The organism is Streptomyces sp. NPDC002853 (genome assembly GCF_053591915.1).
Genome location: NZ_JBSFUS010000022.1, coordinates 1 through 56,229, shown reverse-complemented (window position 1 = coordinate 56,229; position 56,229 = coordinate 1). Strand labels below are relative to the sequence as shown.

52 protein-coding genes and 1 tRNA gene (1 of these 53 only partly in view) are annotated in these 56,229 nt (G+C 70.7%); 27 read left to right on the top strand and 26 right to left on the bottom strand.

Going from position 1 to position 56,229, the window contains the following annotated elements:
* Positions 1-568: the beginning of a UDP-glucose dehydrogenase family protein gene (locus tag ACWD02_RS40685; protein WP_451221317.1), read on the bottom strand. It extends 776 nt beyond the left edge of the window; only the first 568 of its 1,344 coding nucleotides appear in the window; the start codon lies at positions 566-568; its stop codon lies beyond the left edge, outside the window.
* Between the two features lie 189 nt (positions 569-757).
* On the opposite strand from ACWD02_RS40685, the gene ACWD02_RS40680 reads away from it, so the two are divergent.
* Complete coding sequence (locus tag ACWD02_RS40680; RefSeq protein ID WP_363211609.1) at positions 758-1,915, top strand: acyl-CoA dehydrogenase; 1,158 nt, start codon at positions 758-760, stop codon at positions 1,913-1,915.
* 119 nt (positions 1,916-2,034) lie between these two features.
* Here the strand turns inward: ACWD02_RS40680 and ACWD02_RS40675 are convergent, their stop codons facing one another.
* Positions 2,035-2,484: a MarR family winged helix-turn-helix transcriptional regulator gene (locus tag ACWD02_RS40675; RefSeq protein WP_451221314.1), complete on the bottom strand. Its 450-nt coding sequence runs from the start codon at positions 2,482-2,484 to the stop codon at positions 2,035-2,037.
* A 270-nt stretch (positions 2,485-2,754) separates the two neighbouring features.
* Here ACWD02_RS40675 and ACWD02_RS40670 point away from each other — a divergent pair, with 270 nt between their 5' ends.
* Both ACWD02_RS40670 and ACWD02_RS40665 read left to right on the top strand, forming a co-directional pair.
* Entirely contained in the window at positions 2,755-3,312 is a 558-nt protein-coding gene (locus tag ACWD02_RS40670) for a quercetin 2,3-dioxygenase (RefSeq protein WP_451221311.1), read from the top strand.
* Positions 3,309-4,166, top strand: a complete 858-nt coding sequence (locus ACWD02_RS40665) for an alpha/beta hydrolase fold domain-containing protein (protein WP_451221308.1) — start codon at positions 3,309-3,311, stop codon at positions 4,164-4,166. The genes ACWD02_RS40670 and ACWD02_RS40665 overlap by 4 nt, the downstream gene beginning before the upstream one ends.
* A 249-nt stretch (positions 4,167-4,415) precedes the next feature.
* On the opposite strand, the gene ACWD02_RS40660 is transcribed toward ACWD02_RS40665, so the two are convergent.
* The 3 genes from ACWD02_RS40660 to ACWD02_RS40650 are packed head-to-tail and all read right to left on the bottom strand — an operon-like array spanning position 4,416 to position 7,284.
* Entirely contained in the window at positions 4,416-5,600 is a 1,185-nt protein-coding gene (locus ACWD02_RS40660) for a dipeptidase (protein WP_451221305.1), read from the bottom strand.
* Positions 5,601-5,605: 5 nt separating this feature from the next.
* Positions 5,606-6,157 carry a 5-(carboxyamino)imidazole ribonucleotide mutase gene (gene purE / locus ACWD02_RS40655; protein WP_451221302.1) on the bottom strand — a complete coding sequence of 184 codons (552 nt, stop codon included), beginning with the start codon at positions 6,155-6,157 and terminating at the stop codon, positions 5,606-5,608.
* Positions 6,154-7,284: a 5-(carboxyamino)imidazole ribonucleotide synthase gene (locus tag ACWD02_RS40650; RefSeq protein ID WP_451221426.1), complete on the bottom strand. Its 1,131-nt coding sequence runs from the start codon at positions 7,282-7,284 to the stop codon at positions 6,154-6,156. Before ACWD02_RS40650 ends, purE begins: the two co-directional genes overlap by 4 nt.
* 238 nt (positions 7,285-7,522) lie before the next feature.
* Between ACWD02_RS40650 and ACWD02_RS40645 the strand changes: the two genes are divergently transcribed.
* On the top strand, positions 7,523-8,062 hold the full coding sequence (locus tag ACWD02_RS40645; protein ID WP_451221299.1) for a GtrA family protein: 540 nt from the start codon (positions 7,523-7,525) through the stop codon (positions 8,060-8,062).
* On the opposite strand, the gene ACWD02_RS40640 is transcribed toward ACWD02_RS40645, so the two are convergent.
* On the bottom strand, positions 8,059-9,339 hold the full coding sequence (locus tag ACWD02_RS40640) for an ATP-binding protein (RefSeq protein WP_451221296.1): 1,281 nt from the start codon (positions 9,337-9,339) through the stop codon (positions 8,059-8,061). The two genes, ACWD02_RS40645 and ACWD02_RS40640, sit on opposite strands and share 4 nt — an antisense overlap.
* A gap of 123 nt (positions 9,340-9,462) precedes the next feature.
* Positions 9,463-10,140, bottom strand: a complete 678-nt coding sequence (locus ACWD02_RS40635; RefSeq protein ID WP_363211617.1) for a response regulator transcription factor — start codon at positions 10,138-10,140, stop codon at positions 9,463-9,465.
* A gap of 478 nt (positions 10,141-10,618) precedes the next feature.
* On the opposite strand from ACWD02_RS40635, the gene ACWD02_RS40630 reads away from it, so the two are divergent.
* Both ACWD02_RS40630 and ACWD02_RS40625 read left to right on the top strand, forming a co-directional pair.
* On the top strand, positions 10,619-12,145 hold the full coding sequence (locus ACWD02_RS40630; protein WP_451221293.1) for a peptide MFS transporter: 1,527 nt from the start codon (positions 10,619-10,621) through the stop codon (positions 12,143-12,145).
* A 104-nt stretch (positions 12,146-12,249) separates the two neighbouring features.
* A complete protein-coding gene (locus tag ACWD02_RS40625; protein WP_451221290.1) occupies positions 12,250-13,119 on the top strand; it encodes an alpha/beta hydrolase in 870 nt (289 codons plus the stop codon).
* Between the two features lie 83 nt (positions 13,120-13,202).
* Here ACWD02_RS40625 and ACWD02_RS40620 read toward each other — a convergent pair whose 3' ends face one another.
* The 6 genes from ACWD02_RS40620 to ACWD02_RS40595 all read right to left on the bottom strand — a co-directional run bounded on the left by ACWD02_RS40620 (position 13,203) and on the right by ACWD02_RS40595 (position 18,863).
* Positions 13,203-14,552, bottom strand: coding sequence for a hypothetical protein (locus ACWD02_RS40620; protein ID WP_451221423.1), 1,350 nt, complete (start codon positions 14,550-14,552; stop codon positions 13,203-13,205).
* Positions 14,552-15,679, bottom strand: coding sequence for a hypothetical protein (locus ACWD02_RS40615; protein ID WP_451221420.1), 1,128 nt, complete (start codon positions 15,677-15,679; stop codon positions 14,552-14,554). Before ACWD02_RS40615 ends, ACWD02_RS40620 begins: the two co-directional genes overlap by 1 nt.
* 59 nt (positions 15,680-15,738) lie before the next feature.
* Positions 15,739-16,749 (bottom strand): COG1470 family protein, encoded by a 1,011-nt coding sequence (locus tag ACWD02_RS40610; RefSeq protein ID WP_451221287.1) that lies wholly within the window; start codon positions 16,747-16,749, stop codon positions 15,739-15,741.
* Positions 16,750-16,787: 38 nt separating this feature from the next.
* Positions 16,788-17,519 carry an LPXTG cell wall anchor domain-containing protein gene (locus ACWD02_RS40605; RefSeq protein ID WP_451221284.1) on the bottom strand — a complete coding sequence of 244 codons (732 nt, stop codon included), beginning with the start codon at positions 17,517-17,519 and terminating at the stop codon, positions 16,788-16,790.
* 179 nt (positions 17,520-17,698) lie between these two features.
* Positions 17,699-18,217 (bottom strand): ATP-binding protein, encoded by a 519-nt coding sequence (locus tag ACWD02_RS40600; protein ID WP_451221281.1) that lies wholly within the window; start codon positions 18,215-18,217, stop codon positions 17,699-17,701.
* A gap of 277 nt (positions 18,218-18,494) precedes the next feature.
* Positions 18,495-18,863, bottom strand: a complete 369-nt coding sequence (locus tag ACWD02_RS40595) for an STAS domain-containing protein (protein ID WP_451221278.1) — start codon at positions 18,861-18,863, stop codon at positions 18,495-18,497.
* Positions 18,864-19,101: 238 nt separating this feature from the next.
* On the opposite strand from ACWD02_RS40595, the gene ACWD02_RS40590 reads away from it, so the two are divergent.
* Complete coding sequence (locus tag ACWD02_RS40590) at positions 19,102-20,073, top strand: RNA polymerase sigma factor SigF (RefSeq protein WP_451221275.1); 972 nt, start codon at positions 19,102-19,104, stop codon at positions 20,071-20,073.
* Positions 20,074-20,233: 160 nt separating this feature from the next.
* Here the strand turns inward: ACWD02_RS40590 and ACWD02_RS40585 are convergent, their stop codons facing one another.
* The 5 genes from ACWD02_RS40585 to hutU all read right to left on the bottom strand — a co-directional run bounded on the left by ACWD02_RS40585 (position 20,234) and on the right by hutU (position 26,707).
* Entirely contained in the window at positions 20,234-20,929 is a 696-nt protein-coding gene (locus ACWD02_RS40585; protein ID WP_451221417.1) for an aspartate/glutamate racemase family protein, read from the bottom strand.
* Between the two features lie 103 nt (positions 20,930-21,032).
* Positions 21,033-22,208, bottom strand: coding sequence for an imidazolonepropionase (hutI, locus tag ACWD02_RS40580; protein WP_451221272.1), 1,176 nt, complete (start codon positions 22,206-22,208; stop codon positions 21,033-21,035).
* A 220-nt stretch (positions 22,209-22,428) separates the two neighbouring features.
* Positions 22,429-23,796, bottom strand: coding sequence for a formimidoylglutamate deiminase (locus ACWD02_RS40575; protein ID WP_451221269.1), 1,368 nt, complete (start codon positions 23,794-23,796; stop codon positions 22,429-22,431).
* Complete coding sequence (locus ACWD02_RS40570; protein WP_451221414.1) at positions 23,793-24,989, bottom strand: allantoate amidohydrolase; 1,197 nt, start codon at positions 24,987-24,989, stop codon at positions 23,793-23,795. Before ACWD02_RS40570 ends, ACWD02_RS40575 begins: the two co-directional genes overlap by 4 nt.
* A gap of 17 nt (positions 24,990-25,006) precedes the next feature.
* Positions 25,007-26,707 carry a urocanate hydratase gene (gene hutU / locus ACWD02_RS40565; RefSeq protein ID WP_451221266.1) on the bottom strand — a complete coding sequence of 567 codons (1,701 nt, stop codon included), beginning with the start codon at positions 26,705-26,707 and terminating at the stop codon, positions 25,007-25,009.
* Between the two features lie 122 nt (positions 26,708-26,829).
* On the opposite strand from hutU, the gene ACWD02_RS40560 reads away from it, so the two are divergent.
* The 6 genes from ACWD02_RS40560 to ACWD02_RS40535 all read left to right on the top strand — a co-directional run bounded on the left by ACWD02_RS40560 (position 26,830) and on the right by ACWD02_RS40535 (position 32,007).
* Positions 26,830-28,224, top strand: a complete 1,395-nt coding sequence (locus ACWD02_RS40560) for a diaminopimelate decarboxylase (protein WP_451221263.1) — start codon at positions 26,830-26,832, stop codon at positions 28,222-28,224.
* A gap of 79 nt (positions 28,225-28,303) precedes the next feature.
* Positions 28,304-29,671 carry an APC family permease gene (locus tag ACWD02_RS40555; protein WP_451221260.1) on the top strand — a complete coding sequence of 456 codons (1,368 nt, stop codon included), beginning with the start codon at positions 28,304-28,306 and terminating at the stop codon, positions 29,669-29,671.
* Between the two features lie 221 nt (positions 29,672-29,892).
* Positions 29,893-30,306 carry a hypothetical protein gene (locus ACWD02_RS40550; protein WP_451221257.1) on the top strand — a complete coding sequence of 138 codons (414 nt, stop codon included), beginning with the start codon at positions 29,893-29,895 and terminating at the stop codon, positions 30,304-30,306.
* 5 nt (positions 30,307-30,311) lie between these two features.
* Entirely contained in the window at positions 30,312-31,082 is a 771-nt protein-coding gene (locus ACWD02_RS40545; RefSeq protein WP_451221254.1) for a transcriptional regulator, read from the top strand.
* Between the two features lie 82 nt (positions 31,083-31,164).
* Positions 31,165-31,557, top strand: coding sequence for a roadblock/LC7 domain-containing protein (locus ACWD02_RS40540; protein ID WP_363211634.1), 393 nt, complete (start codon positions 31,165-31,167; stop codon positions 31,555-31,557).
* A 75-nt stretch (positions 31,558-31,632) separates the two neighbouring features.
* A complete protein-coding gene (locus ACWD02_RS40535; RefSeq protein WP_363211635.1) occupies positions 31,633-32,007 on the top strand; it encodes a hypothetical protein in 375 nt (124 codons plus the stop codon).
* Between the two features lie 59 nt (positions 32,008-32,066).
* Here ACWD02_RS40535 and ACWD02_RS40530 read toward each other — a convergent pair whose 3' ends face one another.
* Together ACWD02_RS40530 and ACWD02_RS40525 are read right to left on the bottom strand one after the other, a co-directional pair.
* Positions 32,067-32,900: a MurR/RpiR family transcriptional regulator gene (locus tag ACWD02_RS40530; protein ID WP_451221251.1), complete on the bottom strand. Its 834-nt coding sequence runs from the start codon at positions 32,898-32,900 to the stop codon at positions 32,067-32,069.
* Positions 32,897-34,456, bottom strand: coding sequence for an aromatic amino acid ammonia-lyase (locus tag ACWD02_RS40525; RefSeq protein WP_451221248.1), 1,560 nt, complete (start codon positions 34,454-34,456; stop codon positions 32,897-32,899). Before ACWD02_RS40525 ends, ACWD02_RS40530 begins: the two co-directional genes overlap by 4 nt.
* A 151-nt stretch (positions 34,457-34,607) precedes the next feature.
* Between ACWD02_RS40525 and ACWD02_RS40520 the strand changes: the two genes are divergently transcribed.
* From ACWD02_RS40520 to ACWD02_RS40490, 7 genes are all read left to right on the top strand, one after another.
* Complete coding sequence (locus ACWD02_RS40520) at positions 34,608-35,723, top strand: ABC transporter ATP-binding protein (RefSeq protein ID WP_451221245.1); 1,116 nt, start codon at positions 34,608-34,610, stop codon at positions 35,721-35,723.
* Positions 35,720-36,367, top strand: coding sequence for an ABC transporter permease (locus ACWD02_RS40515; RefSeq protein ID WP_451221242.1), 648 nt, complete (start codon positions 35,720-35,722; stop codon positions 36,365-36,367). Before ACWD02_RS40520 ends, ACWD02_RS40515 begins: the two co-directional genes overlap by 4 nt.
* Before the next feature lies 1 nt (position 36,368).
* Complete coding sequence (locus ACWD02_RS40510) at positions 36,369-37,040, top strand: ABC transporter permease (protein ID WP_451221239.1); 672 nt, start codon at positions 36,369-36,371, stop codon at positions 37,038-37,040.
* A gap of 20 nt (positions 37,041-37,060) precedes the next feature.
* A complete protein-coding gene (locus tag ACWD02_RS40505) occupies positions 37,061-37,996 on the top strand; it encodes an ABC transporter substrate-binding protein (protein ID WP_451221411.1) in 936 nt (311 codons plus the stop codon).
* A gap of 63 nt (positions 37,997-38,059) precedes the next feature.
* On the top strand, positions 38,060-39,472 hold the full coding sequence (locus ACWD02_RS40500) for a purine-cytosine permease family protein (RefSeq protein ID WP_451221236.1): 1,413 nt from the start codon (positions 38,060-38,062) through the stop codon (positions 39,470-39,472).
* Between the two features lie 11 nt (positions 39,473-39,483).
* A complete protein-coding gene (locus ACWD02_RS40495) occupies positions 39,484-39,906 on the top strand; it encodes a hypothetical protein (protein WP_363211643.1) in 423 nt (140 codons plus the stop codon).
* Positions 39,907-39,979: 73 nt separating this feature from the next.
* A complete protein-coding gene (locus tag ACWD02_RS40490; RefSeq protein ID WP_451221232.1) occupies positions 39,980-40,765 on the top strand; it encodes a phosphodiesterase in 786 nt (261 codons plus the stop codon).
* Positions 40,766-41,040: 275 nt separating this feature from the next.
* Here the strand turns inward: ACWD02_RS40490 and ACWD02_RS40485 are convergent, their stop codons facing one another.
* Positions 41,041-42,432, bottom strand: a complete 1,392-nt coding sequence (locus ACWD02_RS40485; RefSeq protein ID WP_363211666.1) for a cystathionine beta-synthase — start codon at positions 42,430-42,432, stop codon at positions 41,041-41,043.
* 164 nt (positions 42,433-42,596) lie between these two features.
* Here ACWD02_RS40485 and ACWD02_RS40480 point away from each other — a divergent pair, with 164 nt between their 5' ends.
* The 3 genes from ACWD02_RS40480 (at position 42,597) to ACWD02_RS40470 (ending at position 46,045) form a co-directional block, all read left to right on the top strand.
* Positions 42,597-43,604 carry an SGNH/GDSL hydrolase family protein gene (locus tag ACWD02_RS40480; protein ID WP_451221408.1) on the top strand — a complete coding sequence of 336 codons (1,008 nt, stop codon included), beginning with the start codon at positions 42,597-42,599 and terminating at the stop codon, positions 43,602-43,604.
* A 159-nt stretch (positions 43,605-43,763) separates the two neighbouring features.
* Positions 43,764-44,984, top strand: a complete 1,221-nt coding sequence (locus ACWD02_RS40475) for an acetyl-CoA C-acetyltransferase (protein WP_451221228.1) — start codon at positions 43,764-43,766, stop codon at positions 44,982-44,984.
* A gap of 233 nt (positions 44,985-45,217) precedes the next feature.
* On the top strand, positions 45,218-46,045 hold the full coding sequence (locus tag ACWD02_RS40470) for a hypothetical protein (protein WP_451221225.1): 828 nt from the start codon (positions 45,218-45,220) through the stop codon (positions 46,043-46,045).
* A gap of 43 nt (positions 46,046-46,088) precedes the next feature.
* Here ACWD02_RS40470 and ACWD02_RS40465 read toward each other — a convergent pair whose 3' ends face one another.
* Positions 46,089-46,400, bottom strand: a complete 312-nt coding sequence (locus tag ACWD02_RS40465) for a hypothetical protein (RefSeq protein WP_451221222.1) — start codon at positions 46,398-46,400, stop codon at positions 46,089-46,091.
* Positions 46,401-46,502: 102 nt separating this feature from the next.
* On the opposite strand from ACWD02_RS40465, the gene ACWD02_RS40460 reads away from it, so the two are divergent.
* Positions 46,503-46,733, top strand: coding sequence for a DUF4287 domain-containing protein (locus ACWD02_RS40460; protein WP_361832622.1), 231 nt, complete (start codon positions 46,503-46,505; stop codon positions 46,731-46,733).
* A 102-nt stretch (positions 46,734-46,835) separates the two neighbouring features.
* Here ACWD02_RS40460 and ACWD02_RS40455 read toward each other — a convergent pair whose 3' ends face one another.
* The 3 genes from ACWD02_RS40455 to ACWD02_RS40445 all read right to left on the bottom strand — a co-directional run bounded on the left by ACWD02_RS40455 (position 46,836) and on the right by ACWD02_RS40445 (position 50,467).
* Positions 46,836-47,750 (bottom strand): Bax inhibitor-1/YccA family protein, encoded by a 915-nt coding sequence (locus tag ACWD02_RS40455; protein ID WP_451221218.1) that lies wholly within the window; start codon positions 47,748-47,750, stop codon positions 46,836-46,838.
* A gap of 66 nt (positions 47,751-47,816) precedes the next feature.
* Positions 47,817-49,214 (bottom strand): MFS transporter, encoded by a 1,398-nt coding sequence (locus ACWD02_RS40450; protein WP_451221215.1) that lies wholly within the window; start codon positions 49,212-49,214, stop codon positions 47,817-47,819.
* Between the two features lie 74 nt (positions 49,215-49,288).
* Positions 49,289-50,467 (bottom strand): 4-hydroxybenzoate 3-monooxygenase, encoded by a 1,179-nt coding sequence (locus ACWD02_RS40445; protein WP_451221212.1) that lies wholly within the window; start codon positions 50,465-50,467, stop codon positions 49,289-49,291.
* A gap of 129 nt (positions 50,468-50,596) precedes the next feature.
* Here ACWD02_RS40445 and ACWD02_RS40440 point away from each other — a divergent pair, with 129 nt between their 5' ends.
* Positions 50,597-52,249, top strand: coding sequence for an IclR family transcriptional regulator domain-containing protein (locus ACWD02_RS40440; RefSeq protein ID WP_451221209.1), 1,653 nt, complete (start codon positions 50,597-50,599; stop codon positions 52,247-52,249).
* Positions 52,250-52,255: 6 nt separating this feature from the next.
* Here ACWD02_RS40440 and ACWD02_RS40435 read toward each other — a convergent pair.
* Positions 52,256-52,338: transfer RNA gene (locus ACWD02_RS40435), tRNA-Leu, on the bottom strand.
* A 387-nt stretch (positions 52,339-52,725) separates the two neighbouring features.
* Between ACWD02_RS40435 and ACWD02_RS40430 the strand changes: the two genes are divergently transcribed.
* Together ACWD02_RS40430 and ACWD02_RS40425 are read left to right on the top strand one after the other, a co-directional pair.
* Positions 52,726-53,496 (top strand): ABC transporter ATP-binding protein, encoded by a 771-nt coding sequence (locus tag ACWD02_RS40430; protein ID WP_344523294.1) that lies wholly within the window; start codon positions 52,726-52,728, stop codon positions 53,494-53,496.
* A 120-nt stretch (positions 53,497-53,616) separates the two neighbouring features.
* Positions 53,617-56,124 carry an ABC transporter permease gene (locus ACWD02_RS40425; RefSeq protein WP_451221205.1) on the top strand — a complete coding sequence of 836 codons (2,508 nt, stop codon included), beginning with the start codon at positions 53,617-53,619 and terminating at the stop codon, positions 56,122-56,124.
* The last annotated feature ends 105 nt before the right edge of the window (positions 56,125-56,229 follow it).

Below are 56,229 nucleotides of genomic sequence, written 5' to 3'. Positions count from 1 at the left end.
GAAGGAGCTTCTCGGCGTGCGCGCTGCGGACGCCGACGACGATGCGGTCCGGGTGCAGCGTGTCCTTCACCGCGAAGCCCTCGCGGAGGAACTCCGGGTTCCAGGCCAGCTCGGCCTCCGCGCCCGCAGGAGCGTTCGCCGCCAGCTCGCGCGCCAGCCGGTCCGCCGAGCCGACCGGCACGGTCGACTTGCCGACGACCAGCGCGGGCTTGGTCAGATGCGGGGCGAGCTGCGCGAAGGCGCTGTCGACGTAGCTCATGTCGCAGGCGTACTCGCCGTGCTTCTGCGGGGTGTTCACGCAGACGAAGTGGACGTCGCCGAAGGCGGCGACCTCGGCGAAGTCCATGGTGAAGCGCAGCCGCCCGCTGGAGCCCTCGATCCCGGCGACGTGCTTGCGCAGCAGCTCCTCCAGACCGGGCTCGTACATCGGGACCTCGCCCCGCTGCAGCATCTCGATCTTCTCGGGCACGACGTCGAGGCCGAGCACCTCGAAACCGAGCTCGGCCATGGCCGCGGCGTGCGTCGCACCGAGGTAGCCGGTGCCGATCACGGTGATCTTGAGGGCCATGCGGTGCTCCAGGGGTCTACGGCCGTCAGTGCGGTGCCCGAGCATAGTCGGGCCCTTGACCGGGCACGTTTCCGCCATCACCACCCGCGGAACACCCCCTGTCGGCAAGCTCACGTATCCCTCGCGTGGGCCGCCCTCTAAAATTTGGGTTACTTAACGGTAATTAGCGTCCTTGGAGCGTGAGAGACCTTGGCCGGATCGGCTGATTTCGACCTGTACCGCCCGTCCGAGGAGCACGACATGCTCCGCGACGCGATCCGTTCGCTCTCCGAGGCGAAGATCGCGCCCTTCGCCGCGGCGGTGGACGAGGAGGCCCGCTTCCCGCAGGAGGCGCTCGACGCCCTCGTCTCCTCCGACCTGCACGCCGTGCACGTACCGGAGAGCTACGGCGGCACCGGCGCCGACGCGCTCGCCACGGTCATCGTGATCGAGGAGGTGGCGCGCGTCTGTGCCTCGTCCTCGCTCATCCCGGCCGTGAACAAGCTGGGCTCGCTCCCCGTGATCCTCTCCGGATCCGAGGAGCTGAAGAAGAAGTACATGACGCCGCTCGCCAAGGGCGAGGGCATGTTCTCGTACTGCCTCTCCGAGCCGGACGCGGGTTCGGACGCGGCGGGCATGAAGACGAAGGCCGTCCGTGACGGGGACTTCTGGGTCCTGAACGGCGTGAAGCGCTGGATCACGAACGCGGGCGTCTCCGAGTACTACACGGTGATGGCCGTGACGGACCCGACCAAGCGCTCGAAGGGCATCTCCGCCTTCGTCGTCGAGAAGTCGGACGAGGGCGTCTCCTTCGGCGCCCCGGAGAAGAAGCTCGGCATCAAGGGTTCGCCGACCCGCGAGGTCTACTTCGACAACGTTCGCATCCCCGCCGACCGCATGATCGGCGAGGAGGGCACCGGCTTCGCCACGGCGATGAAGACCCTGGACCACACCCGCATCACCATCGCGGCCCAGGCGCTCGGCATCGCGCAGGGCGCCCTTGACTACGCCAAGGGGTACGTCCAGGAGCGCAAGCAGTTCGGGAAGCCGATCGGCGACTTCCAGGGCGTGCAGTTCATGCTCGCGGACATGGCCATGAAGATCGAGGCCGCGCGTCAGCTGACGTACGCCGCCGCGGCCAAGTCGGAGCGCGGCGACGCGGACCTGACCTTCCAGGGCGCTGCCGCCAAGTGTTTCGCCTCGGATGTCGCGATGGAGGTCACCACGGACGCCGTCCAGCTGCTCGGCGGGTACGGCTACACGCGTGACTACCCCGTCGAGCGGATGATGCGTGACGCGAAGATCACGCAGATCTACGAGGGCACGAACCAGGTCCAGCGGATCGTGATGGCCCGCAACCTGCCGTAACCCGGAGCGGTACCGACAGCAGTACCGACAGCAGTACCGAGCGCCCTCCCCCGCAGAAAGGGGAGGGCGCTCGCGTATTCCGGCCAGGTCAGTCCTCCGGCGGGTCAGCCCTCGGCGGGTCAGTCCTCGGGTGGGGCGAGCACCGGCGGGCCGCCCCACTGGAGCTCCAGCGCCGTCCGCAGGGCGAGGACCGTCTGCTCGCCGATCCGGTCGGCGAGTTCTCGCTCGACGCGCCGCAGGACCAGTTCCGCCCTGCGGTGCGTGCGCTCGCCCTCCGCGGTGCGCCGGATGAGCCGCTGCCGCCCGGACGAGGGGTCGGGGACCTGCTCCAGGAGGCCCGCGGCCACCAGGCCGTGTACCGCCTGATGCGCGGTCTGCCGGGTGACGCCCATGCGGCGGGCCAGCTCGGAGACCGTCGTGCCCTCCTCGTCGAGTACGGCGAAGAGGCCCGCCTGGGTGGGCGAGACATGGATCTCCCCCGCCTCCTCCAGGGACGCGAGGAGCGCGTCCTCGAACCAGCGCCGGGCGTCGCCGAGGAGCTGCGGGAGGTTGCGGCCGGTGGCGTGCATCTGTTCCTCACGGGTGGCGGGCCGGGGAGGCGCCCGGACAGGCGGGCCGGATGGGCGGGGTCGAGCCTATGGCTTCGCGGACGGCAGCATGCCCGGCCCGGCGGCCTGCCCGGCCCGGCGGACTGCCGGAGACGTGCCCGCTCGTGACCCCTGGGGCGGTATGACTCGCGCCCATCTCACGCTCAGCCGGTTGCCCGTGTCGGAACCTTTATGTCAGGCTACCTGACATTCCCCGTTCCGCCCGCCGTACCCAGACACCCCGGGAGAGCCATGACCATCGAGTACGCCACCCGCCACCGGCGCTCCTCACGCATCCCCGCCGAACCGGGCAAGCCCTACGTCATCGAGAAGGGCGAGGGCGACCGTGCCCATCTGTTCGGCGACCTGATCACCATCTACGCGGGCGGCGAGCAGACCGAGAACGGCTTCAACTTCTTCACCGTCGAGGGCCCCAGGGGCAACGTCATCCCGGCCCACCTGCACCCGGACACGTACGAGGTCTTCTACGTCACCCAGGGCGCCGTCCGCCTCTTCGTCGAGGACCTGGAGGGCGAGCAGCTGGAGAAGCTCCTCACCCCCGGTGACTTCGGCTTCGTGCCCAAGAACTGTCCGCACGCCTACCGCATGGAGCGCCACCACAGCCAGGTCGTCGGCGTTGCCGCGGGGCCCGGCGGAACCTTCGAGCGGTTCTTCGAGACGCTCGGGGCGCCCGCCGAGGGGCTCGGCCTGCCGCGCGAGCCCGTCGTGCCCACGCCCGACAAGTTCGCCACCGTCCCCGAGCGGTACGACGTGCGCTTCCTGCCCGAGCACCAGTGGCGCACCCGGTGAGCGACACCCTGCGGGCCCTGATCGCCGCGCCCCACCCGGACGTCGCACCGCTTCCGGCGCCGCATCCACGGCTCCTTCGCGGTGTCCCGTACCGCGAGATCGAGGGATGCCGTCCGCTGGAGCTCGACCTCTGGCTGCCGGAGGCCGGACGCGGGCCCGCCCCGCTCGTACTCTTCGTGCACGGCGGAGCCTGGCGGCGAGGGCGCCGTGACGACATGGGGCCGCGCACCCGGGACTGGAATCCGGGGCCGCTCGCGCGCATCGCCGCCGCGGGCTTCGCGGTGGCCTGCGCCGACTACCGCCTCAGCGGCGAGGCCACCTTCCCCGCCCCACTCGACGACCTGCGGGCCGCGCTGCGCTGGCTGGGGCTGCGTGCGCCGGAGCTCGGCGTCGACACCGCACGGACCGTGGTGTGGGGCGAGTCCGCGGGCGGGCACCTGGCCTCGCTGCTCGCACTCGACCCCGCGGTCGCGGCCTCCGGCGCCGTGATTTGGTACGCCCCGAGCGACCTCACCGTCCCCCGCGGCCCGTTCGACCCGCACAGCGCCTCGACCCCGGAGGCCCTGCTGCTCGGCGCCGCCCCCGCGGCCGTGCCCGAACAAGCCCGCGCGGCCAGCCCCGTGGCCCGGGTACACCCCGACGCCCCGCCCTTCCTCATGGTCCACGGCGAGCGGGACACGATGGTCCCGGCCGCGCACAGCGAGGCGCTCGCCGCCCGGCTGCGGGACGCGGGGGCTCCGGTGGAGCTGCGCACGGTGCCGGGCACGGACCACGGCTGGCACGGCGCGCCCGACGACGTGGTGGAGGAGATCTTCGGCCGTTCACTGCGGTTCGCGAAGGGGCTCGTCAGCTGAAACAACGCGCAGGGCGGGGGCCGCCGACCGGCCGCCCCCGCCCTGCCTCCCGCCCCGCTGCGGGACAGGGGCGCCCACGCCGAACTGCACGCCCGGCGCCGACCACGGCCGGCACCACGCACCCGACGACGCCATGGAGAACCCCTTCACCCACTCGCCGCGGTTCGCGCGAGGACTCGTCAGCTGAAGCAACGCGCAGGGCGGGGGCCGCCGACCGGCCGCCCCCGCCCTGCGTCTCAAGTGCCGACCTCAGCCGTCCAGCTGCTGGAGCGTCGCGTTCGACGGGCCGCGCCTGGACTGCTCGGCACGGGCCACGTCCTCGGCCGCTCCGAGCACGCGGACCGCGTTGTGCCACGTCAGCTTGGCCAGGTCCGGCTTCGACCAGCCGCGGGCCAGGAGCTCCGCGATCAGGTTCGGGTAGCCGGCGACGTCGTCCAGGCCGTCCGGCGTGAACGCCGTGCCGTCGTAGTCCCCGCCGATGCCGATGTGGTCGATGCCCGCGACCTCGCGCATGTGGTCGAGGTGGTCGGCGACCGTCGCGGCCGTGGCGACGGGGCGCGGGACGGACTCCTCGAAGGCCGCGTGGACCTTCATCGCCTCCGGAGTCGTGTCCAGGTGGTGGAAGCCGTTCGCCCGCATGTTCTCGTCGGCCGCCGCCGTCCAGTCGACCGCCGCCTGGAGGACGAACTTCGGGACGAAGGTGGCCATCGCGACGCCGCCGTTGGCGGGCAGCCGCTCCAGGACGTCGTCCGGGATGTTGCGCGGGTGGTCGCACACCGCGCGCGCCGAGGAGTGCGAGAAGATCACCGGCGCCACGGAGGTGTCCAGGGCCGCCCGCATCGTCGTCGCCGCCACGTGGGAGAGGTCCACGAGCATTCCGCTGCGGTTCATCTCCCGGACCACCTCATGGCCGAACGGCGACAGGCCGCCCACCCCCGGCTCGTCCGTCGCCGAGTCCGCCCACGCGATGTTGTCGTTGTGCGTCAGCGTCATGTAGCGGACGCCGAGCGCGTGCAACGCCCGCAGCGTCGCGAGGGAGTTGTTGATGGAGTGGCCGCCCTCGGCTCCCATCAGGGACGCGATGCGGCCCTGTGCCCGCGCCGCCTCCATGTCCGCGGCCGTCAGCGCGCGCCGCAGGTCCGCGGGGTAGCGCGTGAGCAACTGCTCGACGCAGTCGACCTGTTCGAGCGTCGCGCTCACCGCCGCGTCACCCGTCAGGTCCGTGCGGACGTACACCGACCAGAACTGCGCACCGACACCGCCCGCCCGCAGCCGGGCGATGTCCGTGTGGAGGTTGCCCGTCTGGTCGGCGGCGATGTCGAGGCGGTCGATGTCGTACCCCGCCTTCTCGCGCAGGGCCCAGGGCAGGTCGTTGTGACCGTCGACCACCGGGAACTCGGCGAGAAGGGCGCGGGCGTCGTCGAGGGACGTCACGCCGCTCACTTCCCCGAGCCGAAGCCGAAGCCGGACCCCGCGCCCTCGACCTTCGTACGGAGCCGCTTGCCCTTCTCCGTGGCCTGTTCGTTCAGCTCCTGCTGGAACTCCCGCATGCGGCCGAGGAGTTCGGGGTCGTGCGCGGCGAGGATGCGGGCCGCGAGGAGGCCCGCGTTGCGCGCGCCGCCCACCGAGACCGTGGCCACCGGCACGCCCGCGGGCATCTGCACGATGGACAGGAGGGAGTCCATGCCGTCGAGGTACTTGAGCGGTACGGGCACGCCGATCACCGGCAGCGGCGTCACCGAGGCCAGCATGCCCGGCAGGTGCGCGGCGCCGCCGGCCCCCGCGATGATCGCCTTGAGACCGCGGTCCGCGGCCTCCTCGCCGTACGCGACCATCTCGCGGGGCATGCGGTGCGCCGAGACGACGTCGACCTCGTAGGGAATCTCGAACTCGTCGAGAGCCTTGGCCGCGGCCTCCATGACGGGCCAGTCGGAGTCCGAGCCCATGACGATGCCGACCACAGGTCCCACGGGTTCTACAGATGCCGTCATTCGGTGATCGTCCCTCTGAGATAGCCGGCCGCGTGACGCGCGCGCTCCAGCACGTCGTCCAGGTCGTCGCCGTAGGTGTTGACGTGGCCGACCTTGCGTCCGGGCTTCACGTCCTTGCCGTACATGTGGATCTTCAACTGCGGGTCGCGCGCCATGCAGTGCAGGTACGCCTGGTACATGTCCGGGTAGTCGCCGCCCAGGACATTGACCATGACCGTCCACTTCGCCCGCGGGCGCGGGTCGCCGAGGGGCAGGTCGAGCACCGCGCGCACGTGGTTCGCGAACTGGGACGTGATCGCCCCGTCCTGTGTCCAGTGGCCGGAGTTGTGCGGGCGCATCGCCAGTTCGTTCACCAGGATGCGGCCGTCGGGCGTCTCGAAGAGCTCGACCGCGAGGTGGCCGACCACGTCGAGTTCCTTCGCGATGCGAAGGGCCAGTTCCTGCGCCTGGCCCGCGAGGTCCTCCGAGAGGCCGGGAGCCGGCGCGATGACCGTGTCGCAGACGCCGTCGACCTGCTGCGACTCGACGACGGGGTAGGCCACGGCCTGGCCGTGCGGCGAGCGGACGACGTTCGCCGCGAGCTCCCGTACGAAGTCGACCTTCTCCTCGGCCAGGACCGGGACACCGGCCCGGAAGGGGTCTTCGGCGTCCTCGACGGAACGGACGAACCACACCCCCTTTCCGTCATAGCCGCCACGCACCGTCTTGAGGATCACGGGGAAGCCGTCGCCCGACGTGGCGCCTTCGGCCGCGAAGGCCGCCACATCGGCCGGATCGCGCACGATCCGGTGGCGCGGACAGGGCACACCGATCTCCGTGAGCTTCTCGCGCATCACGCCCTTGTCCTGGGCGTGCACCAGCGCGTCGGGCCCCGGACGCACGGGGATGCCGTCCGCCTCCAGGGCCCGTAGATGCTCGGTGGGTACGTGTTCGTGATCAAAAGTGATCACGTCGCAGCCCCTCGCGAACTCGCGCAGCGTGTCGAGGTCGCGATGGTCGCCGATGACGACATCGCCGACGACCTGCGCCGCGGAGTCCTGAGGGGTGTCACTGAGGAGCTTGAATTTCAGGCCGAGGGGGATACCCGCCTCGTGGGTCATGCGGGCGAGCTGACCGCCGCCGACCATGCCGACTACCGGGAACGTCACACCCCCAGGGTATCGGCCTGTATCGGCCACTTCGGAACGGCCGGTTTCCGCGCACCGTACGGCCTCCCCCGTCACAGAGGCGCCACAGTGTGGAGGCGCCCCCGAGCGACGGACGGAGTCGCTGGTTAGCATGGCTGGGTTGACGCGACCGAATCACCACATACGTCGACGAGGACGAGACCGGAACGAATCGACGACGGGGGTTGGGGCGACCACCATGACGGAACGTGGCGCACTACGGGTGCGACTGGAGCAGCTCGCGCGCGAAGTGGCCAAGTTCGGAGCCGTGGGGGCGCTGGGCACGCTGGTGAACTTCAGCGTCTCGAACCTGCTGTGGCACACCACCGACCTGCAGGCCGTGCGGGCGAACGTGATCGCCACCGTCGTCGCCATCGCCTTCAACTACGTGGGCTTTCGCTACTTCACGTACAAGGACCGCGACAAGAGCTCCCGCACCAAGGAACTCACGCTGTTCCTGGTCTTCAGCGCGGTCGGCCTGGTGATCGAGAACGGCGTCCTGTACGCGGCGATCTACGGCTTCGACTGGGACAGCCCGCTGCAGCGCAACATCTTCAAGTTCGTGGGCATCGGCATCGCCACCTGCTTCCGCTTCTGGTCCTACCGCACCTGGGTCTTCAAGGCGCTGCCCGCGCGGGAGACGGTCGCCCGTGCGGAATCGTTCCTGGACGGCGGCTCCACGGCGTCCAAGGCTGTGGCGGCCGACCGGAAGCGGCCGGCCGGGCGGGGCACGCGCTAGCGCACCGTCTCCTCGTCGTGCCACCGGTCGCGCTTCTGCGGCGGCGTACGCGACAGGAACAGGGCGAAGACCGGCGGCTTGGTCTGCAGCATCTCCAGACGGCCGCCGTCCGCCTCGGCCAGGTCCCGGGCGACCGCGAGGCCGATGCCCGTCGAGTTGCGGCCGCTGATGGTGCGCTCGAAGATCCGCGCGCCGAGATCGGCGGGGACGCCGGGGCCGTCGTCGGTGACCTCGATGACCGTCTGGTTTCCCGTGACGCGGGTCCGCAGCGCCACGGTGCCGCCGCCGTGCATGAGCGAGTTCTCGATGAGGGCGGCCAGGACCTGTGCGACCGCCCCGGGGGTGCCCACGGCCCGCAGATGCCGCTTGCCCGAGCTGACGATGGCGCGGCCCGCGCTGCGGTAGGCCGGGCGCCACTCCTCGAGCTGCTGCTTGACGACCTCGTCCAGGTCGAAGGAGACGGCGGAGCCGGTGCGCGGGTCACGTGAGTTCGTGAGCAGCCGCTGCACGACGTCGGTGAGGCGCTCGACCTGCGCGAGCGCGATCGTGGCCTCCTCCTTCACCGTGTCCAGGTCCTCGGTGACGGTGATCTCCTCGAGGCGCATGGAGAGGGCCGTCAGAGGCGTACGCAGCTGGTGCGAGGCATCCGCGGCGAGGCGGCGCTCGGCGGTCAGCATCCTGGCGATCCGCTCGGCGCTGCCGTCCAGGACGTCCGCGACGCGGTCGAGCTCCGGCACCCCGTACCGCTTGTGGCGGGGCCTCGGGTCGCCCGAGCCGAGGCGCTCGGCGGTCTCCGCGAGGTCGGTGAGGGGCGAGGCGAGGCGGTTGGCCTGGCGTACGGCGAGAAGTACGGCGGCGATGATCGCGAGGAGGGCCACGGCGCCGATGATCAGCAGGGTGCGGCCGACCTCCTGGGTGACCGCGGTGCGCGGCTCCTCGACGGTGACCTTCTCGCCCTCCTCGCCGGTGGCCGTGTCGCGGATGACGTCGCCGGTGGGGCGGGAGCCGATCTCGATGGGGGCGCGGCCGGGGATCTCGATGAGGGCGTAGCGGTCGGTGTCGACCGCGGCCACGTCCCGCAGGATCTCGGCGCTGATCCGCTCGTCGCTGATGAGCCTGCTGTCCACGACGCTGGCCAGGCGGAGCGCCTCGCTGGTGACGCGGTCCTGGGCGCTGCTGCTGATCGTTCTCGTCTCGACGATGACCAGGCTGACGCCGAAGACCGCGATGACGACGAGGACCACGGCGAGGGTGCTGTTGATCAATCGGCGGCGCATCTACTCAGTGTCGCCGATCGAAGCCGCCCTCGGGGGCGCGGGGGAACTGCGCGGCCGGCCACGACGGACCCGCGGACGCGGCTGCCCACAGCGGCTTCCCGGCGGGTGCGCCCAGGGGCGAGGTCAGCTCTTCTCGAAGCGGAAGCCGACGCCCCGCACCGTCGCGATGTACCGCGGATTCGCCGCGTCGTCGCCCAGCTTCTTGCGCAGCCAGGAGATGTGCATGTCCAGGGTCTTGGTGGACGACCACCACGTGGTGTCCCAGACCTCGCGCATCAGCTGGTCGCGGGTGACGACCCGCCCGGCGTCGCGGACCAGGACCCGGAGCAGGTCGAACTCCTTGGCCGTGAGCTGGAGCTCCTCCTCGCCCATCCAGGCGCGGTGCGACTCGACGTCGATCCGCACGCCGTGCGTGGCCGGAGCCTGCTGCGGCTCGGCCGCGCCGCGCCGGAGCAGGGCCCGGACCCGGGCGAGCAGTTCGGCGAGGCGGAAGGGCTTGGTGACGTAGTCGTCGGCGCCCGCGTCCAGGCCGACGACGGTGTCCACCTCGTCGGCACGGGCGGTGAGGATGAGGATCGGCGCCGTGTGCCCCCCGGCGCGAAGGCGGCGGGCCACCTCCAGGCCGTCCATCCCGGGCAGCCCCAGGTCGAGTACGACGAGGTCGACGCTGCCCTGCAGCCCGGCGTCGAGGGCGGTCGGGCCGTCCTCACGCACTTCGACCTCGTACCCCTCCCTGCGCAGGGCACGGGCCAGCGGCTCCGAGATGGACGCGTCGTCCTCGGCGAGCAGTACACGGGTCATGGGGTGATGGTAGTCCGCACCGGAGGACCGCCGTGGGGTGATCGACAGCTGCCGGTCAGCCCCTGCGGCTATGGGGTGCGATCCTGGGGATCACCTTGGAATGTGTCCCGGCGGTTCCACCGTAACCTGTGATCCATCTCTCAAGTCCTTCCATATGCGGCACTGTCGTGGCGTATGGTGACCCAACGCCTGATGCACTATGCAAGGACCTTTGGCCCACTGTGCGGCCTTAGGTCTCTTTTATGTGCGGGCCGGCTTCTGCCAGCCTTTGAAAGGAATGACCTGTGGTCGGGCCCTGCGCGTGAAGATGCGCCCAGGGCGTGGATCTCGGAGTCGCCGTACCAGCGCCTTCCTCGACATGGATCGCGATTCTCCCCCCGGGCGTGGGGGTGTGGACGGTACGACCCCGGTGCCGACCGCCCCCCACCGGGCGCGCACACGCTCTTGCCGCGCGTCCCGAACTCACGAGGATCGACCCATGGCGTCCAGCCTGACGAAGGACTCCGCCGGTACCCCTGGCTCTGAGAAGACCTTCTTCGGCCACCCCCGCGGACTGGCCACACTCTTCATGACCGAGATGTGGGAGCGTTTCTCCTACTACGGCATGCGTGCTCTGCTCGTGCTCTACCTGGTCTCCGGCGGCGCCGACGCTGCCACCGGCAGCCAGGGCGGCGGCCTTGCCTACACCGCGGCGACCGCCACGGCCATCTACTCCGTCTACGTGGCCATGGTCTACCTCATGGCCATGCCCGGAGGCTGGATCGGCGACCGCATCTGGGGTGCCCGCAAGACCGTCGCCATCGCGAGCATCGTGATCGTCGCCGGTCACGTGTGCCTGGCCCTGCCGAGCTCGGCGATGTTCTTCGTCGGTCTCGCCCTGGTCGCGGTCGGTTCGGGTCTGCTGAAGGCCAACATCTCGACGATGGTCGGCCAGCTCTACAGCGACCCGAAGGACCTCCGCCGCGACGGTGGCTTCACGATCTTCTACATGGGCATCAACCTCGGTGCCTTCGCCGCTCCCTTCGCCATCGGCATCCTCGGCGAGAAGGTCAACTGGCACCTGGGCTTCGGCCTGGCCGCGATCGGCATGGCGCTCGGCGCGATCCAGTTCATGCTCGGTTCCCGCCACCTGTCCGCGGAGAGCAGCCGGGTCCCGAACCCGCTGTCGGCCGAGGAGAAGCGCGGCGTCATCGTCAAGACCCTGGCGGCCGTCGCCGTGATCGCGGCGTTCTACCTCCTGGTGGCCTTCACCGACGTCTACCGGCTCACCCTCAACTGGGCGCTGCTCCCGATCACCGTGGCCGGTCTGCTGATCCCCGTCGCCGTACTGGTCAAGATCAAGCGGGACCGGGACCTCAACGCCGAGGAGCAGACCAAGATGACGGCGTTCATCTGGTTCTTCGTGGCCGCCGCGATCTTCTGGATGATCTTCGACCAGGGCGCGTCGACGCTGTCCCTCTTCGGTGACTCCCACACCTCCCGGGACATCTTCGGCTGGGAGATGCCGAACACCCTGTTCCAGTCGCTGAACCCGGGCTTCATCATGCTGCTCGCCCCGGTCTTCGCCGCCCTCTGGATCGCGCTGGCCCGCCGCAACCGCGAGCCCAGCACGATCGTGAAGTTCTCCTTCGCCCTGGTCATGGCCGGCGCCTCGTTCTTCGTGTTCCTCGTCCCGATGGGCATGGCCACGGGCGACACCAAGGTCACCATGTGGTGGCTGGTGCTGATCTTCCTGATGCACACGGTCGCCGAGCTGTGCCTGTCCCCGGTGGGCCTGTCCCTGACCACGAAGATGGCGCCCGCGAAGTACGCCTCCCAGATGATGGGAGTCTTCTTCCTCGCCGTCACCGCGGGTGACAGCGTGACCGGCATGCTCGCCATCGCCGGGGTCGACCTCAACGGCCAGGGCATGGTCGCCCTGGAGGCCGCGGCCGCGGTGCTCGCGGGCTTCTCGGTCTACATGGCCCGGAACAAGGTCAGCTCGCTCATGGGTGACGTGCGCTGAGCCGCACACCCCCACGTTCGAACTGAGGGCCGCCGCACCACCCGGTGCGGCGGCCTTTGGCGTTTCTGCGGGTGCGGGACCGACGCGCGGTGGAGCATCTGGCCATGCCCCTGCGCCGCATCTCGCCTCGCACCTCGCCCCGTACCTTGCCGACCCTCGCCCTCTGCGTGGCGTTGCTGTCGTCGTCCAGTGCCGCCGTCGAGGCCGCACCCGAGCCGTCGCCGTCGCCGGGCCTGACCTTCTCGTACGGGGAGCACGCGCGGCAGAACATCACCGTGTACGGCGACGGGTCCGGGCGCCCCGCCCTGATGATCCTGCACGGCGGCTCCTGGGTGCGGGACACCGACTGGAGCGGGCGTGCGCGGTGGTTCGCGGCGCGCGGGTTCACCGTGTACGACACCGACTACCGGCTCGCCACCGACGCCGCCTGGCCCGCGCAGCGCGACGACGTGCTCGCGGCCCTGCGGTGGGTGAAGCGGCGTGGCGGTGCCGCGCCGCTGGTCCTCGGCTCCTCCGCCGGCGGGCATCTCGCCGTCAGCGCGGGAGCCTACGGCGCGGGGCGGGGGCGGGTACGGGCCGTGGCCGCGCTCTCCCCCGTGGCCTCGCCCTACCGTGCCTGGAAGGACGGCGGGATGCGTGCCGCCGCCCCCGCGCAGCGCAAGCTGCGGGGGACGGCGGAGCTGCTCGCGGGGTGTGCGCCGGACCGGGCCTCCGGACCGTGCTGGAAGAAGTGGGTCGACCTGGTGGCCAAGTCGCACGCCTCCGGCAAGGACGACGCGCCCCTGTACCTCACGCACTCGGCGGCCGACTTCGTGCCGGTCGCCCACTCCACGGACCTCGCGCACGCGCAGAAGATGGCGGGGATGCGCGACGTCACGGTCCGCATCGAGCCGGGCGACGCGCACGGAGGCGAGCTCCTCAGGGACCCGGGCTTCGCCCAGGCGCTCCTGCGCTGGCTGCGCCAACACGCCTAGGACAAGCCCCTTTTGGGGCGCGGGGAACCGCGCGAGCAACCACAGCGGTCGCGCAGTTCCCCGCGCCCCTTACGGTGGCGTCGTCAGCGCAAGCCGTTCCTCCGCCTCGGGAGGAACGTGAACACCGCGCCGCCCAGCAGGATCACCGTTCCGGCGACAAGGCCGAGGGCCCGCAACGCCCCGTTGTTGTCGGCGCCGGTCTCGGCGAGGTCACCGCCGCCGCCCCCGGCGGAGCCACCCGCAGAGCCGCCACCGGAGCCACCGGCCGAACCGCTGCCCCCGGCGGCCCCGCCGGGCTGCGCCGCCGTGTCGATCTCCAGCGAGACCTCGGCCTTGGACGGGGTGCAGGTCGTCGTCGTACCCAGTGCCTTGACCGTGAGGACGCCCGGCGAGAGCGTCGACTTGCCGTCGGCGCCCGGCTTGTACGTGCCCGTCAGGTCAGGGATGGTCATCGGGTCGCCCGACTTGATGGGCTCCTTGTTGGTGGGGCCCTCGACGTGCACCGTGCCCTTGTCCGCGCCGCCCAGCTTGACCTCCATCGACGGCTTCACCGAGTCCGCGGGGATGTCGGCGGGGCTGTCCATGACGGACTTCTTGAACTCGACGGTGAGGCCGTAGTTCCCGCCGTCCTTCTTGGCGTTGATCTGGACGGGGGACGTCGCGTCCTTGTCGCCGATGGGCGTCTTGCACTTGTACGGGGTCTGGACCTCCTTGCCGGGGAAGTCGGTCTCGCCGCCCCCGCCACCGGACGTACCACCACCGGTGTCACCGCCCGTGTCGCCACCTCCGGTGTCGCCGCCACCAGTGTCGCCACCGGACGTGCTGCCGCCAGACGTGCTGCCACCGGACGTACCGCCGCCCGAGGCCGTGCCGCCCGAACTGCCGCCGCCCTCCGTCACCTTGATGGTCGCGCCCGCCTTGACCTCTTCCTTGGGCGTGCACTTGGTGTCGGTCGACATCGGCTTGCTGACGTTGATGTTGTACGCACCCGGGGTGAGCGTGATGTCGCCCGCCTTGGTCAGCTTCAGCTTGCCCTTCATGTCGGACAGGATCATCGGGCTGTTCTTCTTGATCGGTGGATTCACCCGCTCGCCCGCCACCGCCAGCTCCCCGGTCTGACCGCCGCCCAGCTTGATCGTGCCGGTCGGCTTCACCGTGTCCTTGTCCAGATCGAGGATGTCCGGGTTCTTGGACGCGGCCTCCGTGGTCTTCCATACGACCTCGACCTCGTCGCCCACCTTCGCGGCGGCCGGCGCGGTGATCTCCACCTTGGTGGTGCCCTGCACCGGCGGAAGCCCCGATATGGACGGCGGGATGCACTCCGTCTTGTACGCCACCTCGGCCGCCTGCGCGGGACCCGCGCCCAGCAGGATGCCCGCCCCGCCGAGCAGCAGCGAGACCGAGGCCGCGCCCGCTCTCCGTCGTGTGCTGATCACGTGTTTCCCTTCGTCGTCGGGCTGTTCTCTGACGGTGCGGAGAGCTGTCCGGCGGCGGGTGCGGTCCCGGAGCCGGGGTCTGTGTCAGGGGTGAACCACGGGAGGGTGCCCGTGTTCGCGGCGGTGCCCTTGGCGGACGGCCCGCCGGTCTCGCGAGGCGGCTTCGTACGTGGCGTACGGGCCGCTTCGTCGGCCGCGACCGCCCCCTGGGGCAGCCGCAACTTCGGGATACGGTCGGTGAGTTCGGCGATCCTGCCGGTACGGTGGCGCCCCGCGGGGCGGGAGCCGCGGCCACGGCGGCGGTTGGGCCGCAGCCGGTCGACCACCGCCATGCCGATGCGGAAGACGGCGGCCGGCACGACGACGCAGAGCAGGATCCAGAAGACGGTGACGCCCCACGGGCGTCCGACGCCCCAGGGCTGCTCGGCGAGCACCTTGCCGCCGAACTTCAGTGAGACGAGGTAATCGCCGTGCGCCCCGGCGGAGAGCTCGACCGGCAGCTTGATCTGGGCCTTCTTGCCCGGCGCGATGGTGCCGCGCCACTGCTGTTCCTCCCACTGCGGGGCGAACACGCCGTGCGAGGTGCCCACTTGGAAGACGGGGTCCTTGACCGGGGCGGAGCCGACGTTGCCCACGGTGAAGACGAACTTGCGGGACGGCGGGGCGCCGAACCAGGTCAGGACGCCGCTCGACCCTTCTAGCCGCGTATCGGTGAGGACGGAGAGCTTCCCGCCGCCCCGCTGCTTCGGCAGGGGCTTCACGGGATGCCCGGCGACCGCGAAGACGGCGTCCGCCTGCGCCTTGTCCCCCGTGACCGTGGCCACGTGGACCACGCAGGGGCAGGGCTTGGGCGGCTCGGCCACGGGGAGCTTCTTGCTGAAGGCGCCCTTGCCGTCCGTGGTGACGGCGCGGCCGCTGTCGTTGGCGCAGGAGTTCGTGCCGCCGGGCACGCCGTCGGCCGGGGTGGACTGGCCGCAGACGAGCATCATCAGGAGGGCGTCCGGCCGCCACCCCTCTCCCTTGACGGTGATGTCACCGCCCTTGCCCGCCTCGGCCCTGGAGAGGGTGAGGGTGGGTTTCTCGGCGGCGGTGGCCCCCGCCGCCGGGAGCAGCACAAAGGCCATGGCCGCAAGCACGGCGGTCGCGGCGACACACCGCTTGACCGCCCACAACGGGTTGCCGTTCACAGCTGCTCTCCCTCTGCCGTCCCCACTCCCGCCAACTCCGGTTCCATGACGCCCTGTTCAGGTTGCTCGTCCAATGGCGGATCATCGGCCGCCGCGCCGCGTCTGCGTACGAACCAGACGCCCGCCGCCGCCAGGCCGAGCACCCCGGCCCCCACCCCTGCCACCGCTCCCCACGGCACGAAGCGGGCCGATGCCGTCGCCTCGCCGTGCGCCCCGCCCGATGCCGTCACCGTGAGCGTGACGTCGACGGAGTCGAGGGCGGGGGCGTCCTTCCACGGTTCCGTCAGGGTGACCCTGCGGCCGGGGAGGAGTTCCACCGGGAGCGTGCGGGGCTTGCGGTCGAGCAGCGGGCCGAACACGCCCTCCGCGCGGACCGCGAGCCTGGGGGCCAGGACCGTGTTGCCGCGGTTGACGACGTCGTACGAGATGCGCCCGCCCTCGGCCCGCACGCGCTCGACCGTGAGCGCGGACAGCGTCGGACCGCTCACCCGCAGATGCACGCGGACCCCGGCGTCACGGCCGCCCTCCCGCGCGACGACCGCCCCGGGGTGATCGCCGGGCACCGCGCTCTCGGGGATGCTCACGCTGAACGGCACCTCGGCGCGGGTGCGCGGCGGCACCTTCACCTTGCGCTCGGCGAAGGTGATCCAGGAGCCGGTGTCCTTCGGTCTGCCCCGCTCCAGGAAGTAGGCGCCGCCCTTGGTGTTGTCCGCGTCCGCGCCGCTCAGTTCCACCGTGCGCGGCTTCGGCCCCGGGTTGGTGATCGTCACCGTGTCCTCGAGGACGGAGCCGGGCGTGCCCTCCACGTAGAAGTAGGGCCGCCCGTCCTTGGCCGGCCGCGTCCCTCCTCCCGCGGAGGGCGCGACGGACCACACCGCGGAGTCGTCGGCGGACGCCTCGGTCGCCGGCACCATGCCCGTCACCGCTAGGGCCACGGCCACGGAGAGAGCGCGGGCAACGGACAGCAGCGACGGCATCGGCGGCTCCTGGATCTTCGTACGCTTCATGCGCTTCGTACGCTGCGGGCTCTCTGCGCGCACCGCGCCTAGCGCGACCGGGCCGCCTGGTTCCTGCGGGTCAGCCAGAGCGCGCCCGCCGCGCCCGCGAGCAGCACCGTGCCACCGAGGGTGCCGAGCGCGATCGCCGAGTCCGCGGGCCCTGTCTGCGGGAGCTCGTCGCCGCCGGAGGGTGCGCTCGCCGAGCCGCCGGAGTCCGCGTCGTCACTCGACCCGCCGGAGCCGCCGCCCGTGGTGCCCCCGCCGCCCGAGCCCTGCACGTCGAGGGAGAGCGAGGGCTTGGGGCTGTTGGACGGTGTGCACGTCGTGGTCGTGCCCAGCGCCTTGATCGTCAGGACACCCGCGGTGAAGGTGACCTTGCCGCTCTTCTTGGGCGTGTACGTCCCCGACAGGTCGCTGATCTTGATGGGGGTGTTGGCGGGGATCGCCTTGTCGTTGGGCGCTCCGGACACCGGCACCGTGCCGCTCTCCGCGCCGCCCAGTTTGATGAGCGCGCTCGGCTTCATCGCGCCCTTGCCCAGTTCCACGGGGCTGGAGGAGACGCCCTTCTGGAAGGACATGGTGAGTTTGTAGCCGCTGCCGCTCTTCACGCTCTTGATGTCGATCGGCGACACCGCGCCCTTGTTGCCGATGGGCGTCTTGCACTGGTAGTTGACGTCCTGGACCTCGGCCTGCGCGGCGGGGGCGGCCATCAGCACCGCCGAGCCGCCGGCCAAGGCCGTGGCAAGCGCGAGCGCGGCCCTACGTTTCTGGTACGACACCTCGGGTTCCCCTCATGCCGGTCGTGGCGTGCCGCGGTGCGGATTTACTGACGGCACATCAGATTGGGCGCTCAAGGTACGCCCGGGGCCTTGCCGAGGGAAGACAAAGAACGCGCCGGATCTCAATGATCCGGCGCGCGTACGAACCGTGGGTAACCCAAGGGGGAACTGAGCGGGCCCTACACGGGCGCGCTCAGCTCGGCCCACACCGTCTTGCCCGCCACCCCCGGGGTGCGGACAACCCCCCAGTCCAGGCAGAGCCGCTGGACTATGAACATGCCGTGGCCGCCGGGCCGCCCCGCGCGGTGCGGGGTACGGGGCGAGGGCTGACCGGAGCCGCGGTCGGACACCTCGATGCGCAGCACCTTGCTGTCGGTGGAGAGCCAGAGCTCGTCGGGGCCCTCGGCGTGCAGGCACGCGTTGGTCACCAGCTCCGACACGACGAGGAGGACGTCCTCCGCGGCGGCACGCTGATCGGCGCCCGCCGCGGGAAGCCAGCCCCACGCCTGCAGCGACTGGCGCGCGAAGTCCCGGGCGAGCGGCACGATGCCACTGGCACCGGTCAGGCTCAGCCTGCGGACCTGGCGCCCCTGACGAACCGTGGCCGCCGGGACGGCCTGGTCCGCGGGGGCGGCCGCGACGGCAGCCTCGGGCTCCGGGCCGCGGTCGCCCGGCGAGCAAGGCCGGGTGGTGCTCATCAGCGCTTCACCTCACCGACAAGAGGACTCTGGACAAGGAACTGGACAAGAAGCAGGGCTCCAAGAGGGGTCATCGGCTGCTCGGCCGTTCCGGCTGTTGACTTGGCAACGATTTGTTCGCGGATCGCTGTCGACGCATCCAGCTTGTCTCCTGCCCGGCCGAACCGTGAGAACACCCACTTATTCGACGCTACCCGTGTGACACTCGTAACGCAGTGATCACATAGAGACAACTGGCGCGTAACTCTTGGGCACGCCCCGTCAGCGGGCCGACCGGTCAGTCGGCCAACGCGTCCGCGAGCGTCTCGTGGACACTGAAGACCGCCTCGGCCCCGGTGATCTCGAACACCCTGGCCACCACCGGCAGCATCCCTGCCAGATGCACCCCACCTCCCGCCGCCTCGGCCTTGAGCCGGGCCCCCAGTAGGACATTGAGTCCGGTGGAGTCCATGAACTCCAGGCGCGAGCAGTCGACGACCAGGCGCGAGAAGCCGTCGTCGAGGCATGCCTCGAGTGGCTCACGCAACAAATCGGCGGTGTGGTGATCCAACTCACCCGCCGGAGTAACGACGACGCTCGGGCCTTCTGCCCGGACTTCGACCAGAAGCCGGCCCCGATGCGCGCTACCGACTGTCCCGCGGTCCATTCCGTCACTCACTTCCGACCGTCGTGGCTGTTGATGACGCCCCTGAACATTACGCCTTCCTCACGCCCTCGGGTACCCGAACATCCCCCCGAAAACGGACATTTAGCCGCACAACGCACTTGCGACCGGGCTGTGGAAACGGGTAGGGGTAGAAGAGACAGTAATCAACACTGACGGCTTTGGAGGCGCCGCACACCGCAGTGCACGTATTGGCATCGGCAGCCATATGCCGAGAACGATGGAGGACACCATGTCACCCCGGCTCGACGAATCGCGCACTGACCGAGCGACGTCGACACTCCCACCGCACCGTATCGAGACCGAGATCCCGGGTCCCCGCACGGAAGCCACGCCCGGCGAACTCCCGGACCTGACGGCCGTGCCGGAGGCGGAAGCCCTCGAAGGGCTCGCCGACCTGCCCGAGATCCCGCCGTTCGACGAGGTGGGCCCGCTGGATGCGAGGGCGCTGTCCAAGACCCTCTTCGAACGCTTCGAGGCGCTCGAGGAAGGCACGCACGAGTACGCGTACGTCCGCAACACCCTGGTCGAACTCAACCTCGCCCTGGTCAAGTTCGCCGCCTCCCGGTTCCGCTCCCGCAGCGAGCCCATGGAGGACATCATCCAGGTCGGCACGATCGGCCTGATCAAGGCGATCGACCGCTTCGAGCTCAGCCGAGGCGTCGAGTTCCCCACCTTCGCGATGCCGACCATCGTCGGCGAGATCAAGCGCTTCTTCCGCGACACGAGTTGGTCGGTGCGCGTCCCGCGCCGCCTGCAGGAACTCCGTCTTGACCTTGCCAAGGCGGGCGACGAACTCGCCCAGCAATTCGATCGCGCCCCCACGGTGGGCGAGCTCGCCGAGCGCCTGGGCATCTCCAACGACGAGGTCGTCGAGGGCATGGCCGCGTCCAACGCCTACACGGCGAGCTCGCTGGACGCCCAGCCCGAGGAGGACGACTCCGAGGGCGCGCTCGCGGACCGGATCGGCTACGAGGACCACGGACTCGAAGGCATCGAGTACGTCGAGTCGTTGAAGCCGCTGATCGCCGAACTGCCGCCGCGTGACCGGAAGATCCTCTCGCTCCGCTTCGTCGCCAACATGACGCAGTCGGAGATAGGCGATGAACTGGGCATCTCGCAGATGCACGTCTCGCGACTGCTGTCGCGCACGCTCGTCAAGCTCCGCAAGGGATTGACCGTCGACGAGTGAGGGGGCTCGCCGCTCGGCGTTCGTGCGGGTTCCTGGCCCGCCGCTTCGCGCCGGATGACTCCCACCCACCCACCCGTTTGCCCCGCGTCCAGGGGCAGGCGGGTGGGTTGCTTTCTGCGTCCGCTCAGCTGACCTTCTCCACTCAGCCGGCTGTCTACACTCAGTCGGCCTTCAGGGCTGCCGTGACCGCCGCCTCCGCGTGCAGGCGGGTCGTCGGGAAGACCGGCACCGGGCTGTGTTCCTGCCCGATCAGCAGCTCGATCTCGGTGCACCCGAGAATCACGCCCTCAGCTCCTTCCCGTACGAGATCTTCGATGACGTTCTGGTACCCGACCCTCGACGCCTCATGCACCACCCCGAGGCACAACTCCTCGTAGATCACCCGGTGCACGAGCGCGCGCCCTGCCCCGTCCGGCACGAGCACGTCGAGACCGTGCGAGGCCAGCCGCTCCCGGTAGAAGTCCTGCTCCATGGTGAACGCGGTCCCGAGCAGCCCCACGCGCCGTACGCCGCCGCGCAGCACCGCGTCGGCGGTCGCATCCGCGAGGTGCAGGAGCGGGACGGAGAGAGCCGCCTGGACCTGCTCGGCCACCTTGTGCATGGTGTTGGTGCAGATCAGCACGAGATCCGCCCCGGCCGCCTCCACCCCCTTCGCGGCCCCGGCGAGCACCTCCCCCGCTTCCTCCCACTCCCCCGCGACCTGCAGCCGCTCGATCTCGGCGAAGTCGACGGAGTACAACACGCACCGAGCGGAATGCAGCCCCCCGAGCCGCTCCCGCACGAGTTCGTTGAGCAGGCGGTAGTACTCGGCGCTGGACTCCCAGCTCATGCCGCCGATGAGGCCGATGGTCTTCATGGTCCGCATGGGGGCCAGGATCGCACCCTCCGACGGCAGGAAAATCCCACTGGATAACGGGCATATCGCCCATCCAGCGGGATTTTTCTGCCATCCGCGTCGATCAGCCGACCACCCTCGCACCCCGGCGCCAGACCTCGCTGATCAGCGGGACGCCCGGGCGGTAGGCGAGGTGGACGTGGCTCGGGGCGTCGAGGAGTGCGAGGTCGGCGCGGGCGCCCTCGCGTACGACGCCGATGTCCGTGCGGCGGAGGGCCGCCGCGCCGCCCGCTGTCGCCGACCAGATCGCCTCGTCCGGGGTCATGCCCATGTCGCGTACCGCGAGGGCGATGCAGAACGGGACCGAGGACGTGAAGGAGCTGCCCGGGTTGCAGTCCGTGGAGAGGGCCACCGTCGCGCCCGCGTCCAGGATGCGGCGGGCGTTCGGCCACTCGGCGCGGGTGGAGAACTCCGCGCCGGGGAGGAGCGTCGCCACGGTGCTGCTGTTCGCGAGGGCGTCGATGTCGGCGTCCGTGAGGTGCGTGCAGTGGTCCGCCGATGCCGCGTCCAGTTCCACGGCGAGCTGGACTCCGGGGCCGTACGAGAGCTGGTTCGCGTGGATGCGGGGGTGCAGGCCCTTCGCCTTGCCCGCCGTGAGGATCGCGCGGGCCTGGTCGCCGTCGAAGGCGCCCTTCTCGCAGAAGACGTCGATCCAGCGGGCGTGGGGGGCGCAGGCCTCCAGCATCTCGCCGGTGACGAGGTCCACGTACGCCGCCGGGTCGTCGGCGTAGTCCGGGGAGACGATGTGGGCGCCGAGGAAGGTGACCTCGTCGGTGTGGCGCGCGGCGATGCGGAGGGCGCGGGACTCGTCCTCGGTGTTGAGGCCGTAGCCCGACTTCGTCTCGAAGGTGGTGGTGCCCTGGCGCAGGGCCTCGGCGAGGTAGTGGGTGAGGTTCGCTTCGAGGGCCTGGTCCGTGGCGGCCCGGGTTGCCGCGACCGTCGTGCGGATGCCTCCCGCGGAGTACGCGCGGCCCGACATGCGGGCGTTGAACTCCTGGGTGCGGTCGCCCGCGAAGACGAGGTGGGAGTGGGAGTCGACGAAGCCGGGGATGGCGGCGCGGCCCTTCGCGTCGTGCGTCTCGTCCGCCGCGGGGGCCTTGGCGGCCGGGCCCACCCAGGCGATGGTCTCGCCGTCCAGGACTACGGCTGCGTCCGTGAGGAGGCCCAGGGGGGTTCCGTCCCCCTGGGAGGGGTCGTTCGTGACGAGGCCGGCGATGTTGGTGATGAGGGTGGTGGGCATGGGGGTCCAGTCCTCCGCGGGTGGGTGGGTGGGTGGGGGGGATGGGTGAGTGAGTGGCTGGGTGGGTCGGGCAGGTGGTGCTGCCGGGCAATCGGGTGGGTGGGCGGGAAAAATTCGCCGCGAAGCGGCGGCTCAGGGGGGGCTGGGGGCACCCCGGCCCCCAGCCCCCAGCCCCCAGCCCCCAGCCCCCAGCCCCAGGCCCCAGGCCCCCAGGCCCGGATCAATCGCGCAATGCCCCCACCGCCTCCGCCAACGCCCCCGGCACGTCCGCGACCAGGACGTGGGAGCCGTCCCGTACGACATGGCGGCCGCCGACCACCGTGTGGCGGACGTCCGCCGATGTCGCGGCGAAGACCGCCGTCTCCGCCGCGAGGCGAGGCAGCGGGCCCGCCGTGCGGACCGAGTCCAGGGCGATCGTGGTGAGGTCGGCGAGCGCGCCGGGCTCCAGAACGCCCGCGTCGGGCCAGCCGAGGGCGGCGTGGCCGTCGGCGGTGGCCGCCCGCAGCAGCGCCGCCGCCGTCCAGTGGCCCCGGGTGTGCGAACGCAGGCGTTCGTTCAGTTCCATGGCCCGCGCCTCTTCGAGGATGTCGATCACCGCGTGGCTGTCACTGCCCAGGGAGAGCGGGCTGCCCGCCTGCTGGAGGCGGACCGCGGGACCGATGCCGTCCGCGAGGTCCCGCTCCGTCGTGGGGCACATGCACGTGCCGGACGAGGACCGGCCAAGGAGCGCGATGTCGGCGTCCGTCAGGTGGGTGTTGTGCACGCCCGTCGTGCGGGGGCCGAGCACCCCGTGGTCCGCCAGGAGGCGCGTGGGAGTGCAGCCGTGCACCGCCTGGCACGCCTCGTTCTCCGCCGTCTGCTCGGAGAGGTGTACGTGGAGGGGGGCCTGGCGGGACGAGGCCCATTCCGCCACGACCCCCAACTCCCGGGCAGGAACCGCCCGTACGGAGTGGATCGCCGCCCCGATCCGGGCGTGGGCGCGGTCCTTGAGGGCCGAGGCCCGCTCCGCCCACGCCTGAGTGCTGCCGTCGGAGAAGCGCAGCTGGTGGCGGTTGGGGGGCTTCCCCCGGGACTCCGAGAGGAGGCCCGACGCCACGTAGGCCGTGTCCAGGAGCGTGATGCGGACGCCCGCGTCCGCAGCCGCCTCGATCAGCGCCTCGCCCATCGCGTTGGGGTCGGCGTAGGGCGTACCGCCCGGCGCGTGGTGCACGTAGTGGAACTCGCCCACCGTGGTGATGCCCGCGAGGGCCATCTCCGCGTACACCGCGCGGGCCAGGGCGTGATACGTCTCGGGAGTCAGGCGGTCCGCGACCGAGTACATGACCTCGCGCCACGTCCAGAACGTGCCGGAGCCCACCTGGACCGTGCCGCGCAGGGCCCGGTGGAAGGCGTGCGAGTGGGCGTTGGCGAGGCCGGGGAGGGTGAGGCCGCGCAGCACCGTCGCGCCGGGCGGGGGTGTCTCCACCTCCTTGCGGACGGCCGTGATCCGGTCGCCCGTCACCTCCAGCGCCACGCCCGGCTCGACATTCGTGTCGAGCCAGGCATGCTCCAGCCAGTACGTGGCCGCCTTCGCCGTATCCGTCGTCACCTGCACGCCAGCCCTTCCAGTACGTCGGCCAGTGCGGTCACCCCGGCCACGCAGTCGTCCTCGGCGGCGAACTCGGCCGGGGAGTGTGAGATGCCCGTGGGGTTCCGTACGAACAGCATGGCGGTGGGGATCGAGCCGGACAAAATACCCGCGTCGTGTCCCGCGCCCGTGCCGAGCACCGGGATCGGCTTCTCCCCGCCGAGGATCGTGCCGAGTTCGTCGCGCAGGGCGTCCTCGAACTCCACCACCGGCGTGAAGGACTCCCGTACGACGTCGAGGTCGATGCCGTGCCGGTCCGCGTACTCGCGGGCCGCCTTCTCGACGGCCGTCACGACCGTGTCCAGCGACTCCTGGTCCGCGGCACGCGAGTCCAGCCAGCCACGGACCAAGGAGGGGATCGCGTTGACGCCGTTCGGCTCGACCGAGATCTTGCCGAAGGTGGCGACCGCGCCCGCCAGTTCGGCTTCCCTGCGGGCCGCGAGGACCGTCTCCGCGTACGACAGCATGGGGTCGCGGCGGTCCACCAGGCGGGTGGTGCCCGCGTGGTTGGCCTCGCCCCTGAAGTCGAAGCGCCAGCGGCCGTGCGGCCAGATGGCGGAGGCGATGCCGACAGGATCGCCGGTGAGGTCCAGGGCACGGCCCTGTTCGACGTGGAGTTCCACGAACGCGCCGATGCGGGCGAGGCGTTCGGGGTCCGGGCCGATGGACGAGGGGTCGTGGCCCGCCGTCTCCATCGCCTGCGGGAGCGTGATCCCGTCCGCGTCCGTCAGCTCGTACGCCTTCTCTCGCGTGAGCTGTCCCGCGGTCAGCCGGGAGCCCACGCAGGCCAGACCGAAGCGGGCCCCCTCCTCGTCGCCGAAGTTGGTGATGGCGAGGGGGCGGCTGAACGACACCTTCCGTGCGCGGAGTTCGTCGAGCGCCGCGAAGGAGGAGACGACCCCGAGAGGTCCGTCGAAGGCCCCGCCGTCCGGTACGGAGTCCAGGTGCGAGCCCGTGACCACCGCGTCGCCGCGGGACGGGTCGCCGAGCCAGGCCCACTGGTTGCCGTTGCGGTCGACCTCGTGGTCGAGGCCGCGGGCCTCCGCCTGGGCCTGGAACCAGAGGCGGCATTCGGCGTCCGCGCCGGTCCAGGCGTAGCGGCGGTAGCCGCCTGAGGCGTCGCTGCGGCCGATGGGCCGCAGCGAGCGCCACATGGCGTGGAACGTGTCGCTCACGCCTGGCCACCCTCGCTGTGCTGGTCGCCCTCGCTGTGACGGTCGCCCTCGCGCATCGGGATACGTACGCCCTTCTCGTCCGCGACCGACTCCGCGATGTCGTAGCCCGCGTCGACGTGCCGGATGACGCCCATGCCGGGGTCGTTGGTCAGGACGCGGCGGATCTTCTCGCCGGCCAGCTTCGTGCCGTCGGCCACCGAGACCTGGCCCGCGTGGATGGAACGGCCCATGCCGACGCCGCCGCCGTGGTGGATGGAGACCCAGGAGGCGCCGGACGCGACGTTCACCATGGCGTTCAGGAGCGGCCAGTCGGCGATCGCGTCGGAGCCGTCGAGCATGGCCTCGGTCTCGCGGTACGGGGAGGCCACCGAGCCGCAGTCCAGGTGGTCGCGGCCGATGGCGAGGGGGGCGGCGAGGGTGCCGTTGCCGACCATGTCGTTGAACATGTCGCCCGCCTTGTCGCGCTCGCCCTGGCCGAGCCAGCAGATGCGCGCCGGGAGGCCCTGGAAGTGGACGCGCTCGCCCGCCATCTTGATCCAGCGGTGCAGGGACTCGTTCTCCGGGAAGAGGTCGAGGAGCGCCTTGTCCGTCTTGTGGATGTCGGAAGCCTCGCCCGAGAGCGCCGCCCAGCGGAACGGGCCCTTGCCCTCGCAGAAGAGGGGGCGGATGTAGGCGGGGACGAAGCCGGGGAAGGCGAACGCGCGGTCGTAGCCCGCCAGTTGGGCCTCGCCGCGGATCGAGTTGCCGTAGTCGAAGACCTCCGCGCCCGCGTCCATGAAGCCGACCATCGCCTCGACGTGCTTGGCCATGGATTCGCGGGCGCGGGTGGTGAAGCCCGCCGGGTCCTTCGTCGCGTACGACTGCATGTCGTCGAAGTCGACGCCGGTGGGGAGGTAGGCGAGCGGGTCGTGGGCCGAGGTCTGGTCCGTGACGATGTCGATCGGTGCGCCCTCGGCGAGCATGCGCGGGAGCAGGTCGGCGGCGTTTCCGAGCAGGCCGATGGAGAGCGGCTTGCGCTGGTCGCGGGCCTCCGTCGCCAGCTGGAGCGCGTGCTCCAGGGAGTCGGCCTTCACGTCCAGGTAGCGGTGCTCGATGCGGCGCTCGATGGCACGCGGGTCGACGTCGACACAGATCGCGACGCCGTCGTTCATCGTGACGGCCAGGGGCTGGGCGCCGCCCATGCCGCCGAGTCCGGCGGTGAGGGTGATCGTGCCGGCGAGGGTGCCGTTGAACTTCTTGGCGGCGACGGCGGCGAACGTCTCGTACGTGCCCTGGAGGATGCCCTGCGTGCCGATGTAGATCCACGAACCGGCGGTCATCTGGCCGTACATCGTGAGGCCGAGGGCCTCCAGACGCCGGAACTCCTCCCAGTTCGCCCAGTCGCCCACGAGGTTGGAGTTGGCGATCAGGACGCGCGGGGCCCACTCGTGGGTCTGCATGACGCCGACCGGGCGGCCGGACTGGACGAGCATCGTCTCGTCCTGCTTGAGGGTCTTGAGGGTGCGGACCATGGCGTCGAAGGAGCGCCAGTCGCGGGCCGCCTTGCCGGTGCCGCCGTAGACGACGAGCTTGTCGGGGTGCTCGGCGACCTCGGGGTCGAGGTTGTTCTGCAGCATGCGCAGGGCGGCTTCCTGCTGCCATCCCAGGGCGCTCAGTTCCATACCGCGCGGTGCCCGTACGGGGCGGGGTCCTGACATGGCGGTGCCTCCTCGTGACGCTTTGCTGTGACCTTGTTATTCACATCCTGCGATGTTGAATAGAGCTAGTCAATACGCTGACGGGGCAGCGATACCACGTGACGGATGATTGGCTGGAACACATGAGCGATCAGGGCACGGAGACCGCACACGCGACCGAGCTGGACAGAGAGGATCCGACGGACCGCGCCGTCCGGCGTGACCAGGCCGTCCGCGCCGCCGTCGAGCAAGGTCTCGTCGACCCCGCGTCGCCCGTCGTCGGCCTCCTGGACGTCACCGGTATCCGCACGGCCGCCGCCGCCCTGCACGCCGCCTTCGAGGCGGTCACACCACCCGGCACCCCCGTGCTGCACGCCTTCGCGGTGAAGGCGTCGCCCCTGGTCCCGGTGCTGCGCCTCCTTCGCGACGCGGGCATCGGCGCCGAGGTGGCGAGCCCCGGAGAGCTCGCCCTGGCCAGGGCCGCCGGTGTGCCGCCCACGCAGACCGTCCTCGACTCGCCCGCGAAGACCGCCGCCGAGCTGCGCGAGGCCCTCGCCCTCGGCATCGCCGTGAACGCCGACAACCCGCAGGAGCTCGCCCGCCTGGACGCGCTGACCCGCTCGGCGCCCACCGGCTCCCCCATCGGCCTGCGCGTGAACCCGCAGATCGGCGGCGGCTCCATCGGCGCCCTGTCCACCGCGACCGCGACGTCCAAGTTCGGGGTCGCGCTGCTGGACGAGGGCGCCCGCGACTGGATCGTCCGGGCGTATCTCGACCGGCCCTGGCTGACGCGCCTGCACGCCCACTCCGGATCGCAGGGCATGCCCCTGGAGTTGATGGTGCGGGGCGTCGCGGCGACGTACGAACTGGCCGAGGAGATCAACGAACGGGCCGGCCGGCAGCAGATCGACACCATCGACATCGGCGGCGGCCTGCCCGTCAACTTCGGCTCGGACGAGGAGACCCCGACGCACGCGCAGTACGCCCGCCGCCTGAAGTCCCGCGTGCCGGGGCTGCTCGACGGGCGCTACGGCCTGGTCACCGAGTTCGGCCGCTCGCTGCTCGCCAAGCACGGCACGATCCTGGCCCGCGTGGAGTACGCCAAGTCGGCGGGCACCCGGCCCATCGCCGTGACGCACGCGGGCGTCCAGGTGGCCGCCCGCACGGTGTACGCGCCCGCGTCCTGGCCGCTGCGGATCGCCGCGTACGACGAGAAGGGCCGCCCCAAGAGCGGCCCGGCCGTCGGCCAGGACATCGCGGGCCCCGCGTGCTTCGCGGGTGACCTGCTCGCCGAGAACCGTCCGCTCCCGCTGCTCGAACAGGGCGACTACGCCGCGGTGCTCGACACGGGGGCGTACTACTTCGCGCACCACTACTCGTACAACAGCCTTGCCCGGCCCGGCATCTACGGTTTCGCCGCGGACCCCGGCGAAGGGGGCGCAGACGTCGCCTTCGCCACCGTGCGGGAGCCGCAGTCCCTGGAGGAGATCGTCGCCGAGTCGGGGGGCGGGATGCGCGACGCGTTGCGCGACCTCTGAGATTGCTCAACTCCCGCATCCCATCGGCACTTGCGGGGCAGATGCTCCCTCCAGGCACACCCTCGGGGGAGATGATCCTGTGACGACATCCGAAAAGGCCACCGGTACGCCGCCGCCGTCCGGAGAACCCGCGCTGAACCGCGCGATCGGCCCCAAGCTCCTGATCCTCTTCGTGATCGGCGACATCCTCGGCACCGGCATCTACGCCACCACCGGCAAGGTGGCGGGGAAGGTCGGCGGCGCGCTGTGGCTGCCGTTCGCGATCGGCTTCGTCGTGGCGATCCTGACGGCCGCGTCGTACGTCGAGCTGGTCGGCAAGTACCCGAAGGCGGCGGGCGCCGCCCTCTACACGCAGAAGGCGTTCAAGGTCCCGTTCCTCACCTTCATCATCGCCTTCATGGTGATGTGCTCGGGCCTCTCGTCGGCGAGCGCCGCGGCCCGCGCCTTCAGCGGTGACTACCTCGGGGAGCTGACGAGCGACGCGCTGCCGCCGACGCTGGTCGCGATCCTCTTCATCCTCGCGCTCGCGGCGCTGAACCTGCGGGGCGTCTCGGAGTCCGTGAAGACGAACGTGGTCCTCACCCTCGTCGAGCTCACGGGCCTGGCCATCATCCTCGCGATCGGCGCGTACGCGGTCCTGAGCGGGGACGGTGAGCCCTCGCGCCTGACGGACTTCGAGGCGGGTGACGGCACGGCCTACGCCCTGATGACGGGCGTGCTCGGCGCGACGGCGCTCGGCTTCTTCGCGTTCGTCGGCTTCGAGGACTCGGTGAACATGGCCGAGGAGACGAAGGACCCGACGCGCACGTTCCCACGGGCGATCTTCATCGGGGTCGCGGTGACGGGCACGATCTACGTCCTGGTGGCACTGGTGTCGTCGCTGCTCGTCGACTACAAGGTGCTCGAAGGATCGAGCGGCCCCCTGCTCGAGGTGGTGAAGGCGGGCGGGATCGACTTCCCGCACAAACTCTTCGCCCTGATCGCCCTGTTCGCGGTCACCAACTCGGCGCTGATCAACATCATGATGGCCTCGCGGCTCTGTTACGGCATGGCCAACGAGCGCATCCTGCCGCGCGCGATGGGGCGGGTCCTCCCCCGTCGCCGGACACCGGTGGTCGGCATCGTCTTCGTCTCGCTGCTGGCGATCGGACTGGTGACGACGGGCGAGATCGAGGGCCTCGGCGACACGACCGCGTTCCTGCTGCTCTGCGTGTTCGCGGTGGTCAACGTGGCCGTCCTGGTCCTGCGCCGCGATCCCGTCGGCCACGCGCACTACCGCGCGCCGACGGTCCTTCCGGTGCTCGGCGCCATCACCGCCCTGATCCTCGCGAGCCCCCTCGCGGACCGCCCGGCCGAGGTCTACATCCGGGCCGGGGTGCTGCTCGCCATCGGCATCGGACTGTGGGTCGTCAACAAGGTGGTGCTCAAGGCGCGCGGCGAGGAGTGAAGGGGGGCGGTCCGGTCGTCGGTCGCCACAATCGGTCAGGCTCGGGCCCGAACTCATCTCTCGTCGCACTGATCCCGTCGAGGTCGGGCATGTTCCCCTGGAAAGTGCCCATTTCCCCGGACTCTCCACCACTTCTGCGTACCTTCTCCACACCGGGCGGCGCTGAGCCTCCGGTCGGGTGGTAGGGGCCACCCGGTTCAACCCTGGGGAAGGGGAGCCGCGTGCCCGGAATCGACGAGTGTCTGCTCGAAGCCATGACACTGCCCGGTGCGCGCGGTGCGGCGATCGTCGACTGGACCAGCGGGCTCGCCCTCGGTTCGGTCGGCGATCCTCCCGGCGGCGACCACGAGGCGACCGCGGCCGAGACCGCGGAGGTGGCGCGGTCCGCGGCGGAGTACCAGGCGTTCGCACCCAGGGACGACGCACTGGACACGGCACGGGACGACGACCGCAAGGGGCTCCCCGTCGAGGACCTCATGCTCACCACGAGGACCGGGTTCCATCTGATCCGCTTCGTCGAGACGACCTTCGACAGCAGCGTCTTCCTCTATCTCTGGCTCGACCGGCACAACGGGAATCTCGCGCTCGCCCGCATGCGGCTGCGCGACCTCTCCGAGCGCCTGGTGCTGGTGTGACCGCCATGCGCATCACCGCGGCCGCCACCTCGCCCATGCTGATGCGGCTCGCCGACGAGCGGGCGACCGGTGCGCTGCTGCGCGACCAGGGCACCCTCTACCTCGTCGAGGGCCGCGTCGTGCACGCGGAGAGCCCCGCGGCGCCGGGCATAGACGTCCTGCTCACGGCCGGCGGGGCGCTGCCCGCGCAGGGCTGGCAGGAGGCCCTCTCGCTGGCGGGCACGCGCAACGAGGTGGGGCGGCAGCTGATCGACAGCGGGCGGGTCACCGCGGGCGAGCTGGAGGTCTGCCACACCGGCGCGCTGTTCGACGCCGCGTTCTTCGTCCTCGGCCCGGCGAGCGGGCCGACCCGGTTCCGTTACGGCGTCGCGCACTGGCTCGGCCGGGTGCGCCCGGTGGCGGCCGAAGCCGTGGAGCGGGAGACGCGGCGGCGCCGGGCCCTCCTCGACAGCGTCTGGCCCTGCCCCGAACTGGACACCTCTCCCGTCGTGGCGCGTTCGCCCGCGCCCGGCCAGACGGTCACCGGACGCCAGGACGCGCTGCTGCGGCTCGCCGACGGCGTCCGTACGCCGACGGCCATCGCCTGGGCGCTCGGCCGGCCGTCCTTCCACACCCTGCTCGAGGTCAGGCGGCTCGCCGCGGCCGGGCTCGTGGAACCTCCGCGAACGCCCGTCCAGAGTCCGCCGATGCTTCCCGCCCCGGCCCGCGAGGACCACGACGAGCCGGACGTCGCCCTGCTGCGCCGGGTCCGTGACGCGCTGGAGGCGACTCTGTGAACGTCCGCGCCGCTCAAGGGACTTGGCCCCCGTGCCCATGAAGTTTTTCGCGCTCTGGAAGCGCGCCGGGAGGAGAGAGCTGATGGCTGCCGAAGCCGACGTACTCGTCGAACTGAAACGGCTGCGGACCAGGATTCCTCAGCTCAAGGGCGCCCTGACGGCCAGCGTCGACGGCTTCGTGCTCGCGCAGGACGCGCCGGACGTCGAGCCGGAGGGCCTCTGCGCGCTCACCGCGGCGGCGCTCGGAGTGGCCCTGCGGCTGTCCGACGCGACGCATCAGGGCGGCTTCCGCGAACTGCTCATCCGCGGCGAGGGCGGCTACGTGGCCACGTACACGGCCGGCTCCTCCGCGGTGCTCACCCTGCTCGCCGAGTCCCGAGTCAACGTGGGCCGGCTGCACTTGGAGGGCCGCCGATCGAGCGTGCTCATCGGAGAGCTGGTCGACGCCGCCGTCGAACGAGCGGAGGAAACCTGACCCATGTCCCCCACCACACCCTCATCGTCCCCCTCACCGCGTACACCCGGCAGACGGAAAGGAAGTGCGAAATTCATGGCCAACACAGAGACATCACTCAAGGAAGTCACCACCTCGATCGAGGGAGTGATCGGCGCCGCCCTGGTCGACTACACGAGCGGCATGGCCCTCGGCACCATCGGCGGCGGAAAGGACCTGGACCTGGCCGTCGCCGCAGCGGGCAACACCGACGTGGTGCGAGCCAAGCTGCGCACGATGGAGCTCCTGGACCTGAAGGACGAGATCGAGGACATCCTGATCTCGCTCAGCAGCCAGTACCACCTGATCCGGCTGATCAAGGGCCGCAACAACAACGGCCTGTTCCTCTACGTGGCCCTCGACCAGAAGCGGTCCAACCTGGCCATGGCCCGGCACCAGCTCAAACGCATCGAGGCGAACCTGGACGTCTGAGCCGGAAACACAGGAACGGCGGACCGGTCCTTCGGGCCCGGTCCGCCGTTTCTTGCGCCTCACTCCACGAAGAGCCCCCGCGCCGCCGCCCCCGCGTCGAACTCCTCCAACCGCGCCTGCGCGTCCGGGAGTCCGTCGCACATGGCCTCCAGGAGTACGCGGCCCAGGAGCATCGGCGCGCAGGCCGTGTCGAAGGCGAGGCCCGTGCCGACCGCCGCCGGGAGGAGGAGGTCGGAGTGCGCCGCCACGGGCGCGAACGCCGAGTCGGCCACCGTCACCACGGAGAGGCCCGCGTCCTGGGCGTGGGCGAGGGCGTCCACCACCTCCCGGGGGTGCCTCGGCAGCGCGAAGCACAGGAGCGCCGTCGCACCGGCCCGCACCGCCGCGTCGATCCGGTCGGCCAGCATCGTGCCTCCCTCGTCGAGGAGGCGTACGTCGGGGTGCACCTTCGCCGCGAAGTACGAGAAGCCGTACGCCTGGGACGCGGCCGCCCGCAGGCCGAGGACCGGGAGCGGACGGGACGAGGCGAGGAGCCGTCCGGCGCGCTCGACCGGCGCGGGGTCGGCGAGCACCTCCGCGAGGTGCCGCAGGTTCGCGATCTCCGCCTCGACCGCCTGCTGGTATTCGTTGAGGGAGTCCCCGCCCGCCGCCTCCGCGGGTGCCAGTTCCCGCAGATGCCTGCGCAGCGCCGGGTAGCCGTCGAAGCCGAGCGCCACCGCGAAACGGGTCACCGAGGGCTGGCTGACCCCGGCGAGCTCCGCAAGCTCGACGCTGGAGAGGAAGGGGACGTCCGCCGCCCGCCGCACCATGCAGTGCGCGATGCGCCGCTGGGTGGGCGTGAGCCGGTGGCCCTCGAAGAGCACTTGCAGCCGCGCCGCAGGACTGTCACTCATACCGTTCCCCTCACAACGCCCTGACCTTCAGGGCCCGTTCCGCTCCCGGCGCCCAGACCGGACCACAGCTCCGTGAACCGGTCGAGCAGCCCGGCCGCCGCCGTCACATCATCCGTCAACGGCCGGTCGGCCAGCTCCGCGTCCAGTACCGCGTCCGCGAGCTCGAAGGCCCTGCCGACCGGAAGATCCGGGTCGAGGCGCATGTCCCGCTGCCTCAACGCCCGTACCGCGGCGACCAGTTCACAGCCCACGACCAGCCGGTACGCCTCGCACGCCCGCAGTGTCTGGCGGGCGGCCAGCGAGGCGAAGCTGGCCTGCTCCTCGACCCCGCGGGAGAGCACCGCGTGGCCGAGGGAGGCGGGCGCGGAGAAGGCCCGCAGGTCACCGAGGGCCGCGCCGGCCGCGTACTCCAGGATCATCACGCCCGACGACGCCGGTTCGCCGTCCGCGAGGAAGGGGCGAAGACGGGTGAAGCCCGGTTCGTTCAGGGTCGAGAGGCGGGACGTGGACAGACGCGCCGCCTGCGTCACGGCGAGCCTGAAGTGGTCCAGGGACAGGGCGAGTTGGGCGAGATAGAAACCGCCGTGGTGGTAGGCCGCCATGTCCTCCGCCGAGATCAGCGGGTTCTCCGCCGCCGCGTTGATCTCCACCGTCAGGACATCTTCGAGAGCGTCCGCCGCGTCGTGCGCCGGCCCGTGGATCTGCGGCACACAGCGCAGGCCGTACGGGTCCTGGATGCGGCCGAGCGGTGGCGTGGGGCGGTCGGGCGCGCCGAGAATCTGCCGCATCCGTTCGGCGACCGCGTACGAACCGGAGTGGCGCCGCGCCTCGTGCACGGGCAGCGCGTACGCCTCGTACGAACCGTCGACCGCCATCAGGGTCAGCGCCGCCACCACCTGCGTGGCCGCGATCAGGCCGCGCAGTTCGTGCAGGGCGAGCGCGGACTGGCCGAGGGTCAGGGCGTTGCTGCTGATCAGGGCGAGCGCGTCGTTGTTGTCGAGGGGCTGCGGCTCGGGGGCGACCCCCGGCCCCTGCCAGGGGTGCTCGCCCGCGAGCGCGAGGCCCATCTGGGCGAGCGCGGCGATGTCGCCCGTACCGACCGAGCCGAATTCGTTGACCTTGGGGTACGCGCCGGTCTCCAGGGCCTGGCAGAGCGCCGTGACGACGGTCGGGCGCAGGCCCGCGCCGCCCGCGAGGAGCTGGTTGGCGCGGACCGCGAGCATCGCGCGCACCTGCCGCGCGGGCAGCTCCGCCCCGATCGCCCCGGCGTGGCTGCGCAGCAGCCGCAGACCGTGGTCGGCGGCCGCCTCGGTCGGCACGGACTCATTCCGGTTGGCGCCCACGCCGGTGGAGCGGCCATAGACACGGCCCCAGGAGGCGATCTCCCGCGCCGCGTTCCAGGAGAGCTCCACGCGCTTCATGCCGTCCGTTCCGGGTACGGGCTTTGCGGTGGATTCGGCCATACGTACGACATCTGCGACCATCAGTCCCCGGCCGTCCAGGACGACGACCGAGTCACTGCCGTCGGTCGCCCTGTCCGCGATACGAGACGACATCACTCGTAATTCCTCCTCAACCGGACGCTCCGTCTTGCCCTGCGACCACTCGTTACCAGTGATTTACCTCGGGGCATGGCCAAGCTATTGACAATCTATTCAGTCAACGAGAACTCTGCATGACGATATACAGCCGGGCAAGGGACTCCTCATGATCCAATTCGATACGGTCCACAAGCGCTTCCCGAACGGCACAACCGCGGTCCACGACCTCAGCCTTGAGATGCCGGAAGGGGGCGTGACCGTCCTCGTCGGATCTTCCGGTTGCGGCAAGACGACGACGCTCCGCATGATCAACCGGATGGTCGATCCGACCTCCGGGACGATCAGGGTGGGCGGCAAGGACGTCCTGGAGCAGGACGCCGCCGAACTGCGCCGCTCCATCGGTTACGTGATCCAGCAGTCCGGGCTCTTCCCGCACCGCACGGTCCTGGACAACATCGCGACGGTGCCGCTGCTGCTCGGCTGGGGCCGCAAGAAGGCGCGGGCGCGGGCGGCGGAGCTCCTGGAGACGGTCGGCCTCACCGCCGACGCCGGGAAGCGCTACCCGCACCAGCTCTCGGGCGGCCAGCAGCAGCGTGTGGGCGTGGCCCGCGCGCTCGCCGCGGACCCGCCGGTGCTTCTGATGGACGAGCCGTTCGGCGCGGTCGACCCCGTGGTCCGCACCCAGCTCCAGGACGAACTCCTGCGCCTTCAGCGAGAGTTGAACAAGACCATCGTCTTCGTCACGCACGACATCGACGAGGCCGTCCGGCTCGGTGACCGCATAGCCGTCTTCCGCACCGGCGGCCACCTCGTGCAGTGCGCCGAGCCCGCCGAGCTCCTGGCCCGCCCCGCCGACGGCTTCGTCGCCGACTTCCTGGGCGCCGAGCGCGGCCTGAAGCTGCTCTCCCTGACGACGCTCGCCGAGGTCCCGCAGGCCCCGGCCCCGGAGGGCGGCGCCTGGACGCTGCGGCTCGACTCCGCCGGGGCCCCGCTGGCCTGGCGGCACAAGGACGGTGACGCGGCGGACGTCCCCGTACGCCCGCTGCGGGACACGGACTCGCTCCTGTCGGCCCTGAACGAGTCGATAGCCGCCCCCAGCGGCCTGGTCGCCCGGGTCGACGCGGCAGGCGTCCTCACCGGCGTCACGTCCCGCGACGACATCCACGACCACGCGGGGCAGGTACACACCGAGGCGAGTACGGGGGACCCGGACAAGGCGTCGGACACCAGCACCACGGACGACTCAGGCACGACGGGTGACGCGCGCAAGGTCGACGTATGAGCATCGACTGGTCGTGGATAGCCGACCACACCGACGACCTCACCACCCTCACCCTCTCCCACCTCCAGGCCGCCCTCACCGCCGTCCTGCTCGGCCTGCTCATCTCGCTCCCCCTGGCCGTCGTCGCCCACCGCGTACGCCCCCTGCGCGGACTGCTGCTCGGCCTGTCGAACGTCCTGTTCACCATCCCGTCCATCGCCGTCTTCGTGCTGCTCCTGCCGGTCAGCGGACTCACCCGCACCACCACCGTCATCGGCCTGACGATCTACACGCTCGTCGTGCTCCTGCGGAACACCGTCGAGGGCCTGGACTCCGTCCCCGCCAAGACGAAGGAAGCCGCGAAGGCCATGGGCACCCGCCCGCTGCGCACCCTCCTCACCGTCGAACTCCCCCTCGCGCTCCCGGTGATCATGGCGGGCGTACGGATCGCGACGGTCATGGCGATCTCGCTCGTCTCCGTGGCGACGTACATCGGCGACGGCGGACTCGGCCAGCTCTTCACGGACGGGTTCCAGCGCAACTTCCCCACCCCCGTCATCGTCGGCGTCGTCCTGACCCTGCTCCTCGCGCTCGTCGCGGACGCGCTGCTGGTCACCCTCCAGTACGTCCTGACGCCCTGGACCCGCCGCAAGAGGAGCGCGTGACATGTACGAACTCTTCAAGGATCTCGGCGCCTGGCTGGTCAGCGGCGAGCAGTGGGCCGGGCCCGACGGCATCGGCCACCGCCTCCTGGAGCACCTCCAGTACTCCCTGCTCGCGACCCTGATCGCCGCCGCCATCGCGCTGCCGGTCGGCCTGCTCATCGGGCACACCGGGCGCGGCGCCTTCGTCGCCATCAACCTGTCCAGCTTCGGGCGCGCCCTGCCCACGGTCGGCCTCGTCGTCCTGGTCTTCCTGGCCAGCGGCCTGTCCATGTGGCCCGTCTACATCGCCCTCGTCGCCCTCGCCGTGCCGTCCATCGTCACCAACACCTACGCCGGGATGACCGCGGTCGACCCCGAGGTACGGGACGCCGCGCGCGGCCAGGGCATGCGCTGGCACCAGGTCCTCTTCCAGGTCGAACTGCCCCTCGCCATGCCGCTGATCATGACCGGGCTCCGGCTCGCGCTCATCCAGGTCGTCGCGACGGCCACCATCGCCGCGTACGTCTCCTTCGGCGGGCTCGGCCGGTACGTCTTCGACGGGCTCGCCCAGCGTGACCTCGTGCAGGTGCTCGGCGGTGCCGTGCTCGTGGCGGTCGTCGCCGTCGTCCTCGATCTCGCGCTCTCCGCCTTGCAGCGCGCCCTCTTCCGTCACCGCCCCGCCAAGTCGGCCTAGGAGCAACCCAGATGGCCCCCATGAACCGCAGGACCCTCCTCGGCGGGCTCTTCGCCGCCGCGTCCGTCCCCGCGCTCGCCGCCTGCAGCGGCGGCATCACCTCCCTCGACGGGGGAGGTTCCGGCGGCGGAGGCGGTGGCTCCAGCAAGGACGGCGTCACCATCGGCACCGCCAACTTCACCGAGAACCAGGTGCTCGGCTACCTCTACGCCGCCGCCCTCGAAGCGGAAGGCGTGAAGACGACCGTCCGCCCCAACCTCGGTACCCGCGAGATCCTCATCCCCGCACTCAAGGGCGGCGACATCGACCTCCTGCCCGAGTACCAGGGCGCGCTCCTGCACTACCTCGACACCAAGGCGAAGGCCACCGAGGAGGGCGAGATGCAGAACGCCCTCGCCATGGCCCTGCCGCGCGGCCTGCAGATCCTGCCCTACGGCAAGGCCGAGGACTCCGACGCCTTCGCCGTCACCCGGGAGACCGCCGACAAGTACGGCCTGAAAACCCTGGGCGACCTCGCCGAGCACAACGGCAAGCTCGTCATCGGCGCCGCCCCCGAGGTCAAGAAGCGCACGGTGGGCTCGGTCGGCCTCAAGGACGTGTACGGGGTCGAGTTCAAGGAGTTCAAGTCCCTGGACTCCTCGGGACCGCTGGTCAAGGGCGCCCTGAAGAAGGGCGACGTCGACGTGGCGAACCTCTTCACCACCGACACGGACATCGTCGCCGAGAAGTGGGTCGTGCTCACCGACCCCAAGAACCTCATCCCCGGCCAGCACGTCGTCCCGCTCATCGCCGACCGCAAGGCCGACTCGACGGTCCGCAAGGCGCTCGCCCGCCTGGGCAACGCCCTGACGACCAAGGACCTCACCGAGCTCAACCGCCTGGTGGACAAGGACAAGAAGGACCCCGAGGACGTCGCGAACGACTGGGCCGCGCGGCACGGGATCAAGAAGAAGTAGCTCTGCCCGGCAGAAGCAGCCCACCCGCAGAAACAGCACAGCCAGCAGGGAGTTCACCGGCTCATGGCAGACACTCTCGTGGAGCGTCGCTCCATCGACGTCGTCCCCGACGACGAACGGCACGGCACCGCGTTCAGCCAGTTCACCCTCTGGCTCGGCGCGAACCTGCAGATCACCGCGGTCGTCACCGGCGCGCTCGCCGTCGTCTTCGGCGGCGACGTGGTGTGGTCGGTGATCGGGCTGCTGCTCGGCAATCTGCTCGGCGGCGCGGTGATGGCCCTGCACTCGGCGCAGGGACCGAAGCTCGGCCTGCCGCAGATGATCCAGTCGCGCGCCCAGTTCGGGGTGCGCGGAGCCGTCGTACCGCTCCTCCTGGTCATCCTCATGTACGTCGGCTTCTTCGCGAGCGGCAGCGTCCTCGCCGGACAGGCCACGGCCCGGCTGACGCACACGAACGACACCACCGGCATCATCGTCTTCGCGGTGATCACCGCAGTGGTGGCGGCCGTCGGCTACCGCGTGATCCACGTCCTGGGCCGGGTGGCGAGCGTGATCTGCGCGCTCGCCTTCATCTACCTGGGCATCCGCCTCCTGGACCGCGTGGACCTCTCGGCGCTCCTGAACGACGCGCACTTCGACCTGCCGATGTTCCTGCTCGCCGTCTCGCTCTCGGCCTCCTGGCAGCTCGCCTTCGGCCCCTACGTCGCGGACTACTCCCGCTATCTGCCGCGTACGACGTCGGGGCGGGCCACCTTCTGGTGGACGCTGTCGGGGTCGGCGCTCGGCTCGCAGTGGTCCATGACGTTCGGCGTGCTCGTGGCGGCTAGCGCGGGCGGGGCGTTCCTCGACAACCAGGTGGGATACGTGGTCGGCCTGGGCGGCACGGGCCTGATCGCGTCGTTCCTGTACTTCGTGATCGCGCTCGGCAAGCTGACCATCAACGTGCTCAACACCTACGGCGGCTTCATGTCGATGGTGACGAGCATCAGCGGCTTCCGGGGCCAGAAGACCCTCTCGCCGCGCGGCAGGAGCGCGTACATCGCCCTGATCATGGTCGCGGGCACGGTGGTGGCACTGCTCGGCAAGGACAGCTTCCTGACGTCCTTCAAGGACTTCCTGCTCTTCCTCCTGACGTTCTTCACGCCGTGGTCCGCGATCAACCTGGTCGACTACTACCTGATCTCCAAGGAGCGCTACGACATCCCGGCGCTCTCCGACCCCCACGGCCGCTACGGAGCCTGGCGCTGGGACGCGCTGACGGTCTACGGGGTGGGGCTGCTCGCCCAGCTGCCCTTCCTGGTCACGCACTTCTACACCGGCCCGCTGGTGGAGCCCCTCGGCGGCGCGGACATCTCGTGGATCGTGGGTCTCGTGGTCCCCGCGGTCCTGTACTGGCTGCTCGCCCGCCGCGACACGTCGCACATCCCCGCGGAAAGGGGGGATAGCCCCACTGTCAGGGCCTCGTCCGCTGCGTAACGTAAAAGACTATGGAAGCCCGAGACGCCGAACTGAAGAAGGAACTCGACGCCTCTTTGCATGCTCGCAAAGAGCTGGGCGAAGAGTATGAGTCCGCGCTGGTCGACTCGTTCCTCGAAAAGGTCGAGCAGCGCCTTGACGGCACCATCGACCGGCGGATGCGCCGGCACATGGCCGAGCAGCAGATGGTCGTCGCCCGCGGATCCCGCGCGCCGAACGGCCCCGTGGACTCCTGGGGCGAGCGCTTCGGGTTCGGCATCGTCTCGCTGATCCTCGCGATCCCCCTCTCGGCGATCGGCGTGGTCAACGCGGACCTGCCGGGCCTCTTCGTGACCTGGGGCGGCATCGTCGGCGTGAACGCGGTGCATTCGATGCGGGGCATGAGCTTCGGACGCGGCAAGGACCGCGGACGGAAGTCGGAGTGGGACGACTGAGGCCCGCGCCGCGGGATTCTGCTGTCAGCAGGACCGGTGGCGCGGCGCCCCGCCCGGGGCGGACCGTTCCCTCATGACCCTGTCCGTCGCACACCTCAGTGACCCGCACCTCACCACCGGCCCGCTGGCGTCCGAACCGGCGGCGGGCCTGCGCCGCGCGCTCGCCCGCGTCCTGGCCCTGGAACCCCGGCCCACCTGCGTCGTGATCACCGGCGACCTGACGGAACACGGCCGCCCCGACGAGTACGAGCAGCTGCGCGAACTCATCGCGGGCTTCCCGCTGCCCCTGCACCTGACCACCGGCAACCACGACGACCCCGCTGCCCTGGTCAAGGCGTTCGGCGGCGAGCCGCAGCTCGGCGGCGCACACAGCACGCACTACGCCGTCGAGTACGCCGACCTGACCCTGATCGCCCTGGACACGAAGGTGCCGGGAGCTCCGCACGGCACGCTGGGCGAGGCGCAACTCGCCTGGCTGGACGAGACGTTGGCGGGCCGCTCCGAGGTCCCCGCCCTGGTCTGTCTGCACCACCCGCCGGCGGACATCGGCATCCCGTACCTGGACGGCATGCGCCTCACGGACAGCGAGGCCCTGGCGGAGGTCCTTTCCCGACACCCGCACGTGGCCCGCGTCCTGGCGGGCCACGTCCACCGCCCGACCACCGGGGCCTACGCGGGCACGACCCTGTCGACCGCCCCCTCCACGTGGCTCCAGAGCGCCCTCGCCCTGAGCCCGGACCGCCCCATGGGCTACGCACCCGAGCCGACGGCGTTCCAGCTCCACGTGCGGACGCCCACCGGCTGGGCCACGCACACGGCAGCGGTGAGCCACGCGGCGGCGCAGATCCAGGGGTACTGACGTATACGAAGTTCATGCGCGGGGACCGCCGCACCCCCGGTTTCCCAGGGGGCGGGACGACGGCGGTCCCCGCGGGGGACGTGGGCCGGGTCAGGACCGGGCCCATGTCCGGGCGTTCAGAGGTCCGGGAGCCGCTCCGGAGTTCCTGTACGCCGACAACCACCAATGTGCCGCAGGCGTGTTAAGCGGGTGCTGCGCGGACGTGTCGCGCTCGTACCACTTCCGCGAAGTTCGTCCCACGCCGCGCCGCTCGCGTCTTCCGGCACGCCCGGCGGCTACTGGCCCTGCTGCTCCGCGAGGAAGGCCAGCAGGTCCTGACGGCTCACCACACCGGTCGGCTTGCCCTCGACCAGGACGATCGCCGCGTCGGCCCTGCCGAGCACCGACATCAGGTCGGCGACCGGCTCACCGGAACCGACCTGCGGCAGCGGGTCCGACATGTGCTTCTCCAGCGGGTCACCGAGCGAGGCGCGCTGCGCGAACAGGGCGTCAAGGAGTTCGCGTTCGACGACGGAGCCGATGACCTCCGCGGCCATCACGTCCGGGTGGCCCGCGCCCGGCTTGACGATGGGCATCTGCGAGACGCCGTACTCCCGCAGTACGTCGATGGCCTCGCCGACCGTCTCCTCCGGGTGCATGTGGACGAGTGAGGGCAGCTCGCCACCCTCCTTGCGGCGCAGTACGTCACCGACGCGAGGCGCGTCGCCCGCCTGCTCCAGGAACCCGTAGTCGTTCATCCACTCGTCGCTGAAGATCTTGCTCATGTAGCCGCGGCCGGAGTCGGGCAGCAGCACCACCACGACGTCGTCGGGTCCGAGCCGCTCGGCGACGCGCAGCGCGGCCACGACGGCCATCCCGCAGGACCCGCCGACGAGCAGCCCTTCCTCCTTCGCGAGCCGCCGCGTCATCTGGAAGGAGTCCTTGTCGGACACCGCGATGATCTCGTCGGTCACGTTCCGGTCGTACGCGGTCGGCCAGAAGTCCTCGCCGACTCCCTCGACGAGGTAGGGGCGCCCGGAGCCGCCGGAGTAGACGGACCCCTCGGGGTCGGCGCCGACGACGGTGACCCGGCCCTCGGAGATCTCCTTCAGGTAGCCGCCCGTGCCGGAGATGGTGCCGCCGGTCCCGATGCCCGCCACGAAATGGGTGATCTTCCCTTCCGTCTGCTCCCACAGCTCAGGGCCGGTGGAGTGGTAGTGCGAAAGGGGGTTGTTCGGGTTGCTGTACTGGTCGGGCTTCCAGGCGCCGGGCGTCTCGCGCACCAGGCGGTCGGAGACGTTGTAGTACGAGTCCGGGTGCTCGGGGTCCACGGCCGTGGGGCAGACGACCACGTCGGCGCCGTACGCCCGCAGGACGTTGATCTTGTCGAGCGACACCTTGTCCGGGCACACGAAGATGCACTTGTAGCCCTTCTGCTGGGCCACGATGGCGAGGCCGACCCCGGTGTTGCCGGAGGTGGGCTCGACGATGGTGCCGCCGGGCTTCAGCTCCCCGCTCTGCTCGGCCGCCTCGATCATGCGCAGCGCGATGCGGTCCTTCACGGAACCGCCGGGGTTGAAGTACTCGACCTTGGCCAGGACGGTCGCCTGGATGCCCGTGGTCACGTTGTTGAGCCTCACCAGCGGGGTGTTGCCGACGAGACTGATCATCGAGTCGTGGAATTGCACCGTTGTCTCCGGGCTGCGATGTAGTGCGACGAATGGGTGTCGTCAGCCTAAGGGTCCCGTTCAGTCGTTCACCTCCGCTTGCGATTGGCCGACCGTCCTTACGGGGCAATGAGTTGATGTAGGGCGGTACGAGGAGGTGGCTGCAGGGCATGTCGAGGGCGAGGGTGGCGCGGCGGATCGCGGCGGGCGCGGCTTACGGCGGCGGAGGTATCGGACTGGTCGGAGCGGCGGCCGTGGGCGTGGTCCTCGCGGAGGTCCAGCTGGCGAAGCGGTCCGTCGGGAACAGCGGGGAGCATCCGGCTCCACCGCGGGCGGACGGGCGCTACGGCTGGGGTTACGCGGACCGGCCGGACGGGGCGGAACCCCTGCGGTTCGCGATGCTCGGCGATTCGACGGCGGCGGGGCAGGGTGTGTACCGGGCCAGGCAGACTCCCGCCGCGCTGCTCGCGGCAGGGCTCGCGGCGGTGGCGGAGCGGCCGGTGGAGCTGCGGAACGTGGCGCTGCCGGGCGCCCAGTCGGACGACCTCGACCGGCAGGTGACGCTGCTCCTCTCCGACCTGTCGTCCTGGGTGCCGGACGTCTGCGTGATCATGATCGGCGCGAACGACGTGACGCACCGGATGCCGGCGACGCGCTCCGTACGGCTTCTGTCGTCCGCGGTGCGGCGGCTGCGGACGGCGGGGGCCGAGGTGGTGGTCGGCACGTGCCCCGACCTGGGCACGGTCGAGAACGTCTACCAACCCCTGCGCTGGATGGCACGGCGGGTGTCGCGCCAGCTGGCCGCCGCGCAGACGATCGGGGTGGTCGAGCAGGGCGGGCGCACGGTGTCGCTCGGGGACCTGCTGGGCCCCGAGTTCCTCGCGAACCCGCGGGAGCTGTTCGGTCCCGACAACTACCACCCCTCCGCGGAGGGGTACGCGACCGCGGCGATGGCGGTACTGCCGACGCTGTGCGCCTCGCTGGGCCTGTGGCCGGAGGAGGAGCGCCCCGACGTGTCCCGCCGGGAGGGCTTCCTGCCGGTGGCGCGTGCTGCCGCGCAGGCCGCGTCGGAGGGCGGCACGGAGGTGGCGGCAGCCATGCCCACGGGTCCGCGAGGCCCCTGGGCGCTCATCAAGCGCCGCCGCCGCAGGCGGATCCACCACACCCCGGACCCTTCGCCGCTGCCGCGGTAGCCCTTTGGGGGGGAGCCGTCCCCCCAAAGGCGCCCCCGCCAGCCTGAGCAAGCGCTTAGAAAAATGCGGTCCGCATCACAGTCCCCGCCCGATGACCCAGGGCGATACGTGCAGGTAACTTCCCAAGGAGTCCTGCCCCCTCGTCACTGGAGTGCCGTGATGCCCGAAGCCGTGATCGTCTCCGCCGCCCGCACCCCGATCGGTCGCGCCTTCAAGGGCTCCCTGAAGGATCTGCGGCCCGACGACCTGACCGCCACGATCATCGAGGCCGCCCTCGCCAAGGTCCCCGAGCTCGACCCGAGGCTCATCGACGACCTGATGCTCGGCTGTGGTCTGCCGGGTGGCGAGCAGGGGCACAACCTCGGCCGCATCGTCGCCGTGCAGATGGGCATGGACCACCTGCCGGGCTGCACCATCACCCGGTACTGCTCGTCCTCCCTGCAGACCTCCCGCATGGCCCTGCACGCCATCAAGGCCGGTGAGGGCGACGTCTTCATCTCCGCCGGTGTGGAGATGGTGTCGCGCAGCATCAAGGGGTCCAGCGACGGCCTCCCCGACACCCACAACCCCCTCTTCGCCGACGCCGAGGCCCGCACGGAGGCCGTGTCCAAGACCGAGGGCTCGAACTGGCACGACCCGCGCGAGGACGGCCTGATCCCGGACGCCTACATCGCGATGGGGCAGACCGCCGAGAACCTGGCCCGCGCCAAGGGCGTCACCCGCAAGGACATGGACGAGTTCGGTGTCCGGTCCCAGAACCTCGCCGAGGAAGCCATCAAGAACGGCTTCTGGGAGCGCGAGATCACCCCGGTGACGACCCCCGACGGCACCGTCGTCAGCAAGGACGACGGCCCCCGCGCCGGCGTCACCCTCGAAGGCGTCGAGGGCCTCAAGCCCGTCTTCCGCCCCGACGGCCTGGTCACCGCGGGCAACTGCTGCCCGCTCAACGACGGCGCCGCCGCCCTCGTGATCATGAGCGACACCAAGGCCCGCGAGCTCGGCCTGACCCCGCTGGCCCGCATCGTCTCCACCGGCGTCACCGGCCTCTCCCCCGAGATCATGGGTCTCGGCCCGGTCGAGGCGTCGAAGCAGGCCCTGTCCCGCGCCGGTCTCACCGTCGACGACATCGACCTCTTCGAGATCAACGAGGCCTTCGCCGCCCAGGTGATCCCCTCCTACCGCGACCTGAACATCCCGCTCGACAAGCTGAACGTCAACGGCGGTGCCATCGCCGTCGGCCACCCCTTCGGCATGACCGGCGCCCGCATCACCGGCACCCTCATCAACAGCCTCCAGTTCCACGACAAGCAGTTCGGTCTGGAGACGATGTGCGTCGGCGGCGGCCAGGGCATGGCCATGGTCATCGAGCGCCTCAGCTGACCCTCTGACCCCCGCGAATCCCCCGCGTCTCCATTGATTCGTGACTCAATCTCCCCCAGGATGTGACCTATCTCCTGGGGGAGATGCATATGACCAGGTCAGAGCGCATCTGTGGATAAACACCGGGCCGAAAGACCTGTCCAATTCGTGACGTAATGCACTGACAGGTGGATCGTGCAGGCTTCAAGCTGATGTAGGAAGTCGGGGGTCGACTTGAAACCGGGAGTACGTCAGTGAGCGCTCTGCCTATTGCCTTGCTGCTCTCCACGGCCGCTGCCACGGCCGTGGGTGCCGCCGCCCTGCACGCCGTGCACGGGCTGCGGAAGCAGCTTGCCGAAATCACCGCCCTGCGCACCGAGCTGGCCGACAGCCACTCGGCCACCGCGCACGCCACCGTGCCGGCCGCCCGCACGACCGCGGACGCCGACGAGATACGCACGGCTGTCGCCGAGGCCCTCGCCGAGGAACGGGAGCGCGAGCTGGCCGAGGCGCGCGCCTTCTGGGCCGCCCAGGAGGCCCGTGACGCCTCGGACGCGCCCTCCCTGCTGAGCGGCCTGCCCGGCCTCTCCGACATGGCCGACGAGCTGTTCCTGCCCCGCCAGGCGGACCTCGCCGGACTGGAGTCGGACAGTCTGGAGCCGGTCATCGAGCCGTACGCGGATCCGGTCGACGAGTTCGCGGGCGACTCCCCGGAGCTGGCCGCGGCCCGCCGCCGCCACCCCTCGCACCCGGACTTCGTGCCGGTGCAGTCGCCCGTCAACGGCGACCACGAGCGCACTGTCGCCTGTCTTGAGGAACTGGCCGACGCCCGCACGGCACTCGCCGACGTCCGCCCGGGCCCGCTCGGCACGCTGGACGTCTACGTCTTCGCCGACGGCACCACGCTCTGCATGACGCCGGGCCACCGCGAGACCGCGGAGCTGCTCGCCGACGCCCTGCGCGACGGCCACACCCCGGTCCTGCTCGGCGGCTCCGGAATCTCCGGCGCCTACGCACTGACCTTCGAGTGCGGCACCGAGAACGTCTACATCCTGGCCGACCGCGTCATCGCGTCGGTCTGACCGAAGCGGCCCCGGCGCCCGCCGGGGTCGGCCCACACCCCCGTCATACCCCGGCGCGCTTCTGCGCCTTCTCCACGAGCGTCAGCGCCTCGGCGAGCTGGCTCTCGTCGTCGAGCACAAGGGCCAAATCCCGCCCCGCCACCGTGATCTGGTCGGCCGCCGCGAACATCCCGGCGTCCGGCATCTCCCGCGGCTCCGCGTCCGGCACCTCGATCCGCTGCGCCCACGCCGCCAGTTCCCTGGCCAGAGCCAGCGCCTCGGTCGCCGCCCCCCGCTGCAAGCGGCTCTGCGGGGCGGCCCGCAAGCGGTCGGCGAATTGGTCCACTGCGGCCGTCAAAGGCGTCGTATCAAGCACCCGGCGACCTTATGCGCCCGGGCGGGACTGTTGCCAACGCCCCAACGCTCAGGCACGGTGGCGTGAAGGCCGGAACACATCGCGACGCGTCCGGAGGCGCCGATGTCACAAGTCTTCTCCGAGGAGACCCACCGCAACCTGATCGCCCGAATCCCCCACTGCACCGGTCGTGAGATCTCCGACTGGATCCGCGCCGTGGACGAAGGCCCTTCTCTCTTCCGCTTCGAGGAGAAGGTCAGCTGGCTCCGCGCGGAGCACAACCTGGCTTATGGGCACGCCAAGGCAATCATTCACGAGTACGACTTGCGCCGGGCCGCGCGCAAGCTGCTCTGACTCCCCCTGTCCCCCTCACACAACCTCACACGCAACCTCACACAACGGCGAAGGGCCCCGCGGAACGCATGTTCCGCGGGGCCCTTCGTCGAGTCAGGCGCGTCAGTCGTTGCCCTGCAGGATGGCGATCAGACGCAGGAACTCGAGGTAGATCCAGACGAGCGTCATCGTCAGACCGAACGCCGCGAGCCAGGCCTCTTCCTTCGGCGCGCCGTACGCGATGCCGTCCTCGACCTGCTTGAAGTCCAGGGCCAGGAAGCACGCGCCGAGCAGGATGCCGACGATGCCGAAGACGATGCCGAGGCCGCCGCTGCGGAAGCCGAGGCCGTCACCGCCGCCGAAGACCATGAACAGCAGGTTCACGGCGGTGAGCAGCAGGAAGCCCATCGCCGCGGCCATCACGAAGCCGTAGAAGCGACGGTTGACGCGGATCCAGCCCGCCTTGTAGGCGATCAGGACACCGGCGAAGACGGCCATCGTGCCGAGCACGGCCTGCATGGCCGCGCCGTCCGCGATGCGGTTGTCGACGACGCTGGAGACGACGCCGAGGAAGACACCTTCCAGGGCGGCGTACGTCAGGATCAGCGCGGGCGAAGCCTTGCGCTTGAAGGCCTGCACCAGGCCGAGCACCATCGCGACGAGGCCTGCGCCGATCGCGATGCCGTACGACTTGCTGATGTTGGCGTCGTCCACCGGCAGCAGCGCCCAGGCGAGCGCGGCCGTGACCAGGAGCGTGCCGAGCGTGGTGGCCGTACGCAGGACGACGTCGTCCATCGTCATGCGGCCTGCGGTGGTTACGGGCGCCTGGGGGGCGCCGTGCTGCAGGTCCTGCTGGGCGTACGGGTTCGTCGCGTACGGATTGGTGGGCGCTTGCTGGCCGGCACCCGCGTACGGGTTGCCCTGCTGGGTCTGCGTCCCGACGGCGGGTCCCCCGGCCTGCGGCTGCGTGCCGAAGCCCGCGTAGCCGTTGTCGCGGCTGAACCCCCGTCGCGAGAAGACCGGGTTACTGCTCCTCATTTCACTCCTCCATGGCCACCGTGTGTGGCTTTGGGTCAAGAGTAATGCGTAGGCAAAAGGAAGACCCTAGTGCTTGGGGAGGATCTTTCCCTCCTTGTGACCAAGAACGTTCGGCCCGGTGCTCCCTGTTCCCGGTCCGGCGGGTGATACTCCCTCGTCGGCCGGGGTGTGGCGGCTGCGCCGGACGAGTGGCACCAGCGAGATCGCGACGGCTCCGAGCACGGCGGCCACGGCGAACGTGGTGAATCCGAGGGACGCGTTTCCGCCGGAGACGACGGCACCTCCCAGCCACGGCCCCACGACCGCGCCGGTGCGCCCGATGCCGGTGATCCAGCCGAGCCCGGTGGCGCGCTGGGCGGGCGTGTAGACGGACGGGGCGGAGGCGTAGACCATCACCTGCGCCGAGAAGAGCCAGATGCCGGTCATGAAGACGATCACGTACGCGACTCCGAGCGGCAGCTCGGCCCTGAGCAGGAAGGTTCCGCAGGCGGTGAGCAGGAACCAGATCGCGGAGATCCGCACGGCGCCGAACTTGTCGGCGGCCCGGCCCGCGACCAGCATGCCGACGATGCCGCCCGCGTTGATCACCATGAGGAAGGTGACGGAGGAGGAGAGGGAGTAGCCGGAGGCGCGCATCAGCTCGGGGAGCCAGGTGGAGACCCCGTAGACGAGGAGGAGCCCGGCGAAGGAAGCGAGCCACAGGAGCGGGGTCGCGAGCCGCTGACCTGGGGTGAAGAGCGAGGCGACGGCGGCGAAGCGGCCCTTGGCGCCCGCCGCGGGGGCTTCGGCGAGCGTCGGGGACGGCAGCAGGTACCGGGCGGCGACGGCCTCTGCCTCGCTCGTGCGGCCCTTGGCGAGCAGCACGCCGGGCGATTCGGGGAGCCACTTCAGTACGAGGGGGATGGCGACGGCCGCGGGGATGACGCCGGCCCAGAAGACGACGCGCCAGCCGTGGTCGGGCCCCAGCCAGAGCCCGAGGCCCGTGGCCGCCATGCCGCCCGCGTGGTACGAGGTCATCATCAGGCCGGTGGCCAGGGCTGCCCTGCGCGGCGGCGCGAACTCGGCGACGATCGCGAGGCTGATCGGCATCAGGCCGCCGAGCCCGAGCCCGGCGATGAAACGACCGCCTCCGAAGACGGCGGCGGTGGGCGCGAGCGCGCAGATCGCGGAGCCCAGGGAGAACAGCGCGACGCTGCCCGTGACCATCGGCTTGCGGCCGATCCAGTCGGTGAGCGTGCCGCAGCCGAGGGCGCCGATCAGCATGCCGAAGGTGGTCCAGGAGCCGATGGTGCCGGCGGTCGACGTGGTGAAGCCGAAGTCCTTGTCGTCGATGAGGTGCGGCATCACGGCGCCGTAGATGTTGACGTCCATGCCGTCGAAGAAGACGACGAGCCAGCACAGGGCTATGACGGGGGCCACGGATCTGAAGGTCCGCCGGGGCGCGGCGCCTTGGGGAGCGGTCACGGGGTTCTCACTTCTTTGTGGGACCTGGTGGGGATGTGTGGGACCTGGTGGGGACGGGGGTTCACGCGGCGGGCTCAGTCGAGCGGGAAGCCCGTGTAGCTCTCCGCGAGGTCGGTCTCCGCCGCACGGGCGGTGGTGATGCGGTCCAGCTGGGCGAGCTGGATGCGGTCGTCGAAGGGGGTGGCCTCGGGAGCGCGGTGCAGCATCGTGGTCATGGCGTACGAGAAGCGCTCGGCCTGCCAGACGCGGCGCAGGCAGGTCGCGGAGTACGCCTCAAGGCGGGCGTCGGAGCCGGTTTCGCGGAGCTCTGTGAGCGCGCGGGCGAAGGTGACGACGTCGCCGACGGCGAGGTTGAGGCCCTTGGCGCCGGTGGGCGGGACGATGTGGGCGGCGTCCCCGGCGAGGAAGACGCGTCCGTGCCGCATGGGCTCGTGAACGTGACTGCGCATGGGCGTGACGGACTTGGCGGTGATGGGCCCGCGCTTCAGGGTCCACTGCCGATCGTCCGTCTCCAGGCGGCGGTCGAGCTCGTCCCAGATCTCCTCGTCGCCCCAGTCGGCGGCCTCGGTGCCCGCGGGGACCTGGAGGTAGGCGCGGGTGACGGTCGGCGACCTCATCGACAGGAGGGCGAAGCCGCGGTCGTGGCGCGCGTAGACCAGTTCGTCGTGCGAGGGCGGCACGTCGGCGAGGATGCCGAGCCAGCCGAAGGGGTACGTCCGCTCGAAGACCTGGGCGACATCGGCGGGCACGGCCTTGCGGGCCACGCCCCAGGAGCCGTCGCAGCCCACCACGTAGTCGCACTCCAGGACGTCCTCGCGGCCCTGGTGGCGGAAGCGGACGCTGGGGTTCTCGGTCTCGGCGCCCTCGACGGCGAGCGCCTCGGCCTCGAAGAGAAGCGGGCCCCCGGCGGCGAGCTGGAGAGCTATGAGGTCCTTGCAGACCTCGGTCTGGGCGTAGACCATCACGGACCGGCCGCCGGTCAGCGCGGGGAAGTCGACGCGGTGCCTGCGGCGGTCGAAGCGCAGCTCGATGCCGTCGTGCGGGATGCCCTCGCGGTCCATGCGGGCGGCTGCGCCCGCCTCGCGCAGGACGTCGACGGTGCCCTGTTCCAGGATTCCGGCGCGCTGGCGCTGTTCGACGTAGGCGCGGTCCCGGGTCTCCAGGACGACGGAATCGATGCCCGCGTTGTGCAGCAGGCGGGCGAGGAGCAGGCCCGCCGGTCCGGCTCCGATGATTCCGACGGTGGTGCGCATCGGCCGACCTCTCCCCTTGTTCGTCTGGTGAACTTTCGTTCATAATGTGCTGACGGGAGTCTCCGACCGGACCCAGCGGCTGTCAACGGTTGCGGGGCACCCGATTTCCACCGCCCGAGGAGCAGCGCCATGCCGGAAGAGTCCGTACGCCCCCTTCAGCGCGGTCTCGCGGTGCTCCGCGCCCTCGCGGTCGGCGAACAGGTCAGGGCGGGCGACCTCGTGCGTGCGACCGGCCTGGCCCGATCGACGGTGGACCGGGTCGTGGCGACGCTGGCCCGCCTCGGCTACGTACGCGAGCACGGCCAGGAACTCCACCTCACGCCCCGCCTGATGGAGCTCGGCAACGCCTACCTGGCGGCGAGCGGGCTGAGCGGCGAGGTCGCGGCGCGCACCGCCCGGCTCGCGGACGAGCTGGACGAGTCGGTGTCCCTCGCGGTGCCGGACGGCGACGGCGTCCGCTTCGTCACGCAGGCGGCGCGGCGCCGCGCGATGTCGGTGGCCTTCCGCATCGGCGATCTGCTGCCCGCCGAGCGGTGCGCGCCGGGCGCGCTGTTCGCCGCCGAGTGGGACGAGGCGGAGTGGGCGGGGTGGCGGGCACGCGTGGCCGCCGACCCCGGGGGGCACGCCTTCCCCGCGCTGCCGCCCGGCCCCGCGGCCCCGCCCCCGGACCTCGCGGAGCGGGTGGAGCGCTCGCGCGAGACGGGCTGGGCGCTGGACGACCAGCTGATCGAGCCGGGCCTGATCGCGACGGCGGTCCCGGTGCGCGACGCGGTGGGCCGCCCGCGGTACGCCCTGTCCGCGGTGAGCCACACCAGCAGGCACACGGCGCGGGGCCTTGCGGAGCTCGTGCTGCCACGACTCCGCGAGGAGGCGGCGTACCTGGAGTCCCTGCCGGCGGCCGCACCGCCGTATCCGAAAGGGGAGTTGACGCCCGATCAGCCGCTGGACACGACCGCGGCCAAGGCCGAACTCGGCCCCGGCTTCCTCCAGTCGCTCGCCCGCGGCCTCGCCGTCCTGCGCGCCCTCGGCCCGGCCCACGGCGACGGCCTGCCGCTCACCGCGATCGCCGCCGCCACCGGCCTGCCACGGGCCACCGCACGCCGCTGCCTGCACACCCTGGAACTGGAGGGGTACGCGGCGCACGACGGCCGCCTCCACCGCCCGCTCCCCCGCATCCTGGAGCTCGGCTACGCCCGCCTGTCCCGCCTCGGCTTCGCCGACATCGCCGAGCCGCACCTGCGCCAACTGACCGACCGCGTACACCAGTCGGCGTCGGTGACGGTGCTCGACGGCACGGACATCCTGTACGTGGCACGCGCGGCGACCGTCCGCGTCATGAGCGTCTACATCACGCTCGGCACGCGCTTCCCCGCCTACCCCACGGCCATGGGCCGGGTCCTGCTCGCCGGCCTGCCCCCAAAGGACCGCGAGCGCCTCCTGAAGGCCGCCCCGCCCCGCCCCCTCACCCACCGCACGGTCACCGACCCGGCGGCCCTGCACCACATCCTGAACCGCGCCGCAGCCGACGGCCACGCCACCGCGGACGAGGAACTGGAGGAGGGCCTGCGCTCGGTCGCCGTACCGATCAAGAACGCCGAGGGCCACGTGATCGCCGCCCTGAACGTGGCCCAGCACGCGGGAACGGCGCCACTGGCGAAAACCGTGGAAACACTGCTCCCCGCCCTGCACGAAACAGCAACAGCAATCGAAACGGACCTGCACACGGCGGCACGCTTCAACGGGGCGCTGATGCCTTGGCGCACGTACCCGCCGAGGCCTTAGCGGAGGTGCCCGGAGCCGGACTTGAACCGGCACGCCCGCTAGGGGCAGCGAGGTTTAAGCTCGCCGTGTCTGCATTCCACCATCCGGGCAGGCCATGGGCTCCGCATCAAGTGATTCGACCCTATCGGGAGGCGTCCCCCGAACAGCGGAACAACAGCCCGATGTTGTCTTATTTTATTGACGTCTGAGGGTGCATCAGCCACCGGTACGGCCCATCGGTACATGCCGCAGGCCCTTCCACCGCTGTGCGGCCTCCGGGACGGAATGACGGAATTTAGCCGCCTACGCGGCGCCTGCGGGTCACTGGCGAGTGCTACCTGTGTCAGGGGCGGGGGTCATCCCCAGGTATGACACGGGCTCCCGGAGTCCGACTGCAGAGGGCCCCCGGAACCGGAACAGCGGCTGACTACATGGCGCGGATCTGCCAGCACGATGGAGTACGTCCCCACTCGTCGTCCCGACAGGAGCACCGCCCCGTGACCACCACCCCCTTCGCCGCCCGCAGCACCGCGGTGGCCGCACGCGCCACGGACCTGTCCAAGGTGTACGGACAGGGCGAGACCCAGGTGGTCGCCCTGGACCATGTCTCCGTCGACTTCCGGCAGGGCGAGTTCACCGCGATCATGGGTCCCTCGGGGTCCGGCAAGTCGACCCTGATGCACTGTGTCGCGGGCCTCGACAGCTTCAGCGGCGGCTCCGTGCGGATCGGCGAGACCGAGCTCTCCACCCTCAAGGACAAGCAGCTCACCAAGCTCCGCCGGGACAAGATCGGCTTCATCTTCCAGGCCTTCAACCTGCTTCCGACGCTGACGGCACTGGAGAACATCACGCTGCCGATGGACATCGCGGGCCGCAAGCCCGACAAGCAGTGGCTGGAGCAGGTCATCTCCATGGTCGGTCTGGCGGGGCGGCTCAGCCACCGGCCGACCGAGCTCTCCGGCGGGCAGCAGCAGCGTGTGGCCGTGGCCCGCGCGCTCGCCTCGCAGCCCGACATCATCTTCGGCGACGAGCCGACCGGAAACCTGGACTCGCGCTCGGGCGCCGAGGTCCTGGGCTTCCTGCGCAACTCCGTGCGCGAACTGGGCCAGACCGTCGTCATGGTCACCCACGACCCGGTGGCCGCGGCGTACGCGGACCGCGTGATCTTCCTCGCCGACGGGCGGATCGTCGACGAGATGCTCTCGCCGACGGCGGACGGCGTCCTCGACCGGATGAAGGACTTCGACGCGAAGGGGAGGACCAGCTAAGCGCCGTACGACGTCCGTAGGCGCTGCCTGCGGATACGTCGTGGCTGGTCGCGCAGTTCCCCGCGCCCCTTCGGGCCCCCTTCGGAGCCCTCCCTCTCTCCCCCACCAGGACTCACACCCATGTTCCGTACCGCCCTGCGCAACGTGCTCGCGCACAAGGCCAGGCTGTTGATGACCGTGCTCGCCGTCATGCTCGGCGTCGCCTTCGTCTCCGGCACCCTGGTCTTCACCGACACCTTCGGCAACGCCTACAAGAACAAGTCGGCCAAGAGCTTCGACCACGTCTCCGTCGCCATCCAGCAGTTCGGCGGCGAGGAGGACGAGACCAAGCAGAAGCCGCGCCTGACCGACTCCCTGCTCAAGAAGGCGGACAGCCTGCCCGGAGCCGACTCCGCGATCGCCGGCGTCACCGGCTTCACCGCGCTCGCCGACAAGGACGGCAAACTGGTGGGCGGCGAGTGGGGCACCTCGGGCGCCAACTACTTCCCGGCCGATGACGGCAAGGACCCGCGCTACGACTTCACCAAGGGCGCCGCCCCGAAGTCCGCCGGTGACATCGCCCTCGACGCGCGCACCGCCGAGCGCACCGGATACAAGGTCGGCGACACGGTCCGCTACTCCACCGACGGACCGGTGAAGACGGCGAAGATCAGCGGTGTCTTCGACACCGAGGACGGCAGCGTCCTCGCGGGCGGCAGCCTGGTGGTGTTCGACAACGACACCGCGCTGAAGGTCCTCGGCAAGACCGAGTACGACGAGATCGACGTGAAGGCCGCCGCGGGCACCTCCGAGACGGCGCTCAAGAGCTCGATCGACAAGATCCTCCCGAAGGACTCCAAGGCCCTGACCGGCGCCGAGCTCAAGTCCGACCAGGACGACATGATCGAGCAGCAGACCAGCTCGATGAGCCAGGTGCTGCTGATCTTCGCCGGCATCGCGCTCTTCGTCGGCATCTTCATCATCGCCAACACCTTCACCATGCTGGTCGCCCAGCGCACCAAGGAGCTCGCGCTCATGCGCGCCGTCGGCGCCTCGCGCCGTCAGGTGACGCGCTCCGTGCTCATCGAGGCGTTCATCGTGGGTCTGGTGGCCGCCGTGACCGGCTTCGCGCTCGGCATCGGCGTGGCCCTGGGCCTGGAGTCCCTGATGAACTCCGCGGGCGCCTCGCTGCCCGACGGGCCGATCGTCATCGCACCGACCACGATCGTCGTCGCCCTGATCATCGGTGTGGTCGTCACCATGCTGGCCGCCTGGCTGCCGGGCCGCCGCGCCGCGAAGATCCCGCCGGTCGCCGCGATGAACAGCGTCCACGCGACGCCGACCACGCGCGGTCTCGTCGTGCGCAACACCATCGGCTCGGTCATCGTCGCCATCGGCACGGTCATGATGTTCATGGACGACAACTACGTGATGTCCGGCGGCGCCGCGACGATCCTCGTCGGCGTCATCGTCCTCACACCGCTCCTGTCGCGCCCGTTCATCGCCGCGTCGGCCCCGCTCCTGAAGCCGTTCGGCGTCCCGGGCAAGCTGTCCCGGCTCAACTCGGTGCGCAACCCGCGCCGCACGGCCTCCACCGCCGCGGCCCTGATGATCGGCCTGACCCTCATCACGGCGATGACGGTGGTCGCGACCTCCATGAGCAGCGCCATCAACAAGATGGCGGCGGACTCCCTGAAGGCCGACTACACCGTCTCCATGGCGAACTACGAGCCGCTGACCCCCGAGGTCCGCCAGAAGCTGGACAAGCTCCCCGACGTCGAGGCGAGCAGCCCGCTGCGCACCACCTACGGCGAGCTCGACGGCTCGTACGGCCAGGTCACCGGCGTCGACGAGAAGGACTTCGGCAAGGTGGCGAGCCTGGACTTCACCAGTGGCTCGCTCGCGGGTCTGCAGGGGGACTCCACGCTCCTGGACAAGAAGACCGCGGACAAGAAGGGCCTCAAGACCGGCGACACCGTCCCGGTGACGTTCGATGACGACAAGACGGTCAAGCTGAAGATCGCCGGCATCTACCAGCAGAACGAGATGATCGACGGCCTGTTCACGCCGCTCGCCGTGGTCGACGCGCACATGTCCAAGATCACCGACCAGCAGGTCCTGGTGAAGATGGAGGGCGGCACCTCCGCCGAGGCCGAGGACTCCATCGTCAAGGCCCTGGGCGACAACCCTGCCCTGAAGATCCAGGACAAGGACGCGATCAGCAACGAGATCGGTGGCGCGATCAACATGATGCTGAACATGCTCTACGGCCTCCTGGCGATGGCCATCCTGATCGCGGTGCTCGGCGTCATCAACACCCTGGCCATGTCGGTCTTCGAGCGGAAGCACGAGATCGGCATGCTGCGGGCCATCGGCCTCGACCGCGCGAAGGTCAAGCAGATGGTGCGCCTGGAAGCGGTGATCATCTCCCTGTTCGGCGCGTTGCTCGGCATCGGCCTCGGCCTCTTCATGGGCTGGGTCGCGGGCAACAGCATCTCCGGCACGCTGAAGACGTACTCCATGGAGATCCCGCTCGGCCGTATCGCGATCTTCCTCTGCATCGCGGGCCTGGTCGGCGTCCTCGCGGCGGTGTGGCCGGCCCGCAGCGCGGCCAAGTTGAACCCGCTGATGGCGATCAAGGCCGAATAGCACCGGCCGGCGCAGGTGCGGGTTGGCGAGCAGCCCGTACCGGTAGAACCGCTCGATGTCGTTGCCCTTGAAGGTGGAGCCGTCGCCCCAGATCTGCTCCCCGTC

What these genes read in the sequence shown, in the direction of transcription:
- ACWD02_RS40675 (WP_451221314.1), bottom strand. Translation starts at nt 2,484, where the DNA reads ATGCACGCCACCGGCCGCAACCTCCCGCAGCTCCTCGGCGACGCCCGG.
- ACWD02_RS40670 (WP_451221311.1), top strand. Translation starts at nt 2,755, where the DNA reads ATGACCATCGAGTACGCCACCCGCCACCGGCGCTCCTCACGCATCCCC.
- purE (WP_451221302.1), bottom strand. Translation starts at nt 6,157, where the DNA reads ATGACGGCATCTGTAGAACCCGTGGGACCTGTGGTCGGCATCGTCATG.
- ACWD02_RS40650 (WP_451221426.1), bottom strand. Translation starts at nt 7,284, where the DNA reads ATGGTCGGCGGCGGTCAGCTCGCCCGCATGACCCACGAGGCGGGTATC.
- ACWD02_RS40645 (WP_451221299.1), top strand. Translation starts at nt 7,523, where the DNA reads ATGACGGAACGTGGCGCACTACGGGTGCGACTGGAGCAGCTCGCGCGC.
- ACWD02_RS40640 (WP_451221296.1), bottom strand. Translation starts at nt 9,339, where the DNA reads ATGCGCCGCCGATTGATCAACAGCACCCTCGCCGTGGTCCTCGTCGTC.
- ACWD02_RS40635 (WP_363211617.1), bottom strand. Translation starts at nt 10,140, where the DNA reads ATGACCCGTGTACTGCTCGCCGAGGACGACGCGTCCATCTCGGAGCCG.
- ACWD02_RS40630 (WP_451221293.1), top strand. Translation starts at nt 10,619, where the DNA reads ATGGCGTCCAGCCTGACGAAGGACTCCGCCGGTACCCCTGGCTCTGAG.
- ACWD02_RS40625 (WP_451221290.1), top strand. Translation starts at nt 12,250, where the DNA reads ATGCCCCTGCGCCGCATCTCGCCTCGCACCTCGCCCCGTACCTTGCCG.
- ACWD02_RS40615 (WP_451221420.1), bottom strand. Translation starts at nt 15,679, where the DNA reads ATGGCCTTTGTGCTGCTCCCGGCGGCGGGGGCCACCGCCGCCGAGAAA.
- ACWD02_RS40610 (WP_451221287.1), bottom strand. Translation starts at nt 16,749, where the DNA reads ATGAAGCGTACGAAGATCCAGGAGCCGCCGATGCCGTCGCTGCTGTCC.
- ACWD02_RS40600 (WP_451221281.1), bottom strand. Translation starts at nt 18,217, where the DNA reads ATGAGCACCACCCGGCCTTGCTCGCCGGGCGACCGCGGCCCGGAGCCC.
- ACWD02_RS40595 (WP_451221278.1), bottom strand. Translation starts at nt 18,863, where the DNA reads ATGGACCGCGGGACAGTCGGTAGCGCGCATCGGGGCCGGCTTCTGGTC.
- ACWD02_RS40590 (WP_451221275.1), top strand. Translation starts at nt 19,102, where the DNA reads ATGGAGGACACCATGTCACCCCGGCTCGACGAATCGCGCACTGACCGA.
- ACWD02_RS40585 (WP_451221417.1), bottom strand. Translation starts at nt 20,929, where the DNA reads ATGAAGACCATCGGCCTCATCGGCGGCATGAGCTGGGAGTCCAGCGCC.
- hutI (WP_451221272.1), bottom strand. Translation starts at nt 22,208, where the DNA reads ATGCCCACCACCCTCATCACCAACATCGCCGGCCTCGTCACGAACGAC.
- ACWD02_RS40570 (WP_451221414.1), bottom strand. Translation starts at nt 24,989, where the DNA reads ATGTGGCGCTCGCTGCGGCCCATCGGCCGCAGCGACGCCTCAGGCGGC.
- hutU (WP_451221266.1), bottom strand. Translation starts at nt 26,707, where the DNA reads ATGTCAGGACCCCGCCCCGTACGGGCACCGCGCGGTATGGAACTGAGC.
- ACWD02_RS40560 (WP_451221263.1), top strand. Translation starts at nt 26,830, where the DNA reads ATGAGCGATCAGGGCACGGAGACCGCACACGCGACCGAGCTGGACAGA.
- ACWD02_RS40545 (WP_451221254.1), top strand. Translation starts at nt 30,312, where the DNA reads ATGCGCATCACCGCGGCCGCCACCTCGCCCATGCTGATGCGGCTCGCC.
- ACWD02_RS40540 (WP_363211634.1), top strand. Translation starts at nt 31,165, where the DNA reads ATGGCTGCCGAAGCCGACGTACTCGTCGAACTGAAACGGCTGCGGACC.
- ACWD02_RS40535 (WP_363211635.1), top strand. Translation starts at nt 31,633, where the DNA reads ATGGCCAACACAGAGACATCACTCAAGGAAGTCACCACCTCGATCGAG.
- ACWD02_RS40530 (WP_451221251.1), bottom strand. Translation starts at nt 32,900, where the DNA reads ATGAGTGACAGTCCTGCGGCGCGGCTGCAAGTGCTCTTCGAGGGCCAC.
- ACWD02_RS40525 (WP_451221248.1), bottom strand. Translation starts at nt 34,456, where the DNA reads ATGTCGTCTCGTATCGCGGACAGGGCGACCGACGGCAGTGACTCGGTC.
- ACWD02_RS40520 (WP_451221245.1), top strand. Translation starts at nt 34,608, where the DNA reads ATGATCCAATTCGATACGGTCCACAAGCGCTTCCCGAACGGCACAACC.
- ACWD02_RS40515 (WP_451221242.1), top strand. Translation starts at nt 35,720, where the DNA reads ATGAGCATCGACTGGTCGTGGATAGCCGACCACACCGACGACCTCACC.
- ACWD02_RS40510 (WP_451221239.1), top strand. Translation starts at nt 36,369, where the DNA reads ATGTACGAACTCTTCAAGGATCTCGGCGCCTGGCTGGTCAGCGGCGAG.
- ACWD02_RS40505 (WP_451221411.1), top strand. Translation starts at nt 37,061, where the DNA reads ATGAACCGCAGGACCCTCCTCGGCGGGCTCTTCGCCGCCGCGTCCGTC.
- ACWD02_RS40500 (WP_451221236.1), top strand. Translation starts at nt 38,060, where the DNA reads ATGGCAGACACTCTCGTGGAGCGTCGCTCCATCGACGTCGTCCCCGAC.
- ACWD02_RS40495 (WP_363211643.1), top strand. Translation starts at nt 39,484, where the DNA reads ATGGAAGCCCGAGACGCCGAACTGAAGAAGGAACTCGACGCCTCTTTG.
- ACWD02_RS40490 (WP_451221232.1), top strand. Translation starts at nt 39,980, where the DNA reads ATGACCCTGTCCGTCGCACACCTCAGTGACCCGCACCTCACCACCGGC.
- ACWD02_RS40475 (WP_451221228.1), top strand. Translation starts at nt 43,764, where the DNA reads ATGCCCGAAGCCGTGATCGTCTCCGCCGCCCGCACCCCGATCGGTCGC.
- ACWD02_RS40460 (WP_361832622.1), top strand. Translation starts at nt 46,503, where the DNA reads ATGTCACAAGTCTTCTCCGAGGAGACCCACCGCAACCTGATCGCCCGA.
- ACWD02_RS40455 (WP_451221218.1), bottom strand. Translation starts at nt 47,750, where the DNA reads ATGAGGAGCAGTAACCCGGTCTTCTCGCGACGGGGGTTCAGCCGCGAC.
- ACWD02_RS40445 (WP_451221212.1), bottom strand. Translation starts at nt 50,467, where the DNA reads ATGCGCACCACCGTCGGAATCATCGGAGCCGGACCGGCGGGCCTGCTC.
- ACWD02_RS40440 (WP_451221209.1), top strand. Translation starts at nt 50,597, where the DNA reads ATGCCGGAAGAGTCCGTACGCCCCCTTCAGCGCGGTCTCGCGGTGCTC.
- ACWD02_RS40425 (WP_451221205.1), top strand. Translation starts at nt 53,617, where the DNA reads ATGTTCCGTACCGCCCTGCGCAACGTGCTCGCGCACAAGGCCAGGCTG.